Consider the following 48,789-nt stretch of genomic DNA (forward strand, 5'->3'; position numbering starts at 1 on the left):
TGTGAAAATTCGGCTTTTCACCGTACCTATAGGAAGCTCAAGGTGTTCAGCGATCTCTTGGTATTCGTAGCCACGGTAATGCATCAGAAAGGGAACAGCGTATAAGTCGCCAATCTTATCAATCTTGCGGTGAATTTCCTCTACCCGTAAGTTGATTTCGGCAGCGTAACTTGGAATTGTTTTACTTTCCAACCCGTAAGCCAAATCTTCTACAGGTTCGCTCACTGTACGTTGGCGCTTTTCTTTGCGGTAATTATTAATAAAGGTATTGCGCATAATAGTAGCGATCCAGCCTTTAAAATTAGTACCCGCTTGGAATTTTTCGCGGTAACGAAAAGCTCTTAGTGAAGTGTCCTGTACCAAGTCTTTCGCTTTGTCTTTGTTGTGGGTAAGGCGCAAAGCAAAATTAAATAAGAAAAGTTCGAGGTTGTTAAGCTGATTTGAAAAATCGGTCGTAGACATAAATGTTTTTTTTGATTACACTTCCTATAGTCCAATAGCTGTGCCAAGATTGTAATAGTTTGATTTTCAGTCCTTTGTGTCTTCTGTTGGCTTGGTTTTTTGATTATATTTAATCATTTTGTTTTATATCGTATCGTTTTTGGAGGGTGGCGGATAAGCTATCGTTGCGGTTTTTCTTTCTGTTAGCCTTGTTTCCTGAAAATAACACTATACCATAATCTCTAAGAGAGATTATTTTTTAAATAATAAAATTAATAGACCAATCAACGAACACCAAGCAGGAATGACCCGTTGCAAAAGCGTATTTAGAATTTAAATTAAAAGAAATTATGATTAACCGATTAATGCTTCCCTTGCTCTTTATTATAAGTATGACAACTAGTGCGTTCGCACAGACAGGGAGCGATATGATGACCAGTACTACCGAAACGAAACAAGAGATGGCTACCGATAACGTAAGTGTTGCTGATTATGAGCGGATGCTTGATGCTTACCTGCGTGTAAGTTTCCGTGAATACGCTTATGAAGCACTAAACTTAACGCCAGATCATATTATCTCACTTGATCCATTATATATGGAGTACATGAAAGAACGCAGTGAGCTCATGGACAAGCGCACTGAACTCATGGATGAGTACGTGGAAGAAATGAAAGAAGATGATCGACCAGCTGATGAAGCCGAAGAATCGGCAGAATATATAGAAGATTACTGGGAGATCAATATTGACGAACAGCGATTACGGAAGGAAACTTTTGATAGAATGGAAGATGCGGTCTCTTACCGCAAGGCCTTCGAGTTTTTCCTTCTGGAAGAAGCTATTTCGAACCGCGTAAATCAAGAAAAAACGATTGAGTATGTTCCCGTTTTAATTGATTTAGATAGCCCTGAATTGACCTACTACCGGGAAATCGATCGTTACAACACATGGATGAAGAAAAATGATATTGAGATCGACGGTACAACTTCGTTGGATCACCAATATACTTATGATGGCTTGATGAAGCTTACCCGTACCATTGAAGCCACGGTGAACACAGTAGATGGAGAAATTGAAGGCTTCAATATGCACATTGCCACCATTAAGGGTAAAGCGATGGAAATGACCAATGACAAATACGCCAATACACATGCTGATGCCGCTAGGGTAGCTTTCACCACAGTAGCAACCTTGATGGAGGAAGTAGCCGAGCTGGACGGTGTGGTAGTGGCCGATGAATATCTGAAATCGTTGCGTACCGCCGCTGAAAAGATTGATCCAGACACCTTATACCTTGACCAATCCAAGCACGCATACAATTTTTTCTCCGAGGCACAGTCGACGTTGAATAACTTGTATACCAAAGAAATGATAAACGCTTCTGATATGATGGAAGACATGTCATCATCAGACCGTAAGTAATAATCGGGGTCTACACAGGTAGACATGTTTTAGGGTGATTGTCCCGGGAGCGTTAGCTCCCGGGCTTTTTTTTTGCAAGAATAACAAAGCAAATTATTCGATCTACTGGTTATTTTTTATCGTCAAACGTAGCAATGTCGCGTCTGATTTTATTGACTAAGTCGGCTACGTTTTTTCCAAAATCAGGAGCATCGGCTTCGTTGATTTTGTCAAATTTTCCTTGGTATTCCTGTAATAATTGTTGGTATTCGCGGAGGGCACCGATTTTTTTTTCGGCAATTGCTACTACCTCTTCGTTGGAATCATTCAATTCAGCTTCGAAGTTCGTAATTTTGCTTTGTATATCTGTTGAGAGACTCTCAACAGCCTCCTTCATCGCTGCAGGTGTTTTATAGGTAGAAACTTCTTTAGTTTTTTCCTTTAAGGTAGTTTCGGCCTCGGAGGCAGCTTTCTGTTGCTCTTCCATGACAGCCTCGGTTGTTTCTTCCGCGGCGCCTTCTGTATTTCCGCAGCTGGTCATTAAATTGAATGTGAGTAGTATTACTGCTGTTGAGAAGAAAAATTTCATCATGACGGGAGTTGTTTTTTTGTAAAGAAGAAGGGGTTCTTTCTGACGAAAGCTCCAAAATCAGTGCAAGAAAGGAAGGTTTATTGGCTTGTACAAAAAAATCAAATAAACAATTCCTGTATCTTTGCGCACCAAATTCCATCTGGTTTGTTTTCTCAGAATTAAAAAGAGAAAAAATGCAGACAATTACTGTGCAGCGTCCGGAAGAAACGCAGCAATTGGCAGCCGCTTTAGGTAAGCTGTTAACACCTGGAGATGTGGTGATCCTGAATGGCCCATTGGCTGCGGGTAAAACGTTTTTCGTAAAAGCACTGGCTCAAGCGCTGGGTTCGGAGGATTATATCTCCAGCCCCACTTATACCATTGCTAATTTTTACCGTATTAATAGTGGTGATTTTCTGCACATGGATATCTATCGTATCGAGAGCATCGAAGAGTTCAGAGATTTGGCACTAGAGGAACATTTTGAAGAAGCCATCACCCTCATCGAGTGGGGGCAAAAGGTAGCGGACGATTTTGAGGAATACCTCCTGATCGATATTGCCTTTGTAGAACAGGAGAATACCTCACGGATATTTACTTTTTCGCCTGTTGGGACCAGCTGGCAGCAGCGTCTGCCTTTATTGAAATTAGCTTGATTTATGAGCGCAAAGGAAAAAATAAGCCTGAGTATTGAATCTTCAGCACTGCCTTACGGTGTTGTGCTGAGTGCGGGGAATGAGATTTTGTTTGATTCCACTCAGCATACGGAACTTCAAACATTAAAAGATGCGCCGGCGCTAGCAAAGCATGCGCTTGAAGCCATTGGTCGTAAAGCCAGTGAGATCGAACGTATTGCCATTAACCAAGGTCCAGGAGGCACTAGTGCCATTCGTGCTGGCGTAGCTTTTGCCAATAGCTTGGCCTACAGCCTAGGTGTTCCTATAATTGCAGTAAATACTTTTGAATTGCTGGGAGCACCCGCAACTGCTCGTTACAACTGTCCAACTTTGGTAACCGTAAAATCTATCAAGAGCAATGCCTACGTAGGCTTGTATGCAGATGGAGCTGTTCAGCAAACGCTTTATGGGCCGATGGAAGAGACTGTTCGCAAAGCCCTGGGGCAACATACCACCTGGGCAGTAGCTGGCGCTCACCGTGAACAACTGATCACTGCTTTCCCTGAACATACCATTTATGATACAGGGTATAAGTTTGGCCTCGCAACCGATATGGTGCCCATGCTTCCCAACCTTGGTAGCAGGGAGCTTAGGTTTCCTAAATTTGTAGTACCTATTACAGAACAATCGTTAATGTTTAAATAAGGTGAATAAAATCCTGAAAGCATCTAGCACGGCTGTCATAGAAGCTATTGCTAGCTTAAAGCAAGGTGGAGTAGTAATGCTGCCCACTGATACCGTTTACGGCTTGGCCGTTCATCCCGGTTTTCCGGAAGCGGTAGATCGCTTGTACGCCATGAAAGATCGCCCACGTAGCATGAACCTGCCAATTATGGTAGCAAATGTCGCTGATATGGAAGCACTAGGGGTTGAGATCAATGCGCCAACGCACCGTTTACTAAATTCGGAATACGTTCCTGGCGCGCTCACGGTAGCCATTGGTTTTACAGACAAGCCCACAGTTGGCTGGCTGGCTGGCCGCGACGAGGTAGCCATCCGTATTCCTGATGATGAGCATTTGCTGGCCATCTTGCGAGCTACCGGCCCTCTACTGGTGACCAGCGCCAACGCCTCGGGGCATGACACGCCTACGGAGGTAGCGGCTATTCTTGAGCAACTTCACCTTGCACCCGATGTAGCCATTGATGGAGGCACCATCCCAACTATTCCTTCCACCTTGGTCAACTGCCGCATGAACCCTCCTGTTATTGAGCGGGAAGGAGTTATTCCTGCTACTGATTTAGCACCTTACTTAAAGTAAAAAGACACATGGCTAAATATGTTCTTGGTATCGAATCTTCTTGTGATGACACTGCCGTAGCGGTAGTAACAGCGCAGGGGGAAGTATTGTCTTCGGTAATTGCCTCACAGGCGGAAATTCATTCCCAATACGGAGGAGTGTTTCCCGAACTGGCTGGCCGTGCCCACGTACAGTCGATACTGCCAGCTATTGACAAGGCTTTGCTTGATGCAGGCATTACCCACGAGGACTTGGAGGCTATCGGAGTAACCCGCGGCCCGGGCCTTATCGGTTCGCTCTTGGTGGGCCTCACCTCGGCTTCGGGGCTGGGCTTGGGTTGGGGCGTTCCCGTGATTGGCGTCAATCATCTGCGAGGGCATTTGCGCAGTGCAGACCTGGAAGAACAACGGGTCAAATACCCTGCGATAATCTTATTGGTTTCCGGCGGTCACACCTTTTTGGCGCACATGGAAAGCGCTACAGAGATCAAGCTGTTGGGGTCTACACGTGATGACTCCGTTGGCGAGGCCTATGACAAAGTGAGCCGTATGTTGGGCCTTGGTTATCCCGGCGGCCCAGTAGTTGATCGTGCCGCCAAGCAGGGCCAAGCTACAATCCCTTTTCCGCGGCCAATGTTGCACAAAGGGTTAGAGTTTTCTTTCTCTGGCCTGAAGTCGGCAGTATCTCGTTACCTGAACGCCTTAGACGAAGCACCGATTGTAAATGACGTGGCAGCTTCCTTTGTGGAAGCAGCGATGGAAATTCTCCTAACGAAATGCCGCAAAGCACTAAAGAAATACCCCGTCAAGTCGCTGGTGGTAGTCGGTGGTGTTGCTGCTAGCCCTCAGTTGCGTGAACAAGCAGGTGATCTTTGTGCTAAAATGGGCGTAGAATTGTGTTTGCCGCCATTGCGTTGGTCCACCGACAATGCGGCCATGATTGCGCTGGCGACCTGGGATTATCTGCGTTTGGGGCATCATCCGGCGCCAGTACCTCAGTTGCAATTGTCGATCAGCGATTTTTAGGTGAGCTAGCCAGGCCATTCGTATAAATACATTTATGGATTCATGCGAATCAGATGGGTAGGTGGGGCCATGCCATCTCCCGTCCCGACTTTTCTAGCCGGGACGGGATCGGCACCAGGCCATTCGTTTCTACCTTCGGTACCACTGCTGTCCTTTGTCCTGCTCGTCCCTGCGCTCGTGCTTCGGCCTGTTGGCCTGCGCACCTGGTTTTTGCGCCAATCGTACCAGTGCGATCATACGATTAGCCCAAGGTCCGAAGCACTTCGCACAAAATTCGGGAGTGAGAAACCAGAAAATGGAGCATTTTCCCCGCACCCCGCACCCCGCACCTAAGTATGTGCCAGATATATGGACGCACCCCACCATGGCAAAGTTTTTTGCATCTTAGAAGGGATATTGTTTGTGACTAATTAATAAAAACGCGCATGAAATACCTATTCCTCCTCCTTGTGGCAGGCTTTAGTGCCACTGTATTTGGGCAAAAGACAGATACCCTTGTTATCGATTTAGAAAACCAGCGGCAGTGGGTCATTAAGACCTATGATGCTGAGGGTAATGTGCGAGCAATCATTTACCAATCGAGCAGATTACAAGACGATACGACGGTCATTGATGGCCGTAGGCTCGGTGACATGAGTGCGGAAGATTTGTTTATGCGGGGAGTATTGGCTTCTGTAAAAGACCCTCGAAAACTGAGAGTGACAGATAGTACTTATACCTTTTTTTACAATGGGAAAGTAGATCGGAAAACCTTTTTTCGCGATGGGGCTACCTATGATTATATTTATGACGAGCACTGGAAGCTGCAGTACGTAGAGAAAATTGATCGGGACCGTACGACGTATTTATTTCTCCGGGATCAAAGTTTGGTGCTTGCTGATTTGTCCATTAGTCTGGAGGGAAGGATAGGGGACACGGTTGCCGGGATATTTACCTTCAGCAATCAATCTGCAGAGACCCTCTTATTGAGGTTTAGTAGTAATAAGGATGGGGTGATTTTACCCTCATCGCTGACTTTACCCGGAGGTGGTAGCGGTGAATTACGGCCCCGCTGGTTGGTGACTAAGGGAGAGGAGATAGCCGTTTTGACGGTGAACGTTGCAGGTCATAGTACTTTTGAATTGAGTGTCGATTATGATGGCTATCACCTGACAGAAACCGACTTTGGAGGGGATAAAAAGGCAGCCCCTGGCTTAGAGTTAGGGGAGGTCCCGAGTTTGTTGCTTCGCCTGTCCAGTGCGGAGAAGCTATTGAAGATAGTCAATGAAAAAGGAGAGGAAGTCGCTGTTGTGTCTGTCCCTAAAATACTCAACGTTGTACCTTTAGATCAATTTCCGAGAGGGGAATACTTGTTGACACTTGTAGACCTTGGTAGTAAGGAAGAGAAGTATTGCCGGATCAAATATTGATATTGCTGCGTGGTTTATATGTCAATAAAATATGTGTTTTGTTTTCTATCCTGTAGTGAAATCGGGCATCTGATTTTTCTTAAATTGCGCCGTAATACAATCTCCCCTAAACTATTGAAATGGTCTTAGCTACGGCGCGTGCAAAAAACTTCTTTCGGATTTCCCTGGTCTTCTTTTTAGTAATATGTAGTACGATAATTTATTCCCAAAACAGTATTCGAGTGGACCATAGGGCTGCCGATCCTGTTCCGAAGAATTCTTCCCTTGGCTATGAGGAGAGATTGGAAATTCACAAGGATTTTTTAGCCAAGGCAGAAGCCGATGGAAACCGTCAGTATGAATTTTTTGGACAACTTTACGTCTTTTATGACTACCTCAAACTCCATGACTACGTAGCCTCTGCTGCTTGTCTTTTGGCAGCGAATAAAATAGCGGAAGAAGCTCAAAATAATGCTTGGCTGGGTTGGGCAAGTTACTGGCAGGGCCTTTTGAAAAACTACCTGAAAAATGAGGAAGAAGGATTGGTGCATTACCAAGATGCTGCCCGCTTTTGTGCTGCTGCCGGAGATAGTCTTTGTTATGCGGAGAGCCTTGAACAAGTGGCCTCGAAATTCATGTATTTCGATAGCTTCACTTTAGCGGAACAGTATTTTCAAGAGGCAATTCCGCTTTTAAGAAAGTTTGGTGAAAAACGACAACTGGGAACGGCTTACGGGAATTTTGGAAGTTTGTACCTGTTGACTCGCGAGCCAGATAAGGCCATTCCTTACCTTGAGCAGGCATTATTGATCAACCAGGAACTTGGAAATCACAAAAGTGAAGGTAAAAACAGGAATAACCTGGCCAGTGCCTACCGCCGCCAAGGGAAAGCCAAGCGTGCTATTGAGGAATACAAAAAATGTATTGCTTTTAATCAGGAGCACGATTTCCCCAATAACCTGATCAATAATTACCTTGGTCTTTATTTTGCCTACATGGATTTGGAAGATTACAAATCGGCGCTGGAAAGTGTATCTAGGCATGAAGAGTTGAAAGACAGCCTTATTAGTCTGGAAACCCAAAAGCAAATAGCCCTTTTGGAAACTGAATACGAAGTGGCCCAAACAGAACTGGCCTTAAAACGCAGTGAGGCCGAACTGACAGCTGCGAAGTTGAGTAAAACCAGAGCTTTCACGGTGGTAATCGTGGCTATGTTTATTATTGGAATTATCGTTTGGCGCTGGCAAGCGCAGCTTAGACAGGCCCGCAAAGAAGCACTGGAAAACTTGGAGGATTTAATGCAGTTGACCCGCGTTTTAACGGATAAATCCAGAATTATTTACAGCTTGAAAAGCACCGTGAAAAGGCTGGAAGTAGAAAGTAAAGGCTTAGCAGGTGCTGTTGCTGTTGTTACTGCTGACGAAGAGGAGGAGGAAAGCCTTTATACCAGCACGATTTTGACAGACGATGATTGGAACACTTTCCGTGCAAGGTTTGAAAAGTCATTTCCAAACTACATCTTTCGATTGCGGAGTGCATTTCCTGACCTGACACCAGCAGAAGAACGACTTTTTCTGCTCTTAAAACTAAATCTGGGACGAAAAGAAATTGCCGATATGCTGGGCCTCTCGGTTGGAAGCATCAAGAAGACGAGATCCCGCCTACGTAAACGCTTGTCTTTGGATTCAGAGGAGTCACTGGAAGATTTTATCAGGGATTTTTAGAGCTTGATCACTTATTTACATATTTCCCACTATTTTTGACCCCGGAATTGCTGTTGGGCCTCTAACTCCCTTGAGTACAGGAACAATGAGCAAGCTACTTGGGGCAATCCAAGCACAGCGTGATTGGTAAAAGACTATTTCACTGCCAATGGCGCTTGGCCACCTTTATACTATTAATTACTACTATGAAATTCCAGATTACTACGCTTTCCTTGTTTTTCATTGCCTTGTTTTTTCTGGCTTCCTGTGGCGATGATAATGCTGTTGCTACCACCGATTTGGCGGGCCATTGGGAAATCCAAAGTGCAACACGCGATGGAGAACCCACGACGACCATGGAAGGGATGTATTTCGATTTTTCGGAAGATGGTCAATTGTTAACCAATATGACTGGTACAGAAGAAGCCTACGATTACGAACTAGATGGGGAGGCCATTCTTCAGCGTGGCGGTCCGATCGAAGCCGACTTCCTTATCGAGTCTTTCACCGAAGGAGAACTTATCCTGACCACTGAACTGCGGCGTAAAAAATTCAGGATGGTATTGCGCCAGCCAGCGGAGTAACTTTTTGCAAAGTCCAGTTTAGACTTAGACTATCAGCTTCCTGACTTTTGGGGATAAAAGTCGGCGAGTGACCTCTGTTTATATGTATCTTCGTAAGATACGTACCAATTCCGACCGTTATGAAAAATCTATTCTTTTTAGTTTTTTTACTGATGCTGAGTGTGCCCCTGAGTGCACTTGATGCCAGCCTTTCCTTTGCCCGGTTCAATAGCCCACAAGGCACTTACGTAGAAGTCTACCTGCACGTTTCAGGGCAGACTGTTACGACTGTTGAGCAGAGCGATTCGACGGTGCAGGGAGCGGTAGATGTACTGGTGTTTTTTGAACAAGGAGAGAATATCATCAAATATGATAAGTTTCGCCTGTTGAGCCCAGTAGGTACCTATATTGTAGATTTTATTGACCTCAAGCGGTACCCATTGCCAGAAGGGGATTATAAGCTTCGGGTAGAAGTGACGGACGCTAACCTGCCAGAGGAAACCCGCCGATACAGTGCTGATCTGTCCCTGGATTTCCCGGAAGCACAACTGGCGCAGTCGGATATTCAGCTACTGGCAGCTGTAGAGCCTGCTACAACGCCTGGCCCGATGGTGAAGAATGACTTGCTGATGGAGCCGCTACCTTTCAATTACTACGGCAGAGGAGCCAATGTATTGACTTTTTATCACGAGATATATAACAGTGATCAAGCCATTGCTCAGCCCTTTGTGGTGAGTTATCGGGTTGATAAAATGGAAAATGATGTAGCAGAAACGTTGATGCTTGCTCACAAACGCCAAGACCCTGCCAACGTGAATCCACTTTTGTTAAGGATGGATATCAGCGATTTACCTTCCGGAAACTATCAATTGGTCGTAGATGTACGGAACCGGGAACGTGCTTTATTGAGCACCCGTTCGATGATGTTCCAGCGCAGCAACCCGATGGTGGATGCCCAGAATTTTGAAGAAGCCATGGCTGCGGTGACGATCGAAGAAGAATTTGTACAAGACCTGACGCCAGAGGAACTAGAATACAGCCTGCGTGCTATTTCGCCACTCTTGCCGCAGCGCGATGTAGAACTGGTGGACATAATGCTACGCAATGATAGCCTGCGTGCACAGCGAATGTATTTGTATGGCTTCTGGCTACGCGAAAACCGCACCAATCCTGAGCAGATTTATAAAGAATTTATGGAGGTTGCCGCTGCGGTAGACCAGATGTTTCAATCGGGTTTTCGCCACGGGTTTGAAACCGACCGCGGCTATATGTACATCAAGTACGGCCAGCCTAATGACATTTCTCGGAGTGAAAATGAGCCTTCGGCTCCTCCGTACGAAGTGTGGTCGTACAATGAAATTGAGCGCACCAACCAAAATAATGTTCGCTTTATTTTCTACAACCCCTCCCTGGCTGCCGACGATTTCATTCTCCTGCATTCCGATGTCATCGGAGAGCGCAACAACCCACAATGGGAACTCGAACTCTACCGCGATTCCCCCAGCGAACATCCCGGCAATTACATAGACGGCGAAAAAGTCAATGATAACATCGGCCGCCAGTCGAGGAGGCTGTTATCGGATTATTGAGGGTAGCGAAGTATAGACAAAAAAAGACGGGCCTAGGTTTCCCCAAACCCGCCCCCCCTTCTTTAAGCATGGAATTACTCCAAACTCTTAATTTTTCGATTACGCTTAATGCGTGATAATCAACTTGTCCGTGTAGGTTTTACAGCTGAAGATGATCGCATCTATTCTAGAATTAAATCAACAGAATAAATATCGGGATCAAGGTAGGGCTAGTTACAAAAAAAGGAAAGAATAAGGGGGAGACAAAAGAGGGGACAATGGAGAAGCACAGTTAAGTCGCGAATTATGAGGTAGACGAAAATCACATAGTGAAAATGAAGGGCTGATGAAATATCCAAGCTTCAAGAAGCTAAAGAGTCCTGTACAAATCCATTAAATGGAGGACAAAAGCAAAGCTTATGACTTTTTAGGAGAGATTGTTGATGTATTCTCAATTTCTCACTTAGATAGTTTAGTTGCTACTATCAAAGTGAATTCTGATAGTCATCCTAAAGTTGGCAACTTTATCGTTTTCCAAAATAATGATATTTGGGAGGTTGTAGGAATTGCCTTAGTCGGGCTTGAGAAGCAAGGCCAAGAAGTTTTAGAAAAAAGGAGAGAGCATGGCCTATGGGACTTGCAGGTAAAGCCAGTGATTAGTGAGGCTTCAGAATTGACCTTTGGCGTGGTGAAATTCACGTCAAAACTTCCACCGACAATTATTCAAAGAGATAATTGATCTAACTTCCTTATGTTACAATGGTTTTTAAATAAAACCATCGATTTACATATTTTCGTCCTCCTGTATTCCGACGCCATTGGTGAGCGCAGCAACTCGTACACGTTGTGAGGAGGTTGCACCTCCGACAAGCTACAGGACCGGATCTTTAAATTATTGCAACAAAAAAGCTCGATTGCCAATAAGCAAATCGAGCTTTTTAAATTTTCAAAGTAGTAGCTAGTGTTTGTCGGGTAGGGTAGCATCCCCAACAAGCGCCAAGAGTTTGTTGGGTAGGGTCTGATTAGGCGAAACGTAGCAAATTTTATTCTGATTGAGGCCCGAGGAAGGAGCTACGCCATAGCGTAGTGACTGATCGAATAACGAAAATCAGGAGGAAATTTGCCAGTTGGAGACAATTGAGACCCTGCCCAACAAACTCTAACTGCTTAATTCATCGAAAAATAGCGAGTAGCATCACCTACTGTCTGGATTTTATTCACTTCTTCAGGGGTGAGGTATACCTTGAGGTGGTTTTCCAGTGCAGCGATAAGCAGCATCATGTCTACATCATCCAGGTGCAGGTCATCAACAAAGTGAGTGTAAGGGAGCAGTCGCTGGGGAGCTACATTGAGGGTCCAGCTAATGGTATTAACTACTTGGTTAATTTGGGGTTTGGGAGATGCGATCGCTTGGCTTGTCATGGTCATCATAAATAGTGTGATTGTTGTGGTAATCCGGGTTACCTACGAAAGTCTGATTAATAGTTGCGAATTTTCGCTCATTGCGATTTAAGAACGGATAAGCATCGCAATTGGTTGCCTGTGCAACTGAAATTAATGTAAAAAAATGCTCAACCATCGTTTTTCATCGATGAATCACTTCTTAGATGATTTCAACGGCTTTATCCCCCTATTACTGAACAGAGAATATTATAATACCCAGTATCTTAATATCTTTGTACTTCGATGTTATCAACCACGTAGAATCTAGACTATGAAATTGCGGTATTTTGCCTTCCTATTGTTCCCGCTGGCTGCCTTTTTTAGCTGCGAGAAAGTAAACCCTGATTTTCAACAAGAAGCTGCCGATCCGGCTTATTTACACCGCTCCGTCAAGCAGTTGACCGATGTGATTGTGCACGACATTTTCTCACCACCGGTGGCCAGTCGTATTTATGCTTACTCCAGTCTTGCTGCCTACGAGGTAATGGCTAGTGCCAATGCGGACTACCAGTCGCTAGCTGGCCAGCTGAATGATTTTTCAGGAGTTCCTGCACCTCAGAAAGAGGTCGAATACTGCTATCCTTTGGCAGCCGTGACCGCTTTCCTGAAAGTTGGGCAGACCCTCATTTTTTCAGAAGATAGTATGCGTGTTTTCCGTGAAAAGATCATGGCAGAATTCGATGAGATCGGTATTCCTGGCGATGTAAAGGAGCGTTCTTTGGCTTATGGCGACGAAGTTGCTGCTGCCATCATCGCTTATAGTAGCACTGATAACTACAAGCAGACGCGTACTTTTCCCAAATATTCTATTACCGATAACCCCGCGGAGTGGCAACCTACACCTCCTAGTTATATGGATGGCATTGAGCCTTCCTGGAATAAAATCCGTCCATTCGTGCTAGATTCTTCGGGGCAGTTCACGCCTGCTCCCCCTACGGCCTTTAGCCTTGAGAAAGACAGCAAGTTCTATGAAGAAGTCATGGAAGTTTACACCGTATTGGATGAAGATCGCGAAGAAAAAATGGCAATTGCTGAATTTTGGGACTGCAACCCATTCGTTAGTCACACCACTGGCCACGTGATGTTTGCCACCAAGAAAATCACCCCCGGTGGCCATTGGATGGGAATCGCCATGCAAGCTGCGATCAAGGTAGATGCCGATTTTGCTAAAGCCGCCGCAACTTATTCCCTCACAAGTATCGCTCTTGCAGATGCTTTTATCAGCTGTTGGGATGAGAAATACCGCTCACGTTTGCTACGCCCAGAAACATTCATCAACCGTTATATTGATGAAAACTGGTTGCCGGCACTCCAAACACCACCTTTTCCAGAGTACACCAGTGGCCACAGCGTCATCAGTCGTGCTGCTGCGGTAACCTTAACGGAGCTTTACGGCGATAATTTTGCCTTTGTGGATAGTGTGGAAGTAGAATACGGCCTGCCCGTACGGAGTTTCGAAAGTTTCTTGGCAGCCAGCGAAGAGGCAGCAGTATCACGCTTGTATGGTGGCATCCATTATGCACCTGCTTGTTTTAACGGTGTAGACCAAGGCGAAGCTGTTGGTAAGTTTATCAATGCTAAACTGAAGATTAAGTAAGATTAATATAATTATGAGCACTCCCTTCCGTCAGGAACATCCACTACTGGATAAGCTGGTCACGATTGAAGCCTTTTTGGTACAATTAGTGATCTACCTTCTTCTTTGGTTTTGGAACGATTACCTCGCCCTCATTCTCAGTATGATATTGGGAGGGATTGCGCTTTCTATTTTGGTCATTGCCAAAATGGTAGAACTTGTGGAGACCTCCAGGGTACCGAAAGTTTATTACCGCTTTATGGTCATCTGTGTGCTGGCTCCCTTGATTGCAGGTATTGCCGGCCTTTTACTCCGCAATGGGCTGAGTTGGATGAACTAATAACGTACATAAGTACAAGATCACGCACCAAGAAGTCACCTAAAGTTTAATACTCCAAGAGGCTTTTGTGTTATTGCTGGTTAGGGGCCATACCGGTATTGGCGCTGCGGTGCAACCGCCAATACGGTACCGGGCTATCGGTCGCTACCGCTCCTGCCTATCCCTTGTCCTCGGTCGCTCCGCGCCCCGAGCTACGGCCTGTTGGCCTGCGCACTGGCTTTAGATTTTTACAGGATTCTCATTGGTCTACTGATACCAAGCCTATACGGCAATAGGAGGGGACAACAAATAGAAGGTGTCAAAAAAAATCCGACTTCCCATTTTAAAACCCTTCCCTTTCCATCAACCATCCTTCTCCTCCACCGTGCCATCGATATGGCGAGCGAAGCGACCTTGCTCGCGGGCATGTACAGGTGCGGCACTCGACCAAGGCCAGCCACCGAATTGGGTGCGTTGATATTCTTGGAACGCTTCCATTATTTCAGCCTGTGAGTTCATCACGAAAGGGCCGTGTTGTACGACTGGCTCATTGATCGGCCTTCCTTGCAGTAGAAGGAGATAAGCCTCTTTTTCGCCGTTTTTGAGGATCGTTTCTTGATCCGCCCGTAGTTCCATACCGTGGTTGGGTTGAATGCTTTGCCCTGCTACACTCAGGCTATCTCCTTCGTAATAATAAAGAGAGCGATTGGCCTCAGCAGAAGCAAGTGGTAATGTCCACTCAGCGCCAGGCGCCATCTTGATGGTGAAAATAGCGACTTCATTTGCCGGGTCAGCGGCCCAGGAATTGGGCGTAGGAGCGGGACCAGAAACCTCGCCAAGGGTGCCTGCCGTAAGTTCTATCTCCGTGGTGTGGCCATTGTTGTCTTGGTGAACAACCTGTGGTATCATGTCGTTCCACAGCATCCGGAAGTGGGGTTCGACGAACTTGCTCACCTTCGGCAAATTCAGCCACAATTGAAAAAGCACCAACGGATTTTTCTTTTCTTGCTCTAGGAGCGGAAACATCTCAGCATGTTGCAGGCCTTTCCCAGAGGTAAGCCATTGTACATCACCATGACCAAATCGGGCCATAGCGCCCAAAGAGTCGGAATGATCGACCAGCCCCTTCTTTACGATGGTCACGGTTTCAAAACCACGATGGGGGTGAGCAGGAAACCCCGGCACTTGCTGGCCGTGGTACATACGCCAGCCATCTTTAATCACAAAGTCTTGCCCAAGGTTGCGTCCGACTAAAGACGCATCTGGTCCCATGTTTTCATTCCCTTTTGGGTAATCATCAGCGTGGTAGACACAAAACAAGAAAGGATCCTGTGTTTTCCAGGGAAAACCTAATGGACTAATCTGGAGAATGGGCGAAGAATTCATGTAGCTACAAGTTATTTTTATACATAACCGTTGGGAGGCAAAAAAGTTACTTTCTCTGACAATTTTTGTGGTCAAGCTAAGGGATAAGGAAATAAATAACTGGTGAGGAGCGAGTATCTCAATCGTATGATTGTGTTCTACGGTTGGGACACATCTTTTTGAAAGCGGATTTAAGTGTAATTGCCCAAATAAACAGAATTCAAATCAATCAGGTGCAGTAGAAAATTTCAGAAAAAAAACTCAAACCGCTCATGTTAGTTTCCGAACTAACATGTTATATCCCGCTGGTCTCCCGACCAGCAGTCAGTATTAGCCCATTTTACGCTGGTCAGGAGACCAGAAAGATAATGTCCCGACCAAGAAGGTCGGGATAGTCTGGGGACTACGACGAGCCTACATATTCGAAATGTGCCCCAACCGTAGATCGTACTGGTACGATTGGGGCACTAATGCGTGACGGTTTCCTGAAATTACATAACCTCTAAAATTGCAGTGCACACGTACTTTACGTCACTCCTTCCTCGCGAGGAAGGAGCTGCTGGAGGATGGAGCTAAAAAAGGGAGAAGGCATGGCCCATAAAGCCCTAAGCGCTAAGCTATTTCTTTACCAAAACTCGGTGCTGCGCTGTAGCGATCTACAAATTCTTGCATCTCATCAACCATCGCTGGTGAGCCGATAGCGATAGATTCCCGTTGGTGCAAGTGCTTTACTTCGAGGTCCAGAATACGCTTGAGCTGGCAGGTGATGGCACGCCCTCCGGCTTGTTCAACAATGAAAGCAAGCGGGTTGCATTCGTAAACCAACCGGAGCTTTCCACGAGGGAATTTGCGGGTGTTGGGGTACAAAAAGATGCCGCCCTGGAAGAGGATACGGTGAATGTCACTGACCATGCTGCCGATATAGCGAAGGCGCAGGTTGAGGTCTGAACAGTGGTCGATATAGCGCCGCATTTCTACATCAAACTTGAGGTAGTAGCCCTGGTTGACAGAGTAGTAATTGCCACGATCAGGAATGCGGATATCACGATGGCTAAGGCAAAACTCGCCGATACTAGGGTCGAGTGTAAAACCATTGACGCCACGACCAGTAGAGTAGACCAGTAGGGTAGAGGTGCCATAGAGCACATAACCAGCAGCTACAAGCTCAGTGCCTTTTTGGAGGAAATCCGTTTTGTCACAAGGCTCACTGAGGGGACTTATCCGACGATAGATGCCGAAAATCGTACCTACAGAGACGTTAACATCAATATTGGAGGAACCATCGAGTGGGTCGAAAACGACAATGTACTTTGATTCTTTACCATCAACGGGCGTTAGTGGGATGAAGTCTTCATCTTCTTCACTGGCGATACCTGCACACTCGCCGCTATTGCGTAAGCATTCGATGAGTTTTTCATTGGCGAAAAGATCTAGCTTCTGGACTTCGTCGCCAGTAGCATTTTCCGAATCTGCACGGCCAAGGATGCCGATAAGGCCGGCCTTATTGACTTCACGGTTGACGATTTTGGCGGCAACGCCAATGTCTCGCAGCAAGCCGGTAAGCTCTCCGGAGGCATAAGGGAAATCCTTCTGGCGTTTGATGATGAATTCGTCAAGGGTAACGATACGATCCATTGATGTCGGTTTTATTATGGTTGTTGCAGTAAAGGTACGAATCAGGGGGTGATATTAAAGGTGATTTATCGCAACCGCTTTTTTAAAAGGAAATTGTGTCACGATGTTTTTACAAAAATTCATGTTATTGCTCTTTTTCTAATTTGTCTTTGACTATCCGCTGTAAAAAGGCGGGCATCTTTTCCAGTTGCTTTGCTACTTCCAGCATTAAACGGGGGTCACGCTGGCCGGGGATGTATTCTCCCTCCATTGGACGGTCTTTCAATCCCATGTATTTTTCGATTTGATGCTCCAGATAAAAAGCTACTCGTGGGTTCTTTAAGCCGCTGATCAGCTTGACGATTTCCTTGTTTTTTAAGAAGACGAGCACATTGTAGGCATAATCAGCACGGTCATTGGTGCGGCTTTCTTCATAGCGCTCTACATATAATTGGGCCACTTGGTCGCGTGAGAATTGTAAGTTTTTCCAACCGAGAAAATTGATAGGCCGATGTTCACTACGAAGCTCGAAAGCCGTGACACTGAGGTAGGTGGTATTGATTAAAAAGGAAATGGCCTTAAACAAGAAATAAACACCAATGAGCAAGAACAAGCCTAAAAAAAAAGGAACAAAAAAAGGAAGTTCTTGATGATTTGATGTTAGCGCTACAATTCCGACTAGAGGAATTGCTGTGAACATAGTGCCGATGATAAAGTAGCTTCTTACGCGACTTATTAAGCGCCATTTTAGTTTAATGTCGAGCTGCAAGCCTGGCACGACTTCGATCCCTTGGGGCATCATCAGGTGGGTCTTGTGCTCATTGTTGAAAGAACTATCGACAGCATCGCTGATTCGAAAAACCTGATTGCATTCAGCACATTTGGCGATATTATCCGGGATGTTAATTTCTGAGCCAGGAATGGCTGCATTACAATGAGGACAGTTTAGAAGCATTTGTTTCTATTTGTATGGGATTCAATATACGCCAAGAAGAGGAAATGGCAAAGACGAGAAGAGCATTACCAAAATAAGTATCTTAGATTTCTTATCATTGCTCTACAAGGATAAAAAATGCAAGCACACACCGATCAACATATTATTGAAGCCATGAGGGCAGGCAACTTCTCCATCCTAAACCAGGTGTATAAAGAACATGCTCCGACAATCCGTTCGTGGATCATCAAGAACAATGGGCACGAGGAGGATGCGCAAGATGTTTTCCAGGAAGCAATCATCGCTTTACACCAAAAGGCCAACGATCACTCCTTTGTTCTTACCTGTCCGCTAGGTGCGCTTATTTTTCGGATATGCCAAAATAAGTGGCTGAACCAGTTGCGAAAAAAAAATAGAGAGACAGAGGTAAGAAATTGGGAGGAAGAGAGATATAAGGATGAAAGTTCGTTGGTACCTATGCTGGAAGCCATTGAAGAAGAGCAAATAAGGCAGCGCAAGCTCGATGCGTGCTTTCAACAACTAAGTGAATTGTGTCAAAAACTACTCCATTTATTGATCTCGGGCGTATCTTCCGGAGAGGCCGCGGTGCAATTGGGGATGAATGATGCCAATACCGTTTATCGCAGGAAAAACGCTTGTGTTGGCCGCTGGCGCACCTTGTATCAGGCTCAAAATTAAGGAAGATGGAAGAAAAAGACTACAAATTACTCGATCAGTATTTACAGGACGAACTGCCCGATGATCAAAAGGCTGCTTTCCGACAACGCATAAAAGAAGAGGAGCCTTTGGCTGAGGAACTGAAACTCCGGCAACAGATGCATACTTATTTGCGTACGAAAGCCCAGCAACCAGATTTAGAAGCGGCTATGAAGAACTTGGGCGGCACCTATTTTTCGCCGGCTGAAAAGGCAACAAAAATCGTACCGATAGCCCGCCGCAGACTCTACGTGGGGTTAGGTATAGCTGCTGCTATCGCGCTGGTGTTGCTTGTTTGGAACCCTTTTGGTTCGGGTAACCTTTACAAGGCTTATGCCCAACATCCACCACTGGCGTTGGTGGAAAAAGGCGATGCGCTGGCCCTGGCCCAACAGGCAGAGGTCGCTTATGGTGAGAAGGATTACAAGACAGCTTACGATTTACTCAATGAGTTGACGGATTTGTCTTCCGAAAATGTACAGCTCCAACTGGCGCTTGGGATCAGCGCATTAGAAACGGGGCGTACAACCAAAGCTCGGCAGCTATTTGAAAAATTGGCAGAGGGCAATAGCGCATTACGCAACTATGGGTGTTGGTACTTGGCATTGAGTTACCTGAAGACAGAAGAGTTTGCTCAAGCGAAAGCCGAATTGCAAAAACTTGACGATTCAGATCCTGCACTGTATGATAAGGCCGCTCAGTTGTTGGAAGAACTTTAATCTGCTGAATGATTTATCCTTACAAACCTATTTAACACATATGAACCTACTTAAAAAATCATGCCTGATATTATTCCTATTGGCGGTTGCAAGCCCTTTGGTTGCACAGACCGTTCTGGACGAGGATACCTTTGATACCGATCTAAATGGCTGGACCAGTAGTACCGGTTGGGAATGGTCAGCTGATGGCCGTGCCAATAGTGCCAACAATTTTTGGGATGGCCGCCCACCGATAGGATCGGTGTCTGGACCGGGAGCACTTGCTTATCGGGCGGCAGCAGGAGACATAGGCAGGGTGGTTTCTCGCCCCTATGATTTTTCGGGTAACGCTACCGTTTTTCTTCGTTTTACACAGTATTACCGACGTTGGCAGGGAGCTACCCGGTTAAATATTCTTGTAGGAGGAGCACTTGCTCAGAGTATTCAGTTGAATGCCAATGTTGGTGTCAATATTGAAACTTCGCACCGCGATCTGCAAATTGTAGACATCACTGAAGGGGCATCCAATAACGAAAACGTACAACTGGAATTTATCTTTGAAGGCACCAATTATTTCTGGCTCATTGATGATGTTCAGTTTTTTGACGACTATCCGTACCCACAAACACGGCCTTCCTTTTTTGGCGACAGCCTCGCTAATTTTGGTGCACCTTACGATAATTATCAGGTGGATTCTTCCGGTTGGGCGTATGTACCCAAGCAGCTGGTGGTGCAGTTTGCTGCTGGCGTTACAGAACCAGAAAAACAAGCCATCCGTGATACGGTAGGAGCTGTAAAAATATCTACCTGCGTTTGTGATCGCCTCGAGCTTTGGGAACTCACCAATGACCCTCTTAATTTTGGAGATAACCAAGGCCCTGATGGTGGATCAATAGGTATTCTTTCTAATAAAAAAGGCACAGGAAGCACAGCAAAAGTCGATGGAGTAGATTATAATTATTACAACGGCACCCAGCTTCAAGACCGAGAAGATGTGCCAATACAGGCTCTCACTCCAGCAGATTTATTGCCTTTCGCTACCAGCCCCGTAGATGCTTTGCGTGTCGCAATTCTGGATACCGGCCTGGATATTACCCACTCATGGGTGAGCGAATTTATTTACAGAATCCCTGATATTGATGATAATGACTGTTTGGTAAATGATCCTATCGGCTGGAATTTTGTCGATAGCCTCAATAATGTTTTTGATGACAACAGCCACGGTACTCACGTAGCTGGGATTGTAGCCGAAACGTTGCGGACACTCAACCAGAATCAAGACAATTGCAGCTACCAGATTTTGCCTTATAAAACCCACGATGAGCATGGTATTGCGACCCTCTTTAATGTAACCTGTGCTACCTATCAGGCTATTCAGGATAGCGCTCGGATTATCAATGACAGTTGGGGCTTTTATGGAGATCCTAGTGAAATTTTGCAAAATGCACTGGACAGTGTTGAGCTAGCTGGTGCCTATGTCGTATCGGCCGCTGGTAATGAAGGTCTGCGATTAGATACCCTGTTGCAGTACCCCGCTTGTTATGCCAATAACAACATGATCAGTGTGGCGGCAGAATTATTTGATCCTAATGGAACAATAGCTTTGGCCGATTTCTCGAATATCAGTAATACCTTAGTGGATATAGCAGCGCCGGGAGACAGTATTCGATCTTCCTTACCTCGGCCTGCTTATGGCGATATTCAGGGGAACTTAATGGGGGCGAAGTCTGGTACCTCCATGGCAGCTCCGGCGGTTAGTGCCGCTCTGGCAGTGGCCTATTGTGCCGGGCCACTCGAAGCGAAAGACCGTTTATTGGATTGTGCGGAGCAGTTTGAGCCCTATTTCCCAGATATCATCCAGATGCGACGTTTAGAACTCAATAAGACTTGTATTACCCCAGTCGGTGTTGTTCCGGGAACCCAATCACCTCAGTTTAGCCTTTATCCTAATCCTGCGAGCCAGCAAATTCAGGTACGTGCAGAAGCGGAAGGAGGTTTTACTCAACTGAGAATAGTGGACATGAGAGGAGTAACCATGTTGGAGTATCAACAGCCTTCGTGGTCAACAGGACAAGTGACAGGTCTGAACTTGAATGCCCTTCCTGCTGGGAGCTATTTTCTACAGATTCAACAGGAAGATGCATATTGGGTCACTAAGTTTATTAAAATTTAAAGAACAGCCTTTGCCTACTATACCATTAAAGTGTCGATTGGTAAAAAACATATTTCCTTTACTCTTACTTGTTGTGCAGGTAAGCCTGTTGGCACAATCGGCTCCTTGTTCTTTTTCTAAAACCATTAGTGCCGTTATTCAGGAAGGTGATATTGAGGAATTGAATCAAACCCACTTTGAATTGGCCAAATGTGGCCAATGGCCAGATTCCTTGGCCCTTGTTTTTCACCGATTGGGAACTGCTTACTATGGCAAGGAGCAATTGGATTCTGCCATCATTTTTACACATGCAGCTCAGAAGCAATGGGAACTTGTGAACCTGGACACATATACCTTGGCACAAGGCAAGTCGAATTTCAACCTAGGCTATTTTTTAAAACAGCGGGGAAGTTATTTGCAGGCTAAACCCTATTTACGAAAAGCAGTAGAAGTCTATGAGGATTTGGAACTCAAGGGTCGTTTGCAGGTCAGTTATCGACAATTGGGGCAGGTATGGCAAAACGAAGGAGCTTTTACAGAAGCAGCTGCCTATTTCCGGCTGGCCCGGGATGTCGCAGAAGAAGAGAATGATCAATCTAGCCTAGCGAAAACATACCTTGATTTGGGACAATTGCTCTGGGAGAAAGGAGAGGGGCTGCAGGCGCTGGATACCCTGCAACGCGCACTTGAGATTTTTAGAACGCAAGAGGAAGAGGAAGATTTTTTCGCTTGTCAGAACCAGATAGCGCTGGTTTATGATCAATTGGGAAATAAGAAAGAAGCCATTCGTTATTACCAGCAAGCACTGGCTGGGTATGAAGATTGGGGCAATTGCGTTCGAGCCGCCTTAGTGGCAAATAATTTAGGGGTAGCCTACCTGGAGATCAAGCTTTTTCAAGAGGCAGAGGAGGTGTTAAATAGAGGTTTGGAACTGGCAGAAATCTGTGAGTCGCTGGAAATCATTGCGCAAAGCCACGATAATACCGGAGAGCTTTACCTGAGTATGGACCAACCAGAGGCGGCTTTGGCCGCTTACCTGAAAGCGGTTGAAACCATTTTACCGCCCCGCCAAGGTTCAACGATTTATCAACTTATCCAATACTCTCCGCACAAGCTTGATTTGCTTACTTATTTTACGGATGTGGCCTTAGCACACAAAGCCCTCTATCAGAAAAATAAAGACCCTGACCAGCTCCGTCGGGCTCTGCTTGTTTACCAAACGGGGGATTATCTGATTGACCAAATTCGGCAAGGGCATTACGATCAAGCGACCCAATTGTTCTGGAGGCAGAAAGTGTTACCATTTTATGAAGCCGCTATCGAATGCACCTATTTATTGGAAGATGGCGACCAGGCCTTCCATTTCTTTGAAAAAAGCCAGTCGGTTCTACTACTGGAGGCTGTGCAAGGGGCACAGTTGCTAAGTCGTATTTCCGATAGCTTACGGATTGTTGAACAGCACCTGAAAAATGAATTACGAGAAGCAGAGTTCGCTTTACAGGCAGTGGAAGAAGGGGGGCAAAAACAAGTAGAAGCGATCTTCTTGAGTGCACAGGAGCAACTGCGTGCGTTTTACGAACATCTGGCAGCCACTTATCCTCAGTTTGGCACCAGTAAAGAAAACCACCACTTGGTTGATAAAGCACAGTTTCAGGCGCAATTTTTGTCGACTACTGGCAGCGGGCTTTTACATTACTTTTGGGGAACTCGCAACGTTTACGCCCTGAGCGTTATCAGTGGAGCGACCCATATTGTAGACTTGGGCCCACAGGAGAAACTGGCCCAAATACTAACCAACTACCTTGCTTTTTTTCAATCCAATCAGGAAATAGAGCAAGCTCCTGAGGCGTTTCTTAGCCAGAGTTATGAGTTGTATACTTTGTTGATAGCGCCGCTTTTTTCGGATTTTCCCAGTCAGCTTATTATCATTCCTGCTGGTCCACTGGCTTACTTGCCTTTTGAGACACTGATTGCCAGCAAAGCGAATAATACCCAATTGGCTACAGCTGATTATTTACTACGTAGTTCACGGCTGCTGTATGCTTATTCGGCGACCTTGTACGCTCGTCCCAGGACAGAGCGCTCAGGGACAGATGGGGCTTTATTGGCATTGGCTCCTTTTGCCGGACAGGGCAAGGGCGATTATGCGCAGCTGACTTATAGCGGAGAGGAGTTGGCCACCATTGGTGAATATTTTCCAGCAGCGTTGCTAAGGGATGGAGCAGCCACCAAGCGGGCATTTCTTTCCAAGCAGTCAGGAAACCAAATTTTGCACCTTTCAACGCATGCTTTTGGTTATTCGCCACAGCAGGCGCCGCACATTGTTTTTTACGATAGCATATTGACCCTTTCTGATATTTACAAACTATCTATCCCCGCTGAAATGGTCGTCTTAAGTGCTTGCCAAACCCAAACCGGGCAACTGGCCAGTGGCGAAGGCGTATTGGGGCTGGGGCGGGCATTTATCTACGCAGGTACCGGTAGTGTGGTTGCCAGTTTATGGAATTTGAATGACCGCTTTACCAGTCAATTAATGGGCGATTTTTATAAAGAATTAGCCGCTAATCAACCCAAAGCGGAGGCGCTGCGGCGGGCAAAGCTTTCTTTTTTAGATAACCCTGATATTCCCTCTTTTCAAAAATCGCCTTATTACTGGGCGGGATTAACCTATTATGGTGATCAACATCCCTTGATATCATCGGGTAAGGGGTTGTGGAAATACACCTGGTTGGCGCTTGTAGGCTTAGTATTGTTGGGAAGTTTCTATACCTGGAATAGAACACGTTCTTAGATTGATTCTAAATTAATGTTAGTACAACTGTTGTGTGAACATTAAGGCTTAGTTTGGGCTTTATTATAAACTAACAATCAACCAACTAAAGTATGGATCAACCAAAAATTGCCGCCAAGGCACCTGTGCGTGTAGAATTAGAGGCTGGAAAAAATTACGCATGGTGTACTTGTGGAGAGTCTTCTAATCAACCCTTCTGTGATGGCTCCCATAAAGGGTCGGCTTTTTCTCCCAAAATTTTTCAAGTGGAAGAAACAAAAACTTACGGGATGTGTCAATGTAAACACACCCAAAAACCTGGTTTTTGCGATGGAAGCCACAAAGCACTCTAAACCAACTGGTTTTTAAGTGCGTAAATTACCAAGCCGGCAGTATTGCGTACCCCGGTTTTGTCGAGCAAATTCTGCCGATGTCCTTCAACTGTTCTTTTGCTAATGAATAATTGCTGTGCGATTTCGCCGGTAGTGTGTTCCTTGCAGATCAGTTGAAGGATTTCTTTTTCCCTTGGGGTAAGCGTAAAAAGTGCTTGCTTACTCTGGTCTGTGGCGCTTGTATCCTTCTTTTTAATATTACTAAGTAAGGCTTTCGCTACATAGTCATTAAGGTAATACTCCTGGGTCATTACCTTTTTAATAGCCTCGCGCAAGATAGACGGTTCTTCATTTTTGAGCAGATAACCATTGGCTCCTAGCGAAAGCACATGGTGGATGAAATGTTCGTCATCGTGCATGGTCAACAAGATGATTTTTACCTCCGGAGCAATAGTTTTTAGCTTTTCAGCTACTTCTATTCCATCCATACCTGGCATTTTGAGGTCCAGGAGTACGACATCTGGCAGCTGAGTGGTTACGGCAGCCAAAAAATCAGCGCCGTTATTAGCTTCAATAACAATATCAATTTCCGGGTATCCTTCAAGGATTAGGCGTAAGCCTTTTAAAAATAGGGTTTGATCATCAACTAAGGCAACTTTAATAGGTGACATGAAGTATGGATTTTGGAATAACAAGTAAAAGATTCATCCCTTCTCCAGGGCTGGAGTCCAGGTGGAGTTGAGCATCCATGAGTTGCGCGCGACTTTCTATATTTATCAGGCCAAAGCTTTTGCCTGATCCAGGTTTAGGTGCATCTAAATCAAAGCCTTGGCCGTTGTCGTGGTAAAGAAAATGTAGATGGTCTGGCAAAAAGCGTAGACTCAAGTCAATAGTTGTGGCTTTCGCATGTTTAAGCGTATTATTCACCAGTTCCTGTGCAACTCGGAAGAGGGAGCTTTCTACTTCCTCTGGTAAGCGAATGACCTCACCTTGGCATTCAAAATCAACGGTATGACTTTGTAGTTTTCTTACTCGTTGACAGAGGTCTTCAATGGCTGCAACCAGTCCGTAGCGTTGTAGGCTGGCAGGGGAAAGGTTGCTACTTAGCTCACGCATAGTGCGCATACTTTCGTCAAGAATATTACCCGCTTCGGTAATCAGAGGCTTTGATTCCTGTATAGAATCTGATGTTTCAATTTTCTTTAAGTACAGCTTGCCTGCCGAAATAAGACTGCCGATGCCATCATGGAGTTCAGAGGCCAGTTTGCGCCGTTCTTCTTCCTGTGCGGAAACCACTGCTTGCATCAAACGTTTTTGCTGACTGGTTTCAATATCACGGATTTGTTTTTGCTGTAAAAGCAGTCGTTTTTGATAGACAATAAAGAATACCACAATGGCAATTGCCAACGATAGCATAGCAATGATGACGAAAAGCAACAGTGGAAAAGAAAGACCTACTTCGTTGGTTGTACCCATAATGCAATCATAAAGAACAAGTTGTTAAAGGTATTGAATATTCCGTGGACCCCCCACATAGAAAAAGACATGGCCTTGTCAGATAATATATAATTACTTATAATGAAAAGGATTAGGCTGCCAGAAAAATAAATTAAACTACCAGTTGTAACCCAGAAAAGAGGGTCCGTTTCGAGATTATCCAAGTCAAGCTTACGTAACCGTTGGTAAAAATAACAGAGACAAAAGATAATTATAAGGATGGCTCCGAAGGATCGGGCGTGTGCATTGAAATTGTAAATACCGTCAATCCAGATTGCACAGATAATGGCGAAAGACCAAAAGGCAATCAATATTCCCCCAAAGAATCTTTTTGAAAAAGGAGGGATAAGCCGTTTGGCAAAGATGAACCAAAGTAAGGTGAATTGAACCGCTGAAAATAAATGTAGCAGCGGAAGATTTCTTAAGTGGAGTACGCGACCCAATAATACAGCCGCTAACTCCACTAAGATGGAAAAAATAACCAAGGCAAGAACGTATCGCTGGATAATTTGCAAACGCTTTATCCTCATTAACCCTACAATCAATGGCAATGCCACTGAATAAGTGGAGGTAGACATAAAAAATCTTGCGAGGCTTTCTTCCATGATTTCAGAGATGCGTTTTTAAAGGAATCATTGACTACAAACCGGCGGACAGGGATTAGAAAAGTCGAAAAATGAACTCTTACGACTCCCATTAACTAAAGTTTTCGGTGCTGGAGAGTCGATGGGGCGAATTTCAATGACTGGTCGAAAACCAAAAGGATGACCACTGACCGGAATACTATTACCCAGGTAGAGGCAAATATGCATGTCTCCTCCAAGCAGCCCATCTTCTAATTGAGTGATGATGGATGTTGTTTCCTCTTCTTGGAACGTATAATACTTTACACGCTGCACCAAATGCTTGGAATCAGCACCTTCAAATGCATGACCGATCATTTCGTAGGGCGTTTCCATCCAAGCGCGGGCAAAGAGGATAGCTCCATCGGGTGGAATTTCGTTTGTGCCATTATTGGGGCCGTAGGCATCCTTTTCCAGGAATGGTGGATTGGGGTCCCAGGCGAATTCCAAGGTAGCCGTGCTGCCTGATGCATCTAAGCCCTCTAGGAAAAACTGAATTGCTGGGGTAGACGGGACCTTGTTGAAATCGTAAGTAGGATCAACTCCTAAGCGAATACGAAGACGAGTAGGGGCGGAGCTAAGCAGTGTAGCAAGCTTAGTCTGATCAGTAATTCTAAAACCAGCAACTCTTGCCGTTTGGGAGTCGTTTGCATCAAAGGCATAAAACAAGGTTGGTAGATTTTTAGGTAAGCAGGTTTGCCATGCTGCATAAGAAAGGCTAGACATAGTGATATTGAATTATGGGTAAAGAATTTGAGGAGCTTAATTTAGCATAAAGCCCTCGCTTTTATAGGGCTAAATGAGAAAATAATTGAAACCACGTATAAATACCTGGACGGCAATCCGTATTTCTACCCTGTTGGATGCAAGTAGCTACACCTGTTTTGTAAAACAAGCCTTTCTACGCTGTTATTATCGCTGTACTTGCCCCTATCTTTGAAGTATCAGAACAAACACCTACAACGCTAGAAACACAAATACTTACAATGCTAAAAGCACTTACAACCCATATTAACCCATACAAGCGATAAACACACCGAAGTATCGTGCTTAAAATATTTTAGGGGAGGAGCTTAATGATTCTAAGGAACAGCACGAAAATAAAATGAGATTCTGTTTTTCATAATAGTTGAATAAACGATTCATTTAAAGAGTTTTAACTATTTGAAAAACCTGAAAAGAATCGCATTTTTATTTTCTGCGCAATACTAAGGAATACAAGAGCATCTTTAAATACGGGCTCTGTTGGAAACGACAGGGCTTTTTTTATGTTGAAGTACTTCATTTTTACAATGTTTTTCTCCTAAATGGGCTAATTCAGAGCAATAAGTCATCATTAGAGAGCATTTTGAGCAAAATACCCAGCGGGCTTCCTACCTTTGCAGAAAACTAATAGTTATGCGTTATTTTCCTCTATTGGGCTTGGTTCTGGTCGCAAGCTGCCTGTTTTTCTGGAACGCTACTTCAGAAGATCTATCTTCTACCTCTGATGATACCACCATCGAATGGCTAAGTTGGGAAGAGGCGATTTCCCGAATGGAAACCCAGCCTAAGAAGATTTTTGTTGATGTCTATACCGATTGGTGTGGTTGGTGCAAGCGCATGGATGCGAGTACCTTTGTTGACCCAGCTGTTGTAAAGCAGATGAATGAGCATTTCTACGCGGTAAAATTGGATGCGGAACAGACGGAAGATATTCTTTATGATAACCACACCTTTGTTTACCGTACCGATGTAGGCAGGAGAGGTGTGCATGAACTGGCAATGGCTTTGCTTGATAATCGCATGAGCTATCCCTCTTTCGTTTATTTGGACGAAAACAGAAATCGCATTACGATCTCACCAGGATATAAGGATGCTGCTGTAATGGGTACCGAGCTACAATTCATTGGTGCTGATCATTTCAAAACTCAAACTTTGGAAGCATTTAAGGCTACGCAGGGTAAATAATTCCTGAAAAGGCAAGTTGTAGCAACCTTTTTTCTCAGCAAGGGTTATTATACTTGTTGTTACTAGTAAGCTTTTGTTTATTGGGCGCAGCTTGCCTATTTTGAGATATCGGTCGCGTTGAAATTGATTGCTTTTTCTTTTGAATTCCCTGCCTCCTATCTCTTACACCTTATTTTAGTTACCACTGTGGAGCATTTAAAGTACCTGAATAAATTTTTCTGGAGATACCGTACGCGGCTCCTGTTGGGTATAGTGTTTGTTACCCTTTCCAATTATTTTCGGGTCCTCCAGCCGCAAATGATCAGAGAAGGCTTTGATCTGGTGGTCGAGCATATCAGTATGTATCGCCTTTTTGATGGTTTTGCCCTTCAATCGGAATTTTACGGGGTATTGGCCAAAACCTTGCTCTATTATGGTTTGCTGGTTTTGGTGTTGGCCTTGGTCATGGGGATATTCATGTACTTTATGCGGCAAACCATTATCGTAATGTCTCGCCTCATCGAGTACGATATGCGAAAGGAGATTTTTCAGCAGTACGAAAACCTTACTCAGGCCTTTTATAAGCGTAATAAAACGGGCGACATGATGGCCCGTATTACCGAAGATGTTGGTAAAGTACGAATGTACCTGGGCCCAGCGGTTTTATATGGTATTAACCTGGTTTCTACCGTTGTTTTGGTTGTTTATAGCATGTTGCAAGTGAGTGTAGAGCTGACACTTTATTCTTTAGCGCCACTACCATTTTTGTCGATTAGTATTTACTATGTCAGTAATATTATCAACAAGCGTAGCTACCTCATCCAGCAGCAACTTTCCAACCTCAATAGTACCGCTCAGGAATCTTATAGTGGAATTCGAGTGATTAAAAGCTATGTTCAGGAACGTGCTATCCGCAAGTTTTTTGCCGGCCAATCGGATGAATTCAAAGACAAGTCGCTTGATTTGGCCAAAGTAGAGGCTTACTTCTATCCATTAATGTTGGTCATGATCGGAGCAAGCACCATCCTGACAGTTTACATTGGCGGGCTACAAGTAGTTAAAGGAACTATTACTGCCGGTAATATTGCTGAATTCGTCATTTATGTAAATTTGCTTACTTGGCCAGTAACAGCTGTAGGCTGGGTGGCCTCTATCATCCAACAAGCTTCCGCTTCTCAGAAAAGAATCAACGAGTTCTTGTCTCAAAAACCAGAAATCTCTAACCCCGTTAGTAATGGTAGCCCGCAGGCACTGCGCGGTTCTATACATTTTGATAATGTCTCCTTTGTGTATCCGGATACAGGTATCAAAGCGCTCGAAGGGTTGAATTTAAAGCTGGAACCAGGGCAGAAATTAGCTATTGTAGGAAAAACAGGTTCTGGAAAAACCAGTATGGCTGATCTCCTTTTGCGGATGTACGATGTAAGTGAAGGAACTGTTTTGGTTGATGGGAAAAATATCAAGGAGCACGACCTTGCCAACCTGCGGGAAAGAATCGGCTACGTTCCTCAAGACGTATTTCTTTTCTCTGATACGGTTGGTAATAATATTGCTTTTGGTAAAAGAGATGCTAAGCAAGAAGATATTGAAAAGTTTGCCCAGTATGCTGCGGTCTATGATGATATTCAAGGCTTAAAGAATGGTTTTTCTACTATGGTAGGAGAACGTGGTATAACGCTCTCTGGGGGACAGAAACAGCGGGTTTCCATCGCCCGAGCATTGATCAAAAAGCCAGATATCATTATCCTTGATGATTGCCTCTCCGCAGTGGATACGAATACTGAGAAGCAAATTCTCGGATACTTCAATGAATCATTGGCTGATAAGACAACCATCATCATTACACATCGTATCTACAGCCTGCTTTCTTTTGATAAAATCATCGTTCTTGAAGATGGCCGTATTGCCGAAGAGGGAACCCATCAGGAATTAATTGAGCAGAAAGGCTACTATGCCGACATGTACGAAAAGCAGTCTTTAGAAGAAGCACTCTGATTTTTAGCCCATTTGTTTTGGTTTTTTCGCCAAATATTTACTTTTGTAAATCAACCACCTCATTTGGCAATCAAAAATCAGTAGTCGTGGACAACGATAACAACAACAGACAGCGGCAGGAAAGTGAATATTCGAATAAAGTCCGCGCCGGAAAAAGAAGAACCTACTTCTTTGATGTGCGTCGTACGAAAGGAGACGATTTTTATCTCACGCTCACTGAAAGTACCAAACGATATAATAACGATGGCTATGAGCGGCACAAGATTTTTTTGTATAAAGAAGATTTTAACCGCTTCATCGCAGGGTTGGAAGATACGATCAACTACGTGAAAACGGAGTTGATGCCTGATTACGACTACGATGAGTTTACCCGTCGCCATGAAGAATATGAAGCACAACGTGATGCAGAGGATAACTACAAAAAAACTTCAGTAGAGCCTGTTGAGCTGGAAAATGAAGAGGATATGACCTGGTAACAGGACAATTATATGTGCTAAAAAGAAGCTATTCCACCCCGGGATAGCTTTTTTTTATTAAAATAAATCCACTTAGACTTCTTCTCTCGTAAGTAGATGTGAATTGATTCTCCAATTAACCACATTATACTATGCGACAAATCGTCCAACAATCGATCATGCTCCTTTTGGGAGTGTTTTTTATCGCCTTGTCATCCCTTAAGGCAGAAAGCATTATCATCTCTACAAATACAGATGATGTCATTGGCTCTTTAAGAGCATCCGTGAATGATGCAGTAGCGGGAGATACCCTTGTCTTCGCATCAGCAACCAATAACTTGAATTTTAACCTGGTCAGCGGGCCGATCACCATCGATAAGTCCTTGGTGATTATGGGTAATGGTTCTGCCAATAGCAATATCAACGGTCTTGGAATATTCCAGGCTTTTGAAATCATGGGGGATGTTACTGTTGAAATTCGTGGCTTGCGAATTTTTAATGCTTCATCTACCGCCAGTGGTGGGGCTATCTCTAATACGGATGCTACCCTAATCATCGACGATGTGATTATTGATGATTGTCAGGCGCTTGGTAGTATGTCAACCCAGGGAGGGGGAGCTATCGCTAATATTGGTGGCCAGCTTACCATTAGCAATAGCTCACTTACAAACAACACAGCTGCAGGTATTAGCGGTAGTGGTGGTGCTATCATTAACCTCAGTGCTGGTAGCCTTACGGTAATCAACACAACTATTAGTGGTAACTCAGCTAATCGCGCCGGCGGTGGTATCGAAGATAACTCTGGTGGCATAGGTTTGGTAACGCTTACTGACGTAACACTTACCGGCAATACAACAGGAAGCCTTCCGGGTAATGGCGGTGGCCTTCACGTAACAGGCGCTGGTAATGTAAATATTACGGGTGGCGTAGTAAGCAGTAATACCGCAACTGCCGAAGGTGGCGGCTTATGGAATGGTGCGGGAACAATGACTATTGCGAGCGTAACTATTGAAAACAATAGTGCTGCCGGAAACGATGCTGATCAAGGTGGCGGCGGTGTCTTTAACCTCAGCGGTACCGTAGAAATTACCGGAAGTACAATGATTAACGCCAATATGGCAACGGGTACTGCAGGATCTGGTGGTGGTATTCTCAATGATGTAGGTGCTACTTTAACCATTACAGGCGCAACGATCAGCGGTAATAGCGCTGTTCGTGCAGGTGGTGGTATTGAAGACGTTTCTGGTGCTGGTTCAACCGTAACTCTGAATAACGTTACGTTGAGTGGAAACACGACGGGCAGCTCTCCCGGTAATGGCGGTGGCCTTCACGTAACAGGTGCTGGTAATGTTGATGTTAGTGGTGGTATTATCACGGGTAATACAGCTACAGCTGAAGGCGGTGGCCTTTGGAATGGCACAGGTACCATGACCATTGCTGGCGTGATGATTCAAAATAATACCGCTGCGGGCGCAGGTGCCGATCAAGGCGGTGGTGGTGTCTTCAATGCAGGAGGTACTGTGATGATAAACAGCAATACGACCATTGTAGGAAATATGGCAACCGGAACAGCAGGTTCTGGCGGCGGTGTACTTAATGACGCTGGTGGTACACTTACTGTTGCTAATGCAAGCATTAGTGGCAACAGCTCTATCCGCGCCGGCGGTGGCATCGAAGACAACTCGGGTGCAATGGGATTTGTATCGCTAACCAATGTGATGTTGACAAACAACAACACAGGCGGCTCCCCTGGTAATGGAGGTGGTTTCCATATCTCTGGAGCAGGCAATGCGAGTATCACAGGCGGCGTAGTAAGTGGCAACACCGCAACATTAGAAGGAGGTGGCCTCTGGAACGGCGCTGGTACGATGACAGTAACAGGTGTCACCATCGAGAACAACAGTGCTGCTGGAGCTGCACCTGACCAAGGTGGTGGCGGTATTTTTAACCTTAGCGGAACAGTAAATGTAAGCGGTAACACAACGATCAGTGGCAATATGGCAACAGGCGCAGCCGGTTCTGGCGGTGGAATCCTCAACGATGTAGGGGCAACCCTTACCGTTACGGATGCTACGATCAGTGGCAATAGTTCTGTCCGTGCCGGTGGTGGTATCGAAGATGTATCTGGTGATGCAACAACGGTAACGCTAACGAACGTAATGTTGATGACGAATACTACAGGCGGTTCTCCCGGTAATGGAGGTGGTCTACACGTAACCGGTAACGGAAACGTAGATATCAGCGGCGGCGTAGTAAGCAACAACACCGCTACGGCGGAAGGCGGTGGTCTATGGAATGGCGCAGGTACGATGACAGTAGCAGGTGTAACAATAGAAAACAACAGCGCCGCTGGTGCTGGAGCCGACCAAGGTGGTGGTGGTATCTACAACCTAAGTGGCACGCTAATGGTAAGTGGCAACACAACGATCAGTGGCAATATGGCAACAGGCGCAGCCGGTTCTGGCGGTGGAATCCTCAACGATATAGGGGCAACCCTTACCGTTACGGATGCTACGATCAGTGGCAACAGTTCTGTCCGCGCCGGTGGCGGTATCGAAGATGTATCTGGCGACGCAACAACGGTAACGCTAACGAACGTAATGTTGATAAATAATAGCACTGGCGGTTCTCCCGGTAACGGAGGCGGATTCCACATCACCGGAGCAGGTAGTGCCAACATAAGTGGTGGTGTAGTGAGTGGTAATACCGCAACTGCTGAAGGTGGCGGCTTGTGGAATGGCGCTGGTACGATGACCGTTACAGAAGTTAGCATTATGAATAACACAGCTACTGGTGGTGGAAGTGACCAAGGTGGTGGTGGTGTTTTCAACGCTGGCGGTACGGTAGAAATAATAGCCTCTACGATAGCCAACAATATGGTTGATGGCAGTGGAGCTGGTGGTGGCGTTCATAATGATGCAGATGGTACGATGAATGTAACTTATTCTACCATTAGTGGAAACACAGGTACCCAAGCGGGTGGTGGGCTAGCCAATAACGGGAGCCTCACCGTGACAGCTTCTACGGTTACCAATAACACTGCCCAAACAGAAGGTGGTGGTTTCTTTCAATCGACAGCTTCTTCTTCAATAATCATGAACAGCACTTTGGTGGCGGGTAACTTTACCGGTACTACAGGTGTGGATGTGGCCGGTATGGGCAGCATTGGCTCAATGGGCTATAACCTGATAGGTGTAGACGATAGCGGTGCTTTTACAGCAATGATGACAGATACCGTGGGGACAGAAACACAGCCTATCGATGCAAATCTCGATGTGTTGGCAGATAACGGAGGGGCAACTATGACCCACGCGCTTCAGTGTCCAAGCCCTGCCATTGATGGTGGTGATCCTGATAATAATGAAGCTGATCAGCGTAATTTGATGGTCTTTAATGATCGTCGTGACATTGGCGCTTTCGAATACCAGGAAGAATGTATTACGGCGGTAAGAGATGTTGTAAAACTTGAAGGTAGCAGTATCTATCCTAATCCTGCTGTAGCTGGTTTCGCATGGTTGGAAATTCCGGAAAGCTTTGGCGAAGAGGTCGTTGTACGGATTAGTGCAATGGGATCGGGGCAGCTTTTGAAAACAAAGCAGTTCAACACAACCGGTATTGTTCGCCTGGATTTATCAAACCTTCCAGCAGGAATGTACCAAGTGCAGTTGTTTGCGAAAGGAGGAGCTGTGTCGCACAAGTTGATTACTACAAAATAGAACAAGCTCTAAATATGAATAATGAGTTTATTCATGAGTGCCAAAGAATTTGGTGATATGGTTTTTAGCACGAGTATGATGTAAGACAGCCCCGAGCTTTCGCTCGGGGCTGTTCTTTAATATAGCTAGGAGGCAAATTGGTTTTATTAAAACCGTACTGCGACTCCTGCCGTAGCTATTGAGAGGCCATAACTAAGCTCACCAAAAAGGCTAACGTTGTTATAGACCCGGTAGCTGGTGCCAAGGAAGGCGGAAAAGAAAAGCCCGTCTCTTTCCTTGGGTACTGGAAAAAAGCTTGGTTCGCTATCTTTTTTATCACTTTGAGTGGTGTAATCTATATTGCTATTGGTATAGCCGAGTAGCATCCCTCCATAGAGTTCGAATTTTTCGAAAGGGTTGGAATGAAGGGCACCACGGAGAGCTATCATCTGGAAGTTGTTGCGTACAAGTCTTGTCTCACCGGTATGGTGTTCCTGCATGGCCTGGCTAATGGAATTTCCAGCTAATAAACCGAGACTAAACTTTTGAGTTGGCCGGTAACGTACTTCCAAAGACACCGGCTGCAATTCCGTTTTAGCATGATCTTTCATAAATGTAGGAAGTAAGCCAATACCTGCCCGTACTTCCCAATGTGGCATTTTTTTGCTGTTCTGTGCTTGCAGGTTAGTAGTTGCTACAAAGCAAAAAGTGAGGATTGTAAGACTGATTGAAAGTAATTTGAAGTAACGCATGATATTCGGGGTTTTAATTATTGACTTCAATTTTGTATGGGATTTGAAATCAATATTAATAATGGGTATACAGTTCTGTTTTCTTAATGGGTTTAACCATTAAAAATTAAATAAAAGTGCCAGGACTAACATCGTTGTTAGTCTAGTTTGAATTCCAAAACCAGATGCTCAAATGATTACTTTATTGAATAGGTAAAGTAGACTTAGAGCGCGTTGTTGTTCAATGCTTCAGGAGAAAAAATAATTGGGTTTCAGGTTTTTCTTGATAAAATGTTAGCTAAATCAAGGTTGTATGTTTTCGTTCTCACAAATATAACGGGTTGAATGCCTATTGTGCTCCCGCATATTGTAGATTTAACGATTTTTTTAGATTTATCTTTTGCTTTTAACATTAGCATTACGTTGAATAGGTTTTAGAAACGTTACACCGGCTGCTGTACTTTTTAACGCTTTTCTTGTTAAGCCATTTTGTTTTCATACCATTAAAGTATGATTAACTGAAAATAGTTTTTAAATGGCATTATCACAAGCTGTATTGTGTAAAAGGCGGTTGAGCGTGAGTAAACGATTCTATTACTCTTATAATGCAGTACATTAAAAAAGACACAGAAAAAAAAGACAACCCCTACTAAAAAAGTAGAATTTAAAAACAATGACACTTAGCCGACAAAGCAGTCAGGGCTATTTTTTGCCGAGTCTAGCCATGAAGAAGCCATCGTACCCATCTTCTTGTGGGAGGAGGATGCGCTGTTCTTCTAACTGAAAAGACTGGCCTTTTTCACTGGCGAGGAAAGTTTGCACCTGGTCTTGGTTCTCACTAGGGAGCACACTACAGGTTGCGTAAACCAGCTTACCGTCCTTTTTTACCATCCGGGAATAGGATTGTAGTATTTCTTGTTGTACCGTTTTAATACGATCAATAAACTCGATATCCATTTTCCATTTTGAATCTGGATTACGACGGATGACTCCCAGGCCGGAGCAGGGAACATCGAGGAGTACGCGGTCTGCTGATTGGCTTAATCGTTTGATAACTTTACTACTGGTAATAGGACGGGTATCTACAATGTGAATCCCGTTTCTGCGCGCGCGTTTACGTAGTTCGTTTAGTTTCCAGCTTTCGGTATCCAGGGATATGACCTGACCTTTGTTATCCATAAGGTTGGCCAGGTGGAGCGTTTTCCCCCCTGCTCCTGCGCAAGCGTCAATAACCCGCATACCGGGAGCTACATCCAGGAAAGGAGCTACCTGCTGGCTGCTAAAGTCCTGCACTTCAAAAAGACCAGCTTTGAAAGCGGCAGACCGAAAGAGTGCTTTGCGCTTGATTACATGAACGGAAGTTTCGCCGATAACTTTGCTGGTAATTTCGTCTTTTTTTAAGGCAGCGACCAAACCCTTGGCATTGCCTTTAAGGGTGTTAACTCGTAAAATTACTTCGGCTGGTCGGTTGAGGGCATGTAGGGTAGGGGCCCACTGTTCTTTTAGCTCTTTTAGGCCTAGTTCATCCAGCCAGTCGGGGATGGATTCAGCAACAGCGCGTTGTTCTTTGGCTTTTCTGTACCGCTGCTGGATAAGTTCCGGCTTCAGTTTTTTGAACTCGGTCCAGTCGGGTAGTCGGTGACCATCGATTATATAACGGATGCCAATAATTTCCCACCAATCGTTTTCTGTGCGCGGTTCGCTACCTCGTAAAGTGTAGAGGAGCCTGTACCAACGAACGATCTCGTAGATATTTTGAGCAATAAATGCCCGATCACCAGCACCTCTGCGAGGATCTGCCTTCAGGGTGCGTTCTATGACTTTGTCTGCATAGAAGCCATCTTGAAAAATAGCCGAAAGTGCTTCAGCAATTGCCCGCAAATGCGGTGGGAATAATGCAATAGGTTTATCTTGCGCCATGCGGCAAAGATACCATCAATTAACAGCTTGTACCTATTCCTGATCACTTTTTTGCGCAATACTTATCTATGGAAGAGAACGATGTTTTAGACGATTTGAATGAGGAGCAACCTGATTTGCCAGAACACAGGCAGCGCTGTTTTCGTTTTTTATGGTATACGTTGGGAATCGTCCTCGTGATGATAGGGAGGCTTTTACTGGCTGGTGGTAGTGGAGAAACGGGAGCCTATTCCTATTTTGGAGTGAGGTTAAGCTATCTCTTTTCTTTAGGAGTAGTAGGGGTATGGCTTTTTGCTGGCCTGGGGAGCTTGGCTGGAATACGTGCGATCAAACAGGAAAAGACGGATTTATTACTTATTGGAGCCTTAACGATGCATTTAGTGACACTGAGTTTGAGTACGGGATTTCTCTATAACCTGATATTTGTTCTTGAATAAGCTGTAACTACACCTCTCCTTGTCTTTCCTTGCGGGCAATTTTTTGATCGTTATTGCTTTCGTAGATCGTGTAATTTTCGTACTTGGCCAGATCTGTTTCTACCCAGATATCTTTTCCAATATTACAAAGGGTTACGAGTTCATCGTAGAGAATATTCCCTTGTTCTGTCCGACGCTCTACAGCGATATCTCGTTCTGCTACTTTATCCTGTTGAATGTTTAGTGCATTTTCGAATTGCCGACATGCATCCACTACTTTTTGGATGACATTCTCGTTCATACCCACTTCTGCAAGAAAATCTATTTGCTGACGAGCCACTCTGGCCACTCGGCGGCCGCAAAACAGCAATTGAGCGTCCGTCATGTCTCCAAGTTTTGCTGTGCCAAATTTCCTGTAACGTCCCGAACGGTTACTGTACTTCATCCCTACCCTGGTCATTACCGAGCGAATTGCTCCTTTGAGCTTTTCCGCGGAGATGCTTTTCTTTTCGGTGGTAACCATTTGATCACCAAGTACTTCGTCATCATCAGGGAGCTGCCTGAATTTTTCGCATTTATCCATGAAAGCTTTTAACCGATGTTTGTCATAACCGTATTTAGTGAATTGGGCAATGTCACGTTGAGCATAGCGAATCCGTTCAAGAGACTGGACGTAAAGATCGGCATCCGGGAAATTATACTTACGGTTAACGGCTTGCTTTTTCATGTTTTAGTAGTATTTTTACAAATATAACATCTTTTTGTTTGTAAATTTATGTTTTGATTAAGAACATTTTGATTTTTAGTGTAGTTTTCGTTTACTCCGTTGTGGTTTTCTTTAAATGGATGTTTGAGGCATAAGGGGGGTAAAATGTACTGGCACTGGCATTTATTAGCCCTGTTTGCTTTAACTAAAATCAACCTTAGCTCTAAAACAGTACGTTTTCGGGTTTAAAACAACCACTCTTGTGGGTTTTCCTACCGTTTCCTATTTGGAGGTATACTTGGGCAATAAGTGTGCTACCGATCCCCTGCAAAAAATGCACGTAAGAAGGCTATTTTCTACCGTTTTCTAAGTTGGCAAGATTTATTGGTGTACCACTTGGTAATTAGTGTACCTTTGACACATCGACCGGAATAATAGCAACTATCTTTCGTCCTGCTAATAACAAATTATAATTTTTTTTGGAGTTTAACTCCCAGCAAATCACTATCTCATGCTTTGCGGACGTAAAAGATAAAAAGGAGATAAATCATTGGTACGACTCCCCTCAAACTAATGATTTATTCTTCTATAAGATGTATCAGATGGAAAAAATTTGAAGAAGCGGCTCGCATTTGGCGGGCCGCTTCTTTTTGTTGTTACCTCTCGAAAGTACGGTCTCTAATCTAGTCTATTCTGGTTTTTTAATACCTACCCTGGGCGCGCGAAGCCGCCAGTGTGCTCAATGTACAGTCAGTGAGGTCAGCATACGGCCCAAAATACTACAAGGAGCATGAAATTATAATAAAGCGTAGTCGTTTGCTTGTGGTAAGGTGAAATCCCTTATTTTTATCAACCATCAACCATCAACCATCAACCAAATATGAAATATTCATTTTTCCTCCTACTTTGCTGCTTCTCATTGAACATATTTGCCCAAAGCGAAGCCGCCGAAGGAGAAGGCATGAACTTTGTAGAAATGCCGTTTGACGAGTTGCTGGCTCAGGCTAAAGAAGAAAATAAAGTCATCTTTATCGACGCCTATACCACTTGGTGCGGCCCCTGTAAGATGATGGCAGCTAAAGTATTCCCCGAAGCGAAAGTAGGGGAGGTTTACAACGAACGCTTCATCAACGCTAAGTTTGATATGGAAAAGGGCGAAGGCCCCGCTATCGCCCAACGCTACAGCGTGATGGTTTATCCTACCTACCTTTTTGTTGACGGCAACGGTGATATCGTACATAAGGGCATTGGTTACATCCCCCAGGAAGAATTTCTTGCGCTGGCCGATGCCGCGATCAGCGAAAGCAGCCTCGGTGTAATGAACAAGCGCTATGACGGAGGTGACCGCAGCGGAGAATTCCTTGCAGCCTATAGCCAAGTTCTTACTGACGTTTACGAACAGGAAAAAGCAGGTAGAGTATCCGGTGAATACCTGGAAATGCAAGAGGACTGGTCTGCACCCGCGACGATTAAGCTCCTTATTGCTAACCCCGGAGAACTCGGCGGCAAGCGCATGAATTACCTCGTGGAAAACGCCGATAAAGCCATGGAAATCGCCGGTGCTAGCAGCTTCGTAATGACCATGCAGCAGGCTATAGTTGGCCACTATATGGCGGAGAACAATATGCGTGAACTCCCGGCAGTAGCTGATATAGTCAGCCTTTACGAAGAGTATGGTGGCGCAATGGCTCCAAGGTTACTAGCCCATTATACCATGCTCCACGCTGAGCAGGTGCAAGACAATGATGCTTACGTGTCTGCCGCTGTAAAGTATTATACAACCTATGGTAGCGATAGCGCGATGGAGTTGAACTCTGCCGCTTGGACGATCTTCGAATCAAGCGACAATAAAGATCATCTCCAGCAGGCCCTAGTTTGGGCAAAAATGTCAGTTGAGATGCAGCCCGGCTACGCCAATATGGATACCCTGGCGTGGCTTTACCACAAGATCGGTGATGAGAAAATGGCCAAAGAGACGGCTATGAGAGCCATCGAGCTAGCGAAAATCGACGGCCAGGATTATTCCGAGACGGAGAAAATTCTGAAGAAGTAGCCAATGTTTGAACCATGTAAGGGGGGATAAAATTGTAGTGCGTTTTACCATTCAATGGTGTCCTGTCACACAAGGAATAGCTACGTTTACTAAATGCGGTGACTAAGACGTAGTTCAGGCATAATAGTGGCGGTATATTGTAGTGTTTTTAACCTAAACTACTACCAATATGGAAACGCGCCTTTCTTTTACGCTTTGTATTGTTTTATGTCTGATAACTCATTGGTCTTTGCTGGGGCAGGAAAACTGTGGCCCTGCTGATAATTTCCAAACCTTCACAGGTAACGCGGTAGAAGCTACACTGAGTGCTTCGGGAAGTTCCTTCTGGGATGGCGACCAAGCAGGCTTCTCGGTGGGCATCACGCCCGAAGAGCGGATCACAACCATCTTGACTCAAGGCTTGTGGATTGGAGGACAGGACCCTGGGGGGAATTTAAAAGTAGTCGCTGCCAGATCAGGACTACAAGATGGGCTAACTGATTTTTATCCAGGTCCTTTGAATCACGGAGACCCTAATTATCCAGGAGGAGGGGCACTAGCGGACCCCGTGCGAGGGACAACGAACCTGGAAACTTGCGACAATTGGGATAAAGTTTGGATGGTGACCAGAGCGGAAATTGATGCCGTTCGTGCAGATTTTTCGGATAATGGTGTGCTGGATGCTGATCACCCCGCAGTATTATCTTGGCCTGCTAAGGATAATCCTTTCTTCTTTGCGAACAATGGTTTTGAATTGCCACCTGTGGAAGTTATAAGTGATTTGGCTCCTTTTTGGGATGCTGATGGGGATGGTATCTATAACCCTGCTGCAGGAGATTACCCCATCGTAAGAACCAATATGGAACAGCCGGATGTAATGGCCTGGGTAATCTACAATGACAGTGGTGGCGATCACGGAGAAAGTAATAGCCCTACTAAGCTACAGTTTGAATTCCAACAACTGATTTGGTTGTACAGATGCAGTGAAGTGGAATGGCTAAATCGTACTGTCTTTAGTCGGTATCAGTTTACGAATTGGGCGATAGAGCGACTAGATTCCGTACATGTGGGGTTATGGACGGATTTTGAATTGGGCTGCCCAGAGGATGATTTTATTGGGTCTGCACCAGAACTGAATACCTACTATGCCTATAATGTAAATGCTACGGATGGCAATGGTAGTGAGTTGTGTTCGACGAATACATTGCCTCTTGCGGGAATTCCGCCAGTGCAGGCGGTTACCTTTCTGGATGCTCAGATGTCAAGTTTTTACTACCACGAAGCTACTGGTGAAAATACCCCATTGGGATTGCGGGAACCAGTAACCCCCCAAGAGTACTACAATTACCTCCGAGGCCGGTTTAGTGACGGAAGCAAGATGATTGCGCAAGGAGTTGGTTACGACCCATTGAGTTCGTTGCCAGCAACGGATTTTGCCTTTCCTGGGAGACCACAGAATGCCGAGGAATGGTCGCTGTATCAAATCTCGGGAGCAGAAGTAGAACGTTTTGGGGTAGGTGCCGTTAACCTTACCGACTTTTTGCTTCCAGGCGGGCGCATGAGTATTGATGTCGCTTTTTCTTTTCATCATGCTCCTGATAGTAATCACCTTCAGCAGGTAAATTTGATGTACGATAATGTGGAGGATTTGCGCGCTTTGTATGCTAATAATTTTTACAATTACTGTGAGGTGACCAGTACCGATGAGCTGGTTGAGGCAGTATCTGTGAAGATATTCCCTAATCCTACGGCAGGACAATTAGAGCTAGTTGCTTACGCGGAAGACATTGAAGAAGTGGTAATATGGGCTGTTCATGGGCAGCAGATGATGCGCGTAACGCAGGTGAGAAATCGCAATTTGGCAATAGACGTGAGCAGTCTGGCCGCTGGTTTGTACTTTGTGCAAGTGAAGGTAGGAGGCCTATGGCAGGTGCAAAAAGTGGTGAAAGAATAGGTTTAATTGAAGGACCAAAGGCATGAAGTTTTTTTGAACCATGTAAGAAAATGTAAAGGATTATAAGGGGCGCTCGATAAGTTAAATTCACGAATTTAACTCGCGCAATAAACGCCCCCATCTGCCAATAGCAATTGTCGCGCAGGCCTTTAGGCCGGAGCGCGGTGCCCGGAGGGTGCAAGGATGAAGGATAGTAGCGGTTCCGCTTCTTAGGGTCGGGTTTTAATCCCGACCCTAAGGAGCGGAAAGAGCGGATAGCCTGGTGCCGAGGAACGATGGCACAGCCCCTGATAGTATGTCTTCTGTGTTAATTCTTGAGAGGTTAGCTAAGGAGAACTCCCCTGCTTCGGTTATTTTTCATTATTTTTGGGGATATTTAAATAAGGTGGATTAATTCACCTTGTTCAGGTATTGATTTTACGACCTAAAAGAAATTTTCCCGATTTACGGGAAGCTGCTAATTCTCCCATATACCGGAGGCTCTTTACGGAGCCTGCAATTGCAAATTATAATCTGCCATGAAAAAATCCTTGGGGCAACTCTGCCTATTCCTCAGCCTTTTCGTGTTTACTACTACGATGCTGCAAGCCCAATGCGGCCCTGGTGAAAACCTCTACGTTTACTGTTACGAGAATGGCGAAGTCAATACCACGGCTTTCGAAATTTGTCCGAGCGCGGGAAATACGGCTACGGCTACCATTCTGCAAGGAGTTTTCGAAGACGGCATTGATAACCTAACGGTATTTCAGGGAGCAAGCGGTACAGGTTCAGGTACGGGAGCAGTGGCTATTTATGGCCCAGTAAGTGGTGACGTAGGCATAGGCATGCCGACGATTAACGCCAGCGTAGCTGATGAGTGTCTTATTTTCATTGTCAATAGTGATAATATTACCTTGAGTTGTGACGATGGAGGTTTGGGAGAACTGCAAGTTTGCGGTAACGGAGCAACACCGAATACCAGTTTCATGGCCCCCGTTGACCTATGTGTGGATGCGGGCGTACAAACGAACCTTAGCGGAGGTGTTCCTACGGGCGGCGTATACAGCGGGCCTGGCGTAACTGATGATGGTAACGGGATGACCTACAGTTTTGATCCTGCAGCAGCGGGAGTGGGCACGCAGACCATTGTTTATACGGCCAATGGACAAGCAGCAGATGACGACGTGGAGGTGCTGGCGAATGGTACTTCGAGCTTTGTCGCGCCTGCTGATCTTTGTATAGATGCGGGAAGATTAGACAATCAAACGGGCGGCTCTCCGGCTGGCGGAACCTATAGTGGCCCCGGCGTAACCGACAATGGAGACGGCACCTACGATTTCAATCCAGCAGTAGCTGGGTTGGGAGTACACACCATCACTTACACTTCTCCATTGGGATGTTTTGGTGATGCAATGGATGATATAGAAGTACTGGCGGCTTGTGGCTGCCCGGCAGGCACAACGACTTACTTCAATTGCTATGGCGATAATGAAACCGATCTGGTCATCTTTGAAGTATGCCCTAGTGCAGGACAGTTTGTTCGTGTCACGATCGACCAGGGTACTTACGATGTTTTTGAAGACAACCTCACGATTTACCAAGGAGCCACAGGCTCAGGTACTGCAGGAATAGCTGTTTTTGGGCCTCAAGGTGGTGATTTGGCGGGTGTAGTTGTATCGGCAACTGCTGCGGACGAATGTCTGATTTTCGTCAATAACAGCGGAAGCAGCATCAGCTGTATGGCTGGCGATGAGATGCCACTCGTAGTTTGTGCAGAGGACTTTAATGGGGTAACTTTCACGGCTTTACCTGACTTGTCGGTAAATGCAGGTATACAAACAGGCTTGAGTGAGGGTAGCCCAACGGGAGGTGTTTACAGTGGTCCTGGCGTTACCGATGATGGCAACGGCATGACCTATACCTTTAACCCGGCTGTTGCCGGAGTAGGTGTGCATACCCTAACTTATACAGTAGGAGGGGAGTCGGCCTCTGATGATGTAGAGGTGCTGAACATTCTACCGCCTTCTTTCTCAAAATCTTTCAATCCTAATACAATTGGTGAGGGGGCTGTAACTACTTTAACTTTCACCATTGATAATACGGGCTCCGCTACGGGCTTGACAGATCTCAACTTTGTTGACAATTTGCCAGCAGGAATGACGGTCGCTGCCGTGCCTGCCATCACGAGTACTTGTGGGATAAATGAAGCTAATATCACTGCGGTAGCGGGTAGTAGTAGCATCACGATGACAAACGGCGAAGTTGCAGCCAATGAATTCTGTACTATTTCGGTAAACGTGACTACGAGTACGGTTGGAACTTCGACGAATACTACGGGGGACCTCACTTCTTTTGCGGGAAATAGTGGAACTGCTTCTGCGAATTTGACTGTAAATGCAGCTTGCCCACTCTTTTCCAAAAGTTTCAGCCCTGGCACGATTAACGTTGGTGAAACCAGTACGTTGACTTTCACTATTGATAATTCAGGAGGAGGAGTAGACTTGAATAGTGCACAGTTTATGGACAACCTTCCTCCTGGCTTGGTTGTCGCCAATCCGGCGAATATAACCGTTACCTGTATGAATGGTTCGGTTACTGCGGTACCTGGCTCCAACAATATAACCTACGGACCAATAGTCTTTGGGCAAACTACCGTTGCGGCAGGAACAAGTTGTACGATAAGCGTTGATGTAGAAGCAATTTCTGCTGGTACTCAAAACAATGTAACAGAGAATTTTTCGATCCTCAATAATTTCTTCCAGACGCTTAATTGTGGTGCTGCTGCTGCTATTTTAGAGGTAGTAGAACCAAACGAAATATTACTACAAAAGCGCTTTGTTACCAATCCGGTCTCTCCTGGCGGGACGACTGAATTGGAGTTTACGATAACTAACCTGAGCCGTGATTTCACTGCTACCAATGTATCTTTCACCGATGATCTGAGTGCCGTACTCGCAGGTCTAACGGCCACTGGCACCCCGTTAAATGATATTTGTGGCACGGGGGCTCAGTTGTCAGGAACTACATTGTTAACATTTACCGGAGGAACTTTGGCACCGAATAGTTCTTGCACGTTCAGCATACCCGTGATGGTGCCTGCCGGAGCTACCTCTGGTACTTACCCTAACACAACCAGCGCAATTACTGCAGATATCGATGGAAGTGTAGTAACAGGCAATCAAGCCAACGCAAACTTGTTTGTGCAGTACGTACCCACATTTACCAAAAACTTCTTAAATGATCCGATTCCGGCTGGTGGAACAACAACACTAGAGTTTACGATCACCAATACCAGTCCAACGGATGCGTTGACGGATATCGCTTTTAATGATAATATATCGCAGTTTATTTCAGGTACAACAATAAGCGCCTTGCCCGCCGCTAATTCTTGCGGAGCAGGCTCGTTTTTCTTTGAACAAAATATCAGTGGCCAGTCAAACTTTAGTATGATTGGGGGGAATATCGCCGCTGGTGCTTCCTGTACTTTTAGTATTGACCTTAGTATACCTTCTAATGTTCCATCTGGATCATATACGAATACAACCGCTGTATTGACGGGGTCATTAAATGGTACTACCGTTCAGGCTTCTCCTGCTACGGATGATCTGGAGGTATTGGCTATTCCACGCTTAGCTAAAGCGTTTACCGATGATCCGGTAAATGCGGGTGATATTGTGAACCTTGAGTTCACGCTTACCTACGATGAATTTGCTACGGGTAACGCAACAGCCGTCTCCTTTACAGATGATTTAAATGCAGTCATTGCAGGAATGTCAGCGATAGGCTTGCCGATGAACGATGTTTGTGGTGTAGGATCTCAGATCAGCGGAACCACCAACCTCAGCTTCACAGGAGGTGATATGGCACCGGGAGAGGAATGTACCTTCACTGTACCTGTACAGGTGCCGGCTGGAACTACTCCTGGTACTTATACAAATACCACCAGTGCTTTGTCTGCTACCGTAGGTGGGCAAGCAGCTACAGGAGAGGCGGCTACCGATGATTTACTTGTTGGCGGATTTACTTTAACGAAAGAATTTATTCCATCAACAGCTTTACCTGGCGAGTTGGTGACCTTGCGGTTTACCATAGACAATACGACTGCTTTTGATGGTACTAATATTATTTTTACGGATAATTTGAATGCTGTTATTCCTGGCCTGACGACAGAAGGGGCGCTACCTACAGGTGCTGCGGCCTGTAATGCTAGTACCGTTTCTGGTACAACATTTTTCATATATGCAGGAGGTAGTGTTTCTGCTGGCACATCGTGTAGTTTTGACATTCCAGTTCGGATACCTCTTACTGCTGCTAATGATGATTATGTCAATACGACGTCCAATGTGACGGTTAATATTGACGGTGCAACGCGGGTGCTACCTGCTGCTACGGCACCACTCACGGTGGATAATAATCGTATTCAACTTACGAAAACCTTTACGGATGATCCGGTTGCACCAGGTGGTACTGTTACCGTAGAGTATACGATTACCAATCTGAGTGCTACAGAACCCATCACAAATATTGCCTTTACCGATGATTTTGATGCTACGCTAACAGGCTTGGCGGCTACCGGTTTGCCAATGTCGACTTGTGGTGGCACGCTAAGTGGTACAGGCTTACTGAGTTTTACAGGCGGAAGTCTCGCAGCCGGTGCTTCGTGTACCTTCAGTGTGACTTTACAAGTGCCTGCTAATGCTCCCTATGGTAGTGTGTACCCTTCACCTACCAGTACTGTAACCGGAGACTTGAATGGACTGGCTGTTGTAGGTGACCCTGCTACGGATGATTTGACTATTGAATCGATCATCTTTACCAAAACATTTAGTGGACCAATAGCCCCTGGAGGTACAACGACTTTGACCTTTACGATCACCAATGCTAATCCAACAGAAACTGCTTCTAGCATTAGTTTCATCGATGACTTGGATGCAGTGGTGAGTGGACTGATAGCGACAGATTTGCCACAATCTGGTATTTGTGGAGATATTTCTGCTGCAATGGGGAGTTCTGTGATCAACTTTGGTCGCGGAGAATTGGCACCTGGAGCTAGTTGTTCATTTGATGTGACCGTGATGGTGCCTTGTGGAACGGCAGCCGGTACCTATAACAACGTAACAAGTGTGCTTACCTTCGACCAAAACGGCACAACAGGGGAAGCTCCTCCGGCTACCGATGATTTGGTAGTTACGGCCAGCGCTTCTGTAGCTTTCACAGCTCCTGCTGATTTATGTATCGACGCAGGTGTGCAAGCTGGCCTTGGTAGCGGAACCCCAACGGGCGGTGCTTACAGCGGCCCTGGTGTTACCGATAATGGAAATGACACTTATGATTTTGACCCAGCAGCAGCTGGTGTGGGTACGCATACCATTACCTATACCACTACAGATGGCAACGGCTGTATGGCTAGTGCCAGTGATGATGTAGAGGTGTTTGCTTTGCCAGTAGTAACATTTACAGCTCCTGCTGATTTATGTATTGATGCTGGTGTACAAGCTGGTTTAGGCGGCGGTACACCTCCACAGGGTACCGTTGATGGGGACTCTGGTGTTTATAGTGGCCCTGGCGTCACGGATGACGGCAACGGAATGACCTATAGCTTTGACCCTGCTGCTGCGGGAGTTGGTGTTCATACTATTACGTACACTTATACCGATGATAATGGCTGTTCTGTCAGTGCTAGTGATATGATAGAAGTATTTGCTTTGCCGGTAGTGATGTTTACCGTCTCTGCTGATTTATGTGTTGATGCTGGTGTACAAGCTGGTTTAGGTGGTGGCACGCCAATGGGTGGCGTTTACAGCGGTACAGGCGTTACCGACGATGGCAACGGCATGACCTACAGCTTTGATCCGGCAGCGGCAGGTGTAGGTACGCATACACTTACCTATACCGTAGGGGCGTCAGGTTGTTTTGATAGCTCCAGTGATGATGTGGAAGTATTTGCGTTACCCGTAGTAACCTATTCAACTTCTGCTTTGGAAAATTATTCCGGTGGTGGTTTTTGTGTAGATGCAGATGGATACCTTGATCTTCAAGCAGGATTACCTGTAGGAGGCGTTTACAGTGGCCCTGGTGTGTTTGACACAGGGGAGGGAGACGAATATCTCTTTACACCTTCTGACGCAGGCGTGGGCGTGCATACGATCACTTATACTTATACCGATGCAAATGGTTGTACAAGTAGTGCTAGTGATGACATAGAAGTTTTCGCACTACCTACCGTAAACTTCACTGCTCTTGCAGACCTATGTGTTGATGCCGGCGTACAAGCTGGTCTTGGCGGTGGTACGCCTCCACAAGGAACAGTTACAGGAGACCTGGGTGTTTATAGCGGTCCTGGTGTTACCGATGACGGCAA

38 protein-coding genes are annotated in these 48,789 nt (G+C 45.4%); 25 read left to right on the forward strand and 13 right to left on the reverse strand.

Going from position 1 to position 48,789, the window contains the following annotated elements; all coding sequences use genetic code 11:
* Positions 1-462: RNA polymerase sigma factor (locus ACRBG0_RS23425; protein WP_431489271.1), on the reverse strand; the 462-nt coding region annotated here is incomplete at its 3' end.
* Positions 463-791: 329 nt separating this feature from the next.
* Here ACRBG0_RS23425 and ACRBG0_RS23430 point away from each other — a divergent pair.
* The gene (locus ACRBG0_RS23430; RefSeq protein ID WP_431489272.1) at positions 792-1,862 is read left to right on the forward strand and encodes a hypothetical protein; all 1,071 of its coding nucleotides are present in this window, start codon (positions 792-794) and stop codon (positions 1,860-1,862) included.
* A gap of 109 nt (positions 1,863-1,971) precedes the next feature.
* On the opposite strand, the gene ACRBG0_RS23435 is transcribed toward ACRBG0_RS23430, so the two are convergent.
* Positions 1,972-2,433, reverse strand: coding sequence for a hypothetical protein (locus tag ACRBG0_RS23435; RefSeq protein WP_431489273.1), 462 nt, complete (start codon positions 2,431-2,433; stop codon positions 1,972-1,974).
* Between the two features lie 173 nt (positions 2,434-2,606).
* Here ACRBG0_RS23435 and tsaE point away from each other — a divergent pair, with 173 nt between their 5' ends.
* From tsaE to ACRBG0_RS23480, 9 genes are all read left to right on the forward strand, one after another.
* Positions 2,607-3,068: a tRNA (adenosine(37)-N6)-threonylcarbamoyltransferase complex ATPase subunit type 1 TsaE gene (tsaE, locus tag ACRBG0_RS23440; protein WP_431489274.1), complete on the forward strand. Its 462-nt coding sequence runs from the start codon at positions 2,607-2,609 to the stop codon at positions 3,066-3,068.
* A gap of 3 nt (positions 3,069-3,071) precedes the next feature.
* Positions 3,072-3,734, forward strand: coding sequence for a hypothetical protein (locus tag ACRBG0_RS23445; RefSeq protein WP_431489275.1), 663 nt, complete (start codon positions 3,072-3,074; stop codon positions 3,732-3,734).
* A gap of 1 nt (position 3,735) precedes the next feature.
* Positions 3,736-4,350, forward strand: a complete 615-nt coding sequence (locus ACRBG0_RS23450; RefSeq protein WP_431489276.1) for an L-threonylcarbamoyladenylate synthase — start codon at positions 3,736-3,738, stop codon at positions 4,348-4,350.
* Positions 4,351-4,358: 8 nt separating this feature from the next.
* Entirely contained in the window at positions 4,359-5,354 is a 996-nt protein-coding gene (tsaD, locus tag ACRBG0_RS23455) for a tRNA (adenosine(37)-N6)-threonylcarbamoyltransferase complex transferase subunit TsaD (protein WP_431489277.1), read from the forward strand.
* A gap of 425 nt (positions 5,355-5,779) precedes the next feature.
* A complete protein-coding gene (locus tag ACRBG0_RS23460; RefSeq protein WP_431489278.1) occupies positions 5,780-6,763 on the forward strand; it encodes a hypothetical protein in 984 nt (327 codons plus the stop codon).
* Between the two features lie 221 nt (positions 6,764-6,984).
* The gene (locus tag ACRBG0_RS23465; protein WP_431489279.1) at positions 6,985-8,466 is read left to right on the forward strand and encodes a tetratricopeptide repeat protein; all 1,482 of its coding nucleotides are present in this window, start codon (positions 6,985-6,987) and stop codon (positions 8,464-8,466) included.
* Positions 8,467-8,651: 185 nt separating this feature from the next.
* A complete protein-coding gene (locus ACRBG0_RS23470; RefSeq protein ID WP_431489280.1) occupies positions 8,652-9,029 on the forward strand; it encodes a hypothetical protein in 378 nt (125 codons plus the stop codon).
* Positions 9,030-9,148: 119 nt separating this feature from the next.
* Positions 9,149-10,597 carry a GWxTD domain-containing protein gene (locus ACRBG0_RS23475; protein ID WP_431489281.1) on the forward strand — a complete coding sequence of 483 codons (1,449 nt, stop codon included), beginning with the start codon at positions 9,149-9,151 and terminating at the stop codon, positions 10,595-10,597.
* A 376-nt stretch (positions 10,598-10,973) separates the two neighbouring features.
* Entirely contained in the window at positions 10,974-11,315 is a 342-nt protein-coding gene (locus ACRBG0_RS23480) for a hypothetical protein (protein WP_431489282.1), read from the forward strand.
* 428 nt (positions 11,316-11,743) lie between these two features.
* Here the strand turns inward: ACRBG0_RS23480 and ACRBG0_RS23485 are convergent, their stop codons facing one another.
* Positions 11,744-12,007: a phosphopantetheine-binding protein gene (locus tag ACRBG0_RS23485; RefSeq protein ID WP_431489283.1), complete on the reverse strand. Its 264-nt coding sequence runs from the start codon at positions 12,005-12,007 to the stop codon at positions 11,744-11,746.
* A 283-nt stretch (positions 12,008-12,290) separates the two neighbouring features.
* On the opposite strand from ACRBG0_RS23485, the gene ACRBG0_RS23490 reads away from it, so the two are divergent.
* Both ACRBG0_RS23490 and ACRBG0_RS23495 read left to right on the forward strand, forming a co-directional pair.
* Positions 12,291-13,616, forward strand: coding sequence for a vanadium-dependent haloperoxidase (locus ACRBG0_RS23490; RefSeq protein ID WP_431489284.1), 1,326 nt, complete (start codon positions 12,291-12,293; stop codon positions 13,614-13,616).
* Positions 13,617-13,629: 13 nt separating this feature from the next.
* Positions 13,630-13,935, forward strand: coding sequence for a hypothetical protein (locus tag ACRBG0_RS23495; protein ID WP_431489285.1), 306 nt, complete (start codon positions 13,630-13,632; stop codon positions 13,933-13,935).
* Positions 13,936-14,277: 342 nt separating this feature from the next.
* On the opposite strand, the gene ACRBG0_RS23500 is transcribed toward ACRBG0_RS23495, so the two are convergent.
* From ACRBG0_RS23500 to ACRBG0_RS23510, 3 genes are all read right to left on the reverse strand, one after another.
* Positions 14,278-15,300, reverse strand: a complete 1,023-nt coding sequence (locus tag ACRBG0_RS23500) for a pirin family protein (protein WP_431489286.1) — start codon at positions 15,298-15,300, stop codon at positions 14,278-14,280.
* A gap of 591 nt (positions 15,301-15,891) precedes the next feature.
* Positions 15,892-16,914 carry a class 1 fructose-bisphosphatase gene (gene fbp / locus ACRBG0_RS23505; protein ID WP_431489287.1) on the reverse strand — a complete coding sequence of 341 codons (1,023 nt, stop codon included), beginning with the start codon at positions 16,912-16,914 and terminating at the stop codon, positions 15,892-15,894.
* Between the two features lie 124 nt (positions 16,915-17,038).
* Positions 17,039-17,848: a hypothetical protein gene (locus ACRBG0_RS23510; RefSeq protein ID WP_431489288.1), complete on the reverse strand. Its 810-nt coding sequence runs from the start codon at positions 17,846-17,848 to the stop codon at positions 17,039-17,041.
* A 117-nt stretch (positions 17,849-17,965) separates the two neighbouring features.
* Between ACRBG0_RS23510 and ACRBG0_RS23515 the strand changes: the two genes are divergently transcribed.
* From ACRBG0_RS23515 to ACRBG0_RS23535, 5 genes are all read left to right on the forward strand, one after another.
* On the forward strand, positions 17,966-18,526 hold the full coding sequence (locus ACRBG0_RS23515; protein ID WP_431489289.1) for an RNA polymerase sigma factor: 561 nt from the start codon (positions 17,966-17,968) through the stop codon (positions 18,524-18,526).
* A gap of 5 nt (positions 18,527-18,531) precedes the next feature.
* On the forward strand, positions 18,532-19,263 hold the full coding sequence (locus tag ACRBG0_RS23520; protein WP_431489290.1) for a tetratricopeptide repeat protein: 732 nt from the start codon (positions 18,532-18,534) through the stop codon (positions 19,261-19,263).
* A 40-nt stretch (positions 19,264-19,303) separates the two neighbouring features.
* Positions 19,304-21,415 (forward strand): S8 family peptidase, encoded by a 2,112-nt coding sequence (locus tag ACRBG0_RS23525; protein ID WP_431489291.1) that lies wholly within the window; start codon positions 19,304-19,306, stop codon positions 21,413-21,415.
* A 10-nt stretch (positions 21,416-21,425) separates the two neighbouring features.
* The gene (locus tag ACRBG0_RS23530; protein WP_431489292.1) at positions 21,426-24,185 is read left to right on the forward strand and encodes a CHAT domain-containing protein; all 2,760 of its coding nucleotides are present in this window, start codon (positions 21,426-21,428) and stop codon (positions 24,183-24,185) included.
* Positions 24,186-24,277: 92 nt separating this feature from the next.
* Complete coding sequence (locus tag ACRBG0_RS23535) at positions 24,278-24,517, forward strand: CDGSH iron-sulfur domain-containing protein (protein WP_431489293.1); 240 nt, start codon at positions 24,278-24,280, stop codon at positions 24,515-24,517.
* On the opposite strand, the gene ACRBG0_RS23540 is transcribed toward ACRBG0_RS23535, so the two are convergent.
* From ACRBG0_RS23540 to ACRBG0_RS23555, 4 genes are read right to left on the reverse strand one after another with little or no spacing between them, the layout of a single operon-like run.
* Positions 24,514-25,167, reverse strand: coding sequence for a response regulator (locus ACRBG0_RS23540; protein WP_431489294.1), 654 nt, complete (start codon positions 25,165-25,167; stop codon positions 24,514-24,516). The two genes, ACRBG0_RS23535 and ACRBG0_RS23540, sit on opposite strands and share 4 nt — an antisense overlap.
* Positions 25,154-25,972, reverse strand: coding sequence for a sensor histidine kinase (locus ACRBG0_RS23545; RefSeq protein ID WP_431489295.1), 819 nt, complete (start codon positions 25,970-25,972; stop codon positions 25,154-25,156). The genes ACRBG0_RS23540 and ACRBG0_RS23545 overlap by 14 nt, the downstream gene beginning before the upstream one ends.
* Positions 25,951-26,598 carry a hypothetical protein gene (locus ACRBG0_RS23550; RefSeq protein ID WP_431489296.1) on the reverse strand — a complete coding sequence of 216 codons (648 nt, stop codon included), beginning with the start codon at positions 26,596-26,598 and terminating at the stop codon, positions 25,951-25,953. The genes ACRBG0_RS23545 and ACRBG0_RS23550 overlap by 22 nt, the downstream gene beginning before the upstream one ends.
* A 27-nt stretch (positions 26,599-26,625) precedes the next feature.
* Positions 26,626-27,342: a hypothetical protein gene (locus ACRBG0_RS23555; protein WP_431489297.1), complete on the reverse strand. Its 717-nt coding sequence runs from the start codon at positions 27,340-27,342 to the stop codon at positions 26,626-26,628.
* Positions 27,343-28,014: 672 nt separating this feature from the next.
* Between ACRBG0_RS23555 and ACRBG0_RS23560 the strand changes: the two genes are divergently transcribed.
* From ACRBG0_RS23560 to ACRBG0_RS23575, 4 genes are all read left to right on the forward strand, one after another.
* The gene (locus ACRBG0_RS23560; protein ID WP_431489298.1) at positions 28,015-28,566 is read left to right on the forward strand and encodes a thioredoxin family protein; all 552 of its coding nucleotides are present in this window, start codon (positions 28,015-28,017) and stop codon (positions 28,564-28,566) included.
* A 186-nt stretch (positions 28,567-28,752) separates the two neighbouring features.
* Positions 28,753-30,540 (forward strand): ABC transporter ATP-binding protein, encoded by a 1,788-nt coding sequence (locus ACRBG0_RS23565; RefSeq protein ID WP_431489308.1) that lies wholly within the window; start codon positions 28,753-28,755, stop codon positions 30,538-30,540.
* A gap of 86 nt (positions 30,541-30,626) precedes the next feature.
* Positions 30,627-31,016, forward strand: coding sequence for a DUF3276 family protein (locus tag ACRBG0_RS23570; protein WP_431489299.1), 390 nt, complete (start codon positions 30,627-30,629; stop codon positions 31,014-31,016).
* A 131-nt stretch (positions 31,017-31,147) separates the two neighbouring features.
* Positions 31,148-34,711: a choice-of-anchor Q domain-containing protein gene (locus ACRBG0_RS23575; RefSeq protein ID WP_431489300.1), complete on the forward strand. Its 3,564-nt coding sequence runs from the start codon at positions 31,148-31,150 to the stop codon at positions 34,709-34,711.
* 146 nt (positions 34,712-34,857) lie between these two features.
* On the opposite strand, the gene ACRBG0_RS23580 is transcribed toward ACRBG0_RS23575, so the two are convergent.
* A complete protein-coding gene (locus ACRBG0_RS23580; RefSeq protein WP_431489301.1) occupies positions 34,858-35,442 on the reverse strand; it encodes a hypothetical protein in 585 nt (194 codons plus the stop codon).
* Positions 35,443-36,123: 681 nt separating this feature from the next.
* Positions 36,124-37,341, reverse strand: coding sequence for an RsmB/NOP family class I SAM-dependent RNA methyltransferase (locus tag ACRBG0_RS23585; RefSeq protein WP_431489302.1), 1,218 nt, complete (start codon positions 37,339-37,341; stop codon positions 36,124-36,126).
* Positions 37,342-37,409: 68 nt separating this feature from the next.
* On the opposite strand from ACRBG0_RS23585, the gene ACRBG0_RS23590 reads away from it, so the two are divergent.
* Positions 37,410-37,778 (forward strand): hypothetical protein, encoded by a 369-nt coding sequence (locus tag ACRBG0_RS23590; RefSeq protein ID WP_431489303.1) that lies wholly within the window; start codon positions 37,410-37,412, stop codon positions 37,776-37,778.
* Between the two features lie 7 nt (positions 37,779-37,785).
* Here ACRBG0_RS23590 and ACRBG0_RS23595 read toward each other — a convergent pair whose 3' ends face one another.
* On the reverse strand, positions 37,786-38,484 hold the full coding sequence (locus ACRBG0_RS23595) for a hypothetical protein (RefSeq protein WP_431489304.1): 699 nt from the start codon (positions 38,482-38,484) through the stop codon (positions 37,786-37,788).
* Positions 38,485-39,343: 859 nt separating this feature from the next.
* On the opposite strand from ACRBG0_RS23595, the gene ACRBG0_RS23600 reads away from it, so the two are divergent.
* From ACRBG0_RS23600 to ACRBG0_RS23610, 3 genes are all read left to right on the forward strand, one after another.
* A complete protein-coding gene (locus ACRBG0_RS23600; RefSeq protein WP_431489305.1) occupies positions 39,344-40,516 on the forward strand; it encodes a thioredoxin domain-containing protein in 1,173 nt (390 codons plus the stop codon).
* Positions 40,517-40,685: 169 nt separating this feature from the next.
* Positions 40,686-42,449 (forward strand): T9SS type A sorting domain-containing protein, encoded by a 1,764-nt coding sequence (locus ACRBG0_RS23605; RefSeq protein ID WP_431489306.1) that lies wholly within the window; start codon positions 40,686-40,688, stop codon positions 42,447-42,449.
* Between the two features lie 518 nt (positions 42,450-42,967).
* Positions 42,968-48,789 (forward strand): beta strand repeat-containing protein (locus ACRBG0_RS23610; RefSeq protein WP_431489307.1); only part of this gene is annotated, 5,822 nt, incomplete at its 3' end.

The organism is Lewinella sp., assembly GCF_050633125.1.
Lineage (GTDB): Bacteria > Bacteroidota > Bacteroidia > Chitinophagales > Saprospiraceae > Lewinella.

What these genes read in the sequence shown, in the direction of transcription:
- ACRBG0_RS23490 (WP_431489284.1), top strand. Translation starts at nt 12,291, where the DNA reads ATGAAATTGCGGTATTTTGCCTTCCTATTGTTCCCGCTGGCTGCCTTT.
- ACRBG0_RS23535 (WP_431489293.1), top strand. Translation starts at nt 24,278, where the DNA reads ATGGATCAACCAAAAATTGCCGCCAAGGCACCTGTGCGTGTAGAATTA.
- ACRBG0_RS23500 (WP_431489286.1), bottom strand. Translation starts at nt 15,300, where the DNA reads ATGAATTCTTCGCCCATTCTCCAGATTAGTCCATTAGGTTTTCCCTGG.
- ACRBG0_RS23540 (WP_431489294.1), bottom strand. Translation starts at nt 25,167, where the DNA reads ATGTCACCTATTAAAGTTGCCTTAGTTGATGATCAAACCCTATTTTTA.
- ACRBG0_RS23430 (WP_431489272.1), top strand. Translation starts at nt 792, where the DNA reads ATGATTAACCGATTAATGCTTCCCTTGCTCTTTATTATAAGTATGACA.
- ACRBG0_RS23555 (WP_431489297.1), bottom strand. Translation starts at nt 27,342, where the DNA reads ATGTCTAGCCTTTCTTATGCAGCATGGCAAACCTGCTTACCTAAAAAT.
- tsaD (WP_431489277.1), top strand. Translation starts at nt 4,359, where the DNA reads ATGGCTAAATATGTTCTTGGTATCGAATCTTCTTGTGATGACACTGCC.
- ACRBG0_RS23445 (WP_431489275.1), top strand. Translation starts at nt 3,072, where the DNA reads ATGAGCGCAAAGGAAAAAATAAGCCTGAGTATTGAATCTTCAGCACTG.
- ACRBG0_RS23480 (WP_431489282.1), top strand. Translation starts at nt 10,974, where the DNA reads ATGGAGGACAAAAGCAAAGCTTATGACTTTTTAGGAGAGATTGTTGAT.
- fbp (WP_431489287.1), bottom strand. Translation starts at nt 16,914, where the DNA reads ATGGATCGTATCGTTACCCTTGACGAATTCATCATCAAACGCCAGAAG.
- ACRBG0_RS23595 (WP_431489304.1), bottom strand. Translation starts at nt 38,484, where the DNA reads ATGAAAAAGCAAGCCGTTAACCGTAAGTATAATTTCCCGGATGCCGAT.
- ACRBG0_RS23475 (WP_431489281.1), top strand. Translation starts at nt 9,149, where the DNA reads ATGAAAAATCTATTCTTTTTAGTTTTTTTACTGATGCTGAGTGTGCCC.
- ACRBG0_RS23515 (WP_431489289.1), top strand. Translation starts at nt 17,966, where the DNA reads ATGCAAGCACACACCGATCAACATATTATTGAAGCCATGAGGGCAGGC.
- ACRBG0_RS23605 (WP_431489306.1), top strand. Translation starts at nt 40,686, where the DNA reads ATGGAAACGCGCCTTTCTTTTACGCTTTGTATTGTTTTATGTCTGATA.
- ACRBG0_RS23585 (WP_431489302.1), bottom strand. Translation starts at nt 37,341, where the DNA reads ATGGCGCAAGATAAACCTATTGCATTATTCCCACCGCATTTGCGGGCA.
- ACRBG0_RS23580 (WP_431489301.1), bottom strand. Translation starts at nt 35,442, where the DNA reads ATGCGTTACTTCAAATTACTTTCAATCAGTCTTACAATCCTCACTTTT.
- ACRBG0_RS23575 (WP_431489300.1), top strand. Translation starts at nt 31,148, where the DNA reads ATGCGACAAATCGTCCAACAATCGATCATGCTCCTTTTGGGAGTGTTT.
- ACRBG0_RS23590 (WP_431489303.1), top strand. Translation starts at nt 37,410, where the DNA reads ATGGAAGAGAACGATGTTTTAGACGATTTGAATGAGGAGCAACCTGAT.
- ACRBG0_RS23545 (WP_431489295.1), bottom strand. Translation starts at nt 25,972, where the DNA reads ATGGGTACAACCAACGAAGTAGGTCTTTCTTTTCCACTGTTGCTTTTC.
- ACRBG0_RS23495 (WP_431489285.1), top strand. Translation starts at nt 13,630, where the DNA reads ATGAGCACTCCCTTCCGTCAGGAACATCCACTACTGGATAAGCTGGTC.
- ACRBG0_RS23560 (WP_431489298.1), top strand. Translation starts at nt 28,015, where the DNA reads ATGCGTTATTTTCCTCTATTGGGCTTGGTTCTGGTCGCAAGCTGCCTG.
- ACRBG0_RS23485 (WP_431489283.1), bottom strand. Translation starts at nt 12,007, where the DNA reads ATGATGACCATGACAAGCCAAGCGATCGCATCTCCCAAACCCCAAATT.
- ACRBG0_RS23600 (WP_431489305.1), top strand. Translation starts at nt 39,344, where the DNA reads ATGAAATATTCATTTTTCCTCCTACTTTGCTGCTTCTCATTGAACATA.
- tsaE (WP_431489274.1), top strand. Translation starts at nt 2,607, where the DNA reads ATGCAGACAATTACTGTGCAGCGTCCGGAAGAAACGCAGCAATTGGCA.
- ACRBG0_RS23470 (WP_431489280.1), top strand. Translation starts at nt 8,652, where the DNA reads ATGAAATTCCAGATTACTACGCTTTCCTTGTTTTTCATTGCCTTGTTT.
- ACRBG0_RS23525 (WP_431489291.1), top strand. Translation starts at nt 19,304, where the DNA reads ATGAACCTACTTAAAAAATCATGCCTGATATTATTCCTATTGGCGGTT.
- ACRBG0_RS23520 (WP_431489290.1), top strand. Translation starts at nt 18,532, where the DNA reads ATGGAAGAAAAAGACTACAAATTACTCGATCAGTATTTACAGGACGAA.
- ACRBG0_RS23460 (WP_431489278.1), top strand. Translation starts at nt 5,780, where the DNA reads ATGAAATACCTATTCCTCCTCCTTGTGGCAGGCTTTAGTGCCACTGTA.
- ACRBG0_RS23510 (WP_431489288.1), bottom strand. Translation starts at nt 17,848, where the DNA reads ATGCTTCTAAACTGTCCTCATTGTAATGCAGCCATTCCTGGCTCAGAA.
- ACRBG0_RS23435 (WP_431489273.1), bottom strand. Translation starts at nt 2,433, where the DNA reads ATGATGAAATTTTTCTTCTCAACAGCAGTAATACTACTCACATTCAAT.
- ACRBG0_RS23550 (WP_431489296.1), bottom strand. Translation starts at nt 26,598, where the DNA reads ATGGAAGAAAGCCTCGCAAGATTTTTTATGTCTACCTCCACTTATTCA.